Genomic DNA, 57671 nt, shown 5'->3' on the forward strand with positions numbered 1-57671 from the left:
GAAACTGGCCTTCGCGCTGGAAAACGAGGCCGATGCGTTTGGGGTCGCCTGTATCGAAGAAGCCATTGAACTGCGTGAAGCCGGCATCAAACAACCTATTCTGCTGCTGGAGGGTTTCTTCACAGAAGACGAACTACCCGTCATCAGCGACAACAACTTCTGGTGTGCCGTTCACAGCCTGGAGCAAATCGACATCATTGCTCGCAGTCAACTGAACCAGCCTGTGAATTTCTGGCTGAAAATGGACAGCGGCATGCACCGTCTGGGCGTCAGCCCACAGGACTACCGTCTGGCCTACGATAAATTACGCAGCCTGCCGCAGGTGAACGAGATTGTCCTGATGAGCCATTTTGCTGACGCCGATGCTTTCGGCAGTGCAATCACCGCCCAGCAAATCAGTTGTTTTGAAGAGATCTCCCGTGACATTGACGCGCCGGTCAGTATTGCCAACAGTGCCGCGACCATGGAGCATACCTCCACCCGCCGTGAATTCCAGCGTCCGGGTCTGATGTTGTACGGATCAAGCCCATTTGAAGCTGCTCAGCCAATGGCCGAACAACTGCAACCTGTAATGACACTGACTTCGGAAGTGATTGCGGTGCGCGAACTGGGGCCGGGTGATGGTGTGGGTTATGGACACCGATTCGTGTGTGATGGCCCGACTAAAGTCGGCACCGTGGCGATTGGTTATGCCGATGGCTATCCGCGCCATGCCAAAGACGGCACGCCGGTTCTGGTCAACGGCCAGCGTACCCGCATCATTGGCCGTGTCTCAATGGACATGCTGACGGTAGACCTGACCCATATCGACGATGCTCGCGTGGGCGCGAAAGTCGAGCTGTGGGGTGACAACCTGCTGGCTGCCGAAGTCGCTCCTTACTGCGATACCGTGCCTTACACCCTGTTCACCGGCATCACCCGCCGTGTTCACAAAAAGTATATCGGCTAAACCGACTCTGTTATTGCCATAAAAAAACCGCCAGCATTGCTGGCGGTTTTTTTGTTGTAACTTTAACTGTTGTGGCCTTCACGACGCACTTAGGCGTGCAGCAGCGCCATCGCTTCTTTCGCGATCACCCACTCTTCATTCGTCGGGATAACCATCGCAACTGGCGTGTTTGGCTTGCTGATAATACCGCGGTTGCCGAAACGCGCTGCAGCGTTCGCTTCTTCGTCTTCGCGGTAACCGAAGATCTTCAGATTAGCCAGGATCTGGCTTCGTACAGGCAGCGAGTTCTCACCAATACCGGCAGTGAAGATAATGGCATCCAGCTCGTCCAGAGCAACCATGTATGAGCCGATATATTTAGCAACACGGTAACAGAAAATTTCAAACGCCAGAGTTGCCCCTTCGTGGCCGTTTTCCATCGCCTCAACAATACCGCGGCAGTCACTGGTCAGGCCGGAAACACCCAACAGACCTGAGTTCTTGTTCAGCTCATTGAAGACTTCTTCCTGGCTCCAGCCTTTTTTCAGCAGGAACTCAATGATGCTTGGGTCAAGGTCACCACAGCGGGTACCCATCATCAGACCAGCCAGCGGGGTGAAACCCATACTGGTGTCAACGCTTTGACCGCCTTTCACCGCACACACAGATGCGCCGTTACCCAGGTGAACAGAAATGAAGTTGCTGTTTTCAACTAACTTGTTCAGCATTTTCGCCGCTTCACGGCTGACAAAGTAGTGGCTGGTACCGTGGAAACCGTAACGACGGATGCCGTATTCTTTGTACAGTTTCTGAGAGATAGCACCGGTGTAAGCTTTCGCAGGCATTGTCTGGTGGAAAGCAGTGTCGAACACAGCGTACTGTGACAGCGTCGGGAACGCTTTAATCGCTGCGCGCATACCAATCACGTGGGCAGGGTTGTGCAGTGGCGCCAGATCACTCAGGTTTTCGATTTCCTGCAGCACAGCCTCATCGATTTTAACTGTCTTAGTGAATTTTTCGCCGCCGTGAACCACACGGTGGCCAATCGCAACGATATCTTGCTTCATGCCCAGCTCTTCCAGCAGGGTCACAATTCGGTCAACGGCCAACTGGTGGTGATTACCTGTATCAGCCAGTTTGTATTCCTGTTTCTCGCCGTTGATCTTCCAGCTGACGTTCGCTTCAGGAAGGCCAAAACATTCGCCCAGACCGCTCAGTGTCGCTTCACCACTTACCGTGTCGATAAGGGCAAACTTCAGTGAGGAACTGCCAGAATTGATTACAAGTACTAGAGAGTTGCTCATGGTTATCTCATCAGATTATTGTGGGCTCAAGGACAACGCGTGCCCCATGACACATCTGTCATACAGACCGGCTGAGGAGAACGTGTGGAGCAGCATTCTCTCAGCATTATATCTTTTGATTACATTATTCAATTTTTTTTGAATAACTCAACTTTTGTTTCCGAAAAAGCAAAATAAATTGAAAAATCGCTGGTTCAGATCAAAATAACCGCAACGAAAACGTTTACTTTTGATGATTTATTCATCAGGTGCGATCTGTGTCACTCAAGTTTTTTTAGTATCGTTCAACAATATCAATAGTACAAAACTGCTTCTGGGACCTCACACGCATATTCCGGCCAGCGCGTTGAACACTTTAAGATGATGAGGACTTTACACAACGGGCTCATTTTGACCGGTGATCACACAGCACAATGGCCACTCTGTCGGTTACCCCACCAGGCTCAATGGCGCTTTCTGAAACCACTGGGTCAGAAAGTTCATCAGGCAACGGATCCGGGGGTTCACATGGACATCGTGATGGCAGACCAGCCACCACTGAGCATCAGGAATGGGGGCGCCAGGCAGCACCGGCACCAGCTCAGGATAGCGGGCCGCGACACTGGCAAACATGACCGTGATCCCCGCTTTCGCCCGGGCCAGTTCCAGTTGCATTTTGTAACTGTCAGTCCGGTAGCTAAAGTGAGATTTATTCACCGTTCCGCCAACCCGCGCGGCGGCTTGCGAATACACCTCCAGCCTGTCGTAACCGATCAAGCGGTAATGGCCGGTATGCATATCATGCAAGCTGTCTGGCACACCATGCTGGCGCAGGTAGTCACGATGGGCATAAAAACCGATTGGTGCCTGACGCAATAAACTGACCACCATATCTGGCTGGGACGGTTTCTCTCGGGCAATCCAGATATCCGCTTCCCGTTTGTTGAGATTCACACCACGATTTTCCACCAGAATTTCAACCTCAATACCCGGGTATTCCCGCCCGAAAGCTTCAAGTGCCTTCGGCAGAAAGTAAAACCCCGCCACCTCACCGGCCGCCAGCCTGACAGGCCCCTGATGGTTATCAATGCAGGTATTCACCTGCCGCAAAAAGCCTTTGACGCCCAACTCTGCTGCCCGGGCTGATTCCAATAACCCCTCACCTGCCGTCGTAAGGGATAAACCGTTTGACGAGCGGTCAAAGAGGTTAAACCCCATTTTTTCTTCCAGAGCAACAATTTGTCGGCTGACGGTGGGCTGTGACATCCCCAGCACTTGCGCCGCGGCCGACATGCTGCCTTCTTCCACAACGGCCAGAAAAATCCGGATGCTATCCCATTCAATGCTATGCATTATCAAATACCCACTATGCCGATTTATCTATGTACTATACCCACAAAAAGTCCTTAACTTGTTGAGATTGTCTTTGATATGAATCGCAAGGTGGAAGGTAACTATGAAGAAAGCGTTAGTACTCGGCGCAGAACAGCAGATGGGCAACCTACTCTGCCAGGCGCTGAACAAACACCACTGGGACGTGGTCGCCGCCATCTCCGATCATACCCAGCCGGTTTTTCTGTCTGACAACCTGATGATTGCGGAAATGGCCCCGGATGATCATGCGCTGATGGAGCAACTGGTCAGCGAATCGGAAACCGTATTCTTGCATCTCCCGGATCCATGCGCTGGCCCGCTATGCAGTTTCTCTCTCGATACGCTGATCGAACTTGTGGCCCGTTATCAACGCCATCTGGTACTGACCACCAACCACTACGACATTCATCATTCCATGGGCAACTGGCTGTGGCAGCGCAAGGCTCCCCTTCCCCTGCATCTGCCTGCCTCTCTAACAGCCCGGATCCAGCAGGCGGTCGCAACCGGTGCCAGTGTCTCTGTGGTGTGTTTTGGCTACAGCCTGGATGATCAGTTCCAACGTAGCTTTCTCGGAATGCTGATCAAGGAAACCAGCCAGAAACTGATCCTGCAATCCCCCAGCCCTTATGAGCTTTGCCATTACTGGACATTTCTGCCTGATCTGGCCGAAAACCTTGTCCATCGCCTGACTGAACAACCGTGCCAACCCACAGGACTCGATGTGTTTTTCTACCGGGGATATAAAGCCAACATGCAGGACATTGCCCGCTGTCTTGCACTGTCGAGCGGCAAGCCCGTCAGTGTGATGCCGCTGCATTGGCCGCTGTTCGGACTCCTTGCTCTCTTCTCCCCCTTATTTCGGGGATTCACGAAAATGCGGCGCTTCTGGCAGCAAGGCGGGCAGCTGGCCATCACAGGGAAGTTGCGGGGACATCCGGCGATGACACACACGCCGCTGGAACTGGCCATGCAACACTGCTGGAACAAAAGGCGGCGCCCGGCGTGAGGCCACCTCATATTGACTTCATTGCGGCTCCGGGTATGATTCGTCCAACTTTCACTTTCCTCACAGGAGCAAACATGCTGATTTTACAAGCTGCCGCAAGTGCTGCTGTGACGACTATTGCTTACCTCCAGCAACCCTGGATTGCCTAGCGCTGGCCGGGAACGCCTGTTTTCTCGGCCACCGGGTGCGCACTCACCGCACGATTAACAAAGATTCAGAGACCACAACGAAGACCTTAGCATCGGCTTGAATGATGAGAGGCGGTTGTCCCCTTTCCCCGTGGCCATCACACTTTACTCAGACTCAGGTTTTTGCTTCCTCTATGCGCGGAAAACGGCGCAAACGCGAGTGAAAACCACACGGAGATCACGATGGCATTATCAAGCAAGGATTTATTGAAGTTGGTTCTATCGACAACGGTGTTATCGATAACCGCTCTGTCGAAAATGCTCCAAAGAATTTGGGCCGGATGGAACACACTTAGGGAGAATCTCAGAGCGAATCGTTTAGCAAGGAAAAAAGCTGGGCAAACGCCTCGCCAGTCGCCCGGCCAATCAGACAAACACTGGTCAACCGTAGCGCTGTTGCATGAAACCGTCACCAACCCGAACATTATCCTGAAAGGTACCCATAGCTATTACAGCGATGCCTATGACGATGGCTTCGAGCAGTCTGTCGTACGCTATCTGCTGGGCGATGAAGTCAGCCGTCACTGGAAGCCACGCTGGAAAATCGACAAACTCTTTATTGGCGATTATGTCTGTATCGGTGCCGAAGCCGTTATCCTGATGGGCGGCAATCATACCCACCGTCACGACTGGTTTTCATTGTATCCATTCGCCGACACCATTGAAGAAAGTTATCAGGGCAAGGGCGACACAATTCTGGCAGACGGATGCTGGATTGGGATGAGGGCGATGATCATGCCCGGTGTCACAATTGGTGAAGGCGCAATTGTTGCCGCTAACAGCGTTGTGACCCAGTCAGTCGCCCCCTACACGATCGTTGGAGGTTCACCGGCCCGCTTTCTTCGCCACCGTTTTTCAGCAGCAGTGACAAACAAACTACTGACCTTACGGATCTACGACTGGCCAGAAGAAAAGTTTACCGCCCTGAAGCCGTTGCTGTGTGCTTCAGATATTGAGGCGCTGGAGCATGCCAGTCAGAATTACGACATGGTACAAGCGTGACACAACACCCTCGGATTCAGTACCACCGAACGTAACCAATCGTCAGCCGGGCAACCGGCTGACATACCCAACGGCAGTACCGATTGCTTGTTTCGCGGCTTATCAATGGCCCCGGAACCTAAAACCACCTCTGAACAGGCCCCCCGAACAGACAGCACCTGAACATACAGACAGGTCACAGCTTCGCTTTAAACGCCAGATAATACTGGTACAACTCATCGACATCACTGCTGCACATCACATCCATATGCTTTTTCAGCAGCGCCAGTGGCCAGTCCCACCACTTCATTTCCAGTAATTTCGCAATCTGTTCGTCACTGAAGCGCTTTTTCACGACCTTCCCCGGGTTCCCGACAACGATCGCGTAGGGCGGCACATCTTTGGTGACCACCGCTCGCGCACCAATCACCGCGCCGTCACCAATGTTGACGCCGGGCATGATCACACATTCGGTCCCCAGCCACACATCGTTACCAATCACGGTATCACCGTCTCGTTCAAAGCCCGATTTAACCTTATCGCCAAACTTGCCGACATCAAAAGGAAAGGATGAAATCCAGTCATGGCGGTGCCCCTGGTTGCCCGCCAGCATGAACGTTGCGCCGGAAGCGATTGAACAGAACTTGCCAATAATGAGTTTATCGACCTCACCAAAGATACCGGATTCCCAGACAGCCCGGCTGGAATGATCGCCCAGTAAGTAGCGTACGCAATGATCTTCAAAATGCTTATCGTGGTAATACCCGGAGTAATAGGTATATTCCCCCACGGAAATATTAGGATTTTTTATATGATCCCTGACTTCATAACCACCCAGCCATGAAGGAAAAATGGATGCTGACATAGCCACACCTTATAATGATTGCCTGAACTCACACCCGGCTCTGCCGACTGAAACACAAGTAATGCCATGTGTCTGAATCCGCTATTTTCTGCCTATCGAGGTGAGCTTTACGGCATCGCCTTTTTTACTGCTTTTGCTCAACAGTATAGTGATGATACCCATATCAATAAATGGCAACTTCTGATACAAGTTGAAGAAGTTACCGCCAAACTGCTAAAAAACGGGCTAACACCACTGGGAATGGGTTGCCCGCAGGCAGATCCGGAAATGGAAAATAAAGGCGTCAAGGACGCTGAAAACTGGTTGCATCTGAGCTGGCCAGCCCTGCTCGATACCCTGATCCCGTGGGTGGAACCTTACGCCGTGCGCTATCGCCGACAAGCCGATGACGCCACAGATCACCACGACTTGTACGCGTTGGTACGCGATCACGAAGATGCCATTCTGAACTTTCTGCAGGCAGAGAAAGCCCGTCCGGGAACCGGCCTGCCATACCTGCAACACTTTCTGACAACCTATGCACCGCAGGCAGTCGTATCCTGACCGACCAGTGGTGTCATGATCGAGATGAACGATAGATTACCCCAACAAGGCCCAGCCAGAATTTGCGTCATGAAGCACAAATTTACCTGATGAATGCCAGTTCCCAGCGATTCAGCTAACAGATTCCATGTCCGGTGATTGTCTATTCCAGTGCCCTGGATTATCACTCTGAATGGAGGATGCAGCAGCAGGGACATACGATGAACAGCAAATTCAGAACACGTTGCGTGATTTTTGACTGCGATGGCACGTTAGTGGACAGTGAAATCCTGTGTAATCAGGCACTGGTTAATATTTTCTCACGGCTTGGCGGACACCTGACCCTTCAGGAATGCCTGCAGCATTTTCAGGGTGGAAAGATTGTCGATATTCTAGCGGCAACCCGGTCCCGAACCGGAGTACGAACGCCAATTGATGTTCTCGAGCCAATGTACCGTGAAGAATGCCGTCAGCTGTTTGAACAGCATCTCAAGCCCATTCCCGGTGTCCCCGAATTACTGGCGACGCTCCACAAGCAGGGGATTGATATGTGTATCGCGTCAAATGGCCCGGTGCACAAAATGGAACATACCCTGAGCCTGACTAACCTACTTCCCTACTTTGAAGGCAAGCTGTTCAGCGGCTTTGAAGCCTGCAGCTGGAAACCTGACCCGGATCTGATCCACTTTGCCGCTATGAATATGGGTTACCGGTTACAGGATTGTGTATTTGTCGATGATACTCTCAAGGGTGTGCAGGCCGGTATCAATGCTGACATTCCGACCTTTCATTTCACGGCGTGCGCCAATACGCCGCACATCGACCACCCGCTTGTCACACCACTGACAACCATGCCGGATCTGCTCAGGCATATTGAGCCGGCCTGAAGAGAGCCGTTCTGAAAGCATCTTTGTTCCGCACCGCAGCGTACAAGACAAACAAAAACGCCGGGCTGTGATGCCCGGCGTTATCTGTACTGAAAAGTCTTACTGCTTTTTCACGTCGACAGGATTGCACTCGCAGGAGTGCTTGTCAGAGGAACACACTCAATGTCGCGACAATTACAAACGCGATGGTCCCGAGCAATGTTTCCATCACCGTCCAGGTTTTCAGCGTGGTTTTCTCATCCATTTCCAGCAGGCGACCAACCAACCAGAAACCTGAGTCATTGAAGTGCGACAGCACAGTCGCCCCTGCGGCGATCGCAATCACGATAAAACACAAGTCAAACTCAGTCAGTCCCACGGTTGCTGCCACTGTCGGTGCAATGAGCCCGGCGGTCGTCGTCAAGGCAACCGTTGCCGAGCCCTGAGCCACCCGAAGTGCCGTTGATATCAGGAAGGCCGCCAGAATCACCGGCATACCGGTATCTGCCAGAAGTTGTGACAAAGCATCACCAATTCCGCTGGCACGCAGCACCCCACCGAACATGCCGCCGGCACCGGTCACGAGTATCACCGCACAAATCGGCGCCAGTGATTCGCCGCACATTTTCTCAAGCCTTGCCATGCCGTAGTCTTTGGCAAACACCGCCAGGCAAACCAGCAGAGTGATCAGCAGCGCAATCGGCGTTTTACCCAGCATCTGCAGTACATTGACCCAACCAGCATCGCTGTTAACCGTGCCGGTGACGGCCAGGGTATTAAGGCCAGTGTTCATGAAAATCAGCACCAGTGGCAGCAGGAGGATCCCCATAACAACTTTGAATGACGGTTTATTCTTCTCATCAATTTGCGCCTGTGCCGACAGGAAAGCCTGTGGCAACGGCAGAACAAAGCGCTGTCCGGCCCATTGCCCATACAGGTAGGCCCCAAGGTACCAGGTTGGAATCGCCACCAGCAGACCCACAATCGTCAGCAGGCCGATATTGGCATTCAGCAGCTCACCTGCCGCTACAGGACCCGGATGGGGCGGCAAAAAGGCATGCATGACCGCGAACGCACCGGCCGCCGGCAGGGCGTATTTCAGGGTAGACCCCCCAAATTGTTTCGCGACGCTGAACAGGATTGGCATCATCACAATCAGCCCGGCATCAAAGAAAATCGGAAAACCGAACAACAGTGAGGCTATCCCCAGCGCCAGTGGGGCCCGATGAGCACCAAAACGCCCAATCAGGGTTTCGGCCAACACCTGAGCACCTCCGGTGATTTCCAGGATACGGCCAATCATGGTGCCCAGGCCGACCAGTAACGCGACCGACGCCAGTGTGCCACCAAAGCCAGACAGCATGGTCGGCACAACTTTGTCGACAGCCACCCCGGTGGCCATCGCCGTCAGCAAACTGACCACGGTGAGCGCGATAAAAGCATGAACTTTTAACCGCATGATTAATAACAGTAATAAGGCTATGGCTGCAGCAGCCACTGATAGCAAATATGCCGGATCCGGTGTATTGGCTATAGAGTTCATAGGAGTACCTTTTATTTATTCATGTTACGCCGCTATCCCGCGACTCTGATTATTGTGGGAAACTTCACAAAGTTCATAGTTACCGGTAACATGTTACCGGTAACATGCTAAGTTACAAGCCAAGACGCAAGCCAAACTTCAAAAATGAGATAGAGGTAGAAAAATGGCAGGTAAGAGCATTATCGTGATGGGCGTATGCGGCAGCGGTAAATCCACTGTTGGTGAACGCATTGCCCAAGTCCTCAACGCCAAATTTATTGACGGTGATGATCTGCATCCTCGTGCCAATATCCAAAAAATGGCCAGTGGTACCCCGCTGAACGATGACGATCGCGCCCCGTGGCTGATTCGGATCCGTGACGCGGCTTATAGCCTGGAAAACAAGAATGAAACCGGCGTGATCGTCTGTTCTGCGCTGAAACGCCAGTACCGGGATCAAATCCGTGACGGTAACCAGTCAGTGCGTTTCGTTTTCCTTGATGGCGACAGAGACATGATCATGGCCCGCATGAAAGCGCGTAAAGGCCACTTCATGCGCGAAAGCATGGTCAACAGCCAGTTTGCCACGTTAGAACGTCCCGATGCAGAGCCGGATGTGGTCACAGTCTCCATCGACGGCAGCATTGAAGAAGTGGTTGAGCAGGCTATTCATGCCTTGGAGGCGCTGGCATGAGTTCCCCAACAACACCGCAGCAAAAACCGGCCGTTCACGACGTTGTTCAACAAGTCACTGAGCGGATCGAGGCGCGCAGTCAGGCCACTCGCGCGGTGTGGCTAGCCCGCACGGCACAACAGGCACAGGAAGGTAAAGGTCGCAGCTCACTGTCATGTGGCAACCTGGCGCACACTGTTGCAGCCAGCTGCCAGCAGGAAAAAGCACAGCTGCTGGATATGACCCGTGCCAACATCGGCATCATCAGCGCCTACAACGACATGCTCAGCGCTCATCATCCTTATCAGGATTACCCTCGGCAAATCAAAGCCGCGGTCGGACGGGATGGTCATACCGCCCAAGTCGCCGGTTGCGTGCCCGCCATGTGTGACGGCATTACCCAGGGCCAGCCAGGTATGGATATGTCACTGTTTTCGAGGGATCTGATTGCACAGGCCACCGCCCTGTCACTCAGCCACAATGCATTTGATGCCACCCTGCTACTGGGCATTTGCGATAAAATTGCCCCGGGGCAGTTAATGGGCGCGCTGGCTTATGGCCACCTGCCTACCGCCTTCGTCCCAGCCGGGCCCATGAGCAGCGGAATCACCAACGAAGAAAAAGTCAGTGTCCGCCAGCAATATGCTGCCGGAGAAGTCGGTAAAGACGCCCTGCTGGAAATGGAGTGTAACGCTTATCACTCAGCCGGAACCTGCACCTTTTACGGTACAGCCAACACCAATCAACTGGTGTTTGAAGCTATGGGGCTGATGCTGCCGGGTTCCGCATTTATTCATCCGAGCGATCCGCTGCGACAGGCACTGACCGAAGAAGCCGCGCGCCGGATTGCCGCCATGACACCGAGTTCCGGTGCTTACCGTCCACTCAGCCAAGTGGTTGATGCCAAAAGCCTGGTCAATGGGCTGGTGGCCCTGCTGGCCTCTGGCGGCAGCACCAATCACAGCATTCATATGGTTGCGGTGGCGCGCGCGGCGGGATTGGTGCTGACCTGGGACGACCTCAGCGATCTGTCAGATGTGGTACCGTTACTGGTACGTATGTACCCTAACGGCCCAGAAGATGTGAACGCCTTCCAGCAGGCAGGTGGCGTACCCGGCCTGATGGCAAGGCTGGCCGAATCCGGGTTGATCCACCTAGATGCGACTCCGGTGTTCGGCACCATGCAAGATTACCTAACTGTACCACAGCTGATTGACGACCAACTGAAATGGAAACCTGTCGGTGCCAGCTCACGCCCGTCCGTGCTTGCCGCCCGTGGCGAACAATTCCAGGTCACTGGTGGCCTCAAGGTATTGCGCGGTAATCTGGGCCGTTCAGTCATCAAAATTTCTGCTGTGGCGGACAACCAGCGGCTTATTGAAGCACCGGCCAAAGTCTTTACCAGCCAGCATGACGTGGAGCGAGCCTATCACAGGGGTGAGCTCAATCAGGATGCGATTGTAGTGGTCACCCACAGCGGGCCGGCCGCCAACGGGATGCCCGAACTGCACAAGCTGATGCCGATTCTCGGCAACCTGCAAAAATCCGGCTTTAAGGTTGCGCTGGTCACCGATGGCCGCCTGTCCGGCGCATCAGGAAAAATTCCCGCCGCCATCCATGTCACCCCGGAAGCGGTTCGTGGTGGCGCCATCGGTCGCCTGCGTGATGGCGATCCCCTGCGTCTGGATGCGGACAGCGGCACGCTGGAATGCCTGGTTGACCTAAGCGGGCGAGAGCCTGCCAATGTTGATACGGAAACCGAACAACAAACCTGGGGACGTGATCTGTTTGCCCTGATGCGCAGCAATGTCTCAAGTGCCGAAACCGGTGCGACGATCTTTTACTAAGGAACTCATTACATGAACAACTGGAATATCAGCCCTCAAGCCGTTTTCTCCGCCTCACCGGTTGTACCGGTCATGGTGATCGACAATCTCGAGGATGCACTGCCAATGGCCAAGGCCCTGCAGGATGGTGGCATTACAGTGTTTGAAATTACCCTGCGTACACCTGTCGCACTGGAGGCCATTGCCCGGATCGCAACAGCAATGCCAGATGCCATGGTCGGCGCTGGCACCGTGCTGACCTGTGCCCAGTACGATGCCGCTGTAGCCGCCGGTGCGAAATTTGTGATTTCTCCGGGAATGACACCTGCGCTTCTGGCCCATGCCAAACTGGGCACAGCTCCGCTGATCCCAGGGGTCAGCACACCATCAGAAGTCATGCAGGCCCTGGACGCTGGCTACGACCACCTGAAATTTTTCCCGGCAGAAGCCAACGGCGGTGCCAAAGCACTGGCCGCCATTGCCGCGCCGCTGCCTCAGGCACGATTCTGTCCGACCGGCGGTATCAGCCCGGGCAATGCTGCTGACTACCTGGCGGTGACATGTGTTGCCACCGTTGGCGGATCCTGGATGCTGCCTAAAGACGCGATTAAGCATGGTCAATGGGATGAAGTCACCCGCCTGTCACAGGAAGCCATGGCGTTGACGACCAAATAAGCCTCAGGCGCTTTCACTTTCAAGCAATTGATGCTAATCGACCACTTGCGCGAACCAATCAGCCAGTAGCTCATGACTCGTATCTAATTGCCAATCGCAAAAACAAAATAAGCCGCCCTGCTGCCTATCACAGCAGGGCGGCTTATCATTGAAAAAACGATCTTTTTACTGGCAGAGAGCCATCGAAAACCGACTGCTTGTCAGCCGATACTTTCCCCAATTAACACTGTAAATCCGACATCGTTAAAACGGGCAGCATCCTCGTCCCCCCCCAGTCTGGCCAGCAACATTTCGGCCGCTCTAATCCCCATCACCTCACGCGGCGTTTCGACACTGGCCAGGGCCGGTGAAACCGACTGCCCAATATCCAACGCGTTATATCCCGCAATAGCGATCTGGGCCGGAACGGCAATCCCTCGCTGCTGACACCGCAGCAAAGCCCCAACCGCGACATCGTCATTGGTGCAAAACAGGCCATCGGCATCCGGGTACTGTACCAGAGCCTCATCCAATAACTCGCGTCCTTGGGTAAAACTGGAATGCTTTTCCGTCAGTACATAGCGAGGTTCCAGGCCATGAGCCTCCATTGCCTGAGCATAGCCTTCCATCCGTAGGCGGGTACGCACGTCCAGACGAGCTCCGACATACAGTATCCGGCTTTTGCCGCGCGCCAGCATGGCTTCAACCATCGCGTTGGCCGCTGCGCGGTGATCCAGCCCCACCACCATATCGATCGGCTCTTGCGGGATATCCATGGTTTCAACCACCGGGATACCGGCCGCCTTGATCATTTTCAGTGTTTGCGGGGAATGGCGCCCTTCGGTCAGAATCAAGCCATCAACATGGTATGACAGCAGCGAAGCTACTTTCTTTTCTTCTTCTTCCGGCGAGTAGCCGTAGTGGGCAATCAGAGTCTGGTAGCCGGCTGGACGGGTAACCGATTCAATTCCCTGCGCCAGTGCAGCAAACACCTGGTTGGATAACGAGGGAATCAGGATGCCGATCGCCTTGCTGGTGGAATTAGACAGAATATCCGGGGCCCGGCTTGGCACGTAGCCCATCTCATCGACAGCCAACGCTATTTTCTCCCGGGTAGCCGCCGCCACGGTACTCGGGTCACGCAGGTAGCGACTGACGGTCATTTTGGTTACCCCCACCCGCTCAGCAATATCTTTCAGGGTCGGACGGCGTTTTCGTTGCTCTGTCATCTTTAGTTCCAGCCAGAATGTTACGTGTAACATAGCGCTTTGTTATTGGAATGTCAGCTTTTTTCCTCGGCCAACCGATTGCGTTCTCCTGAACGCACCGACTTACCGCTTCTTTGACGAACATCTGTCCAAGATAAAGCACTCCCGGCACACGCAACTGACAGCCATCCTCACCTACATCAGCGTCTGACTCGACCTCTCTCCCATAAGAGAATGAAAAAAGCGTCCAAATGCAGGCAGTGAGACTCCATTTCCCGCAACGATGATCAAGGATAAGATCCGCGATTAGCACAATGAACCGGGCAGCCTACCCCACTCACCAACAATCCGATCACCGCCTATACCGCCCCCTGATCTTGGCATCCTGGCATGGCTTCCAAATCAAAGCTCCTTGAACCATCGCACTTGAACAAGGCGTCTTGATCATAATTTTGATCACTGCACCTTGATCATTGTTCCAGGATCCTCATGCCTTAATCACTCTTCCAGGGGCCTTGCTTCCAGATCCTGAATCATCATTACCCTCCTAAAAACCATCCGAGAGTCACTTGTTGTAAGGTAACTCGCCACAGCGACACCTTAACCTTAAACCTTAATGCAACAGGCTCACTCGCAACCTTGCCCCTAGCGCGTTCATCCAACGACAGGTGGCTGCACTATAGATGTGTCACGGAACTGCCACACAGCAGTCACAGTCACCCCGAATAATCAGTTCCCGGAAACCATGGCCGCCAAATGAGCCGCAGTCACAAGTGAGCAGTAATGAAACACACATTTCCAGTTAACCGCGTGTCATGCGCCCCCAGTCATTCCCACTCCGTTTCCCGATACCTTCAGACAGGATCCCTTCAGACGGGACGCCCGATGGGATTTGCTGAGTTCAACCGGCTTGCCGACAAAATGTGGCAAGAGCTGCGCGCGACAGGGATTCCGGTTAGCCAGAAAAACACCCCTTAACCCTCTGTCAGAGTCGTGACACCAGCGTTAGGGGGATGCATCAGAGGGTGAGGTTTCCTGCGCCAACTGTTTCTGAAGCTGTCGAGTGACGTACTGCGGACTTTGCGTACCGCGAGCCAGCAGGCTATACATCACCGGGATCACCACCAGCGTAAACAGGGTTGCCAGGCTGATTCCACACAGGACGACGATGCCAATCACCATCCGGGTTTCCGCACCAGCACCGGTTGCCAGAATCAGCGGAATGGCACCGGCTACTGTGGTGATCGCCGTCATCAGGATGGGTCGCAGCCGCTCGGCAGACGCATCCAAAATCGCTTCTTCAAAAGCCACGCCCTGATCCCGCAGCTGATTGGCAAACTCCACAATCAAAATTCCGTTTTTGGCCGCCAGCCCGATGAGCATGATGATCCCAATTTGGGAATAGATGTTAAGGCTCTGCCCGGTGAAATAGAGGCCGAGTAATGCCCCGAACGTCGCCAGTGGCACGGTCAGCATAATCACAAACGGATGAACGTAACTTTCGAACTGAGCAGCCAGAACTAAAAACACCACGATCAGCGCCAGGGCAAACACAAACACCGAAGAGGTGCTGGAATCCTGATAGTCTTTCGATGCGCCCTTGTAATTCACCACGGCGTCAGGCGGCAAATACTGGCGCACCAGCCCATTTAAGTAATCCAGCGCCTCTCCCAGCGGATAACCGTCCGCCAGATTGGCTTCCAGGGTAATCGAGCGAACCCGGTTAAAGCGGTTGAGCTGCTGAGCATCGGCCATTTCCCGGACACGGATCAAACTGGACAGCGGAATGAGCTCATCGGTACGCTGAGACCGGACATACAAATTGGCCAGATCCTCCGCAGTATTCTGACGCTCACGCTGCCCTTCGATAACGACGTCATACTCTTCCCCCTGCCAGGTATAGGTCGTGACCTGACGAGATCCGAGCATCGATTCCAGGGTCTGACCGATTTCACTGAGTGAGACGCCAAGATCACCGGCCCGATCCTGATCTATCTCCACCCCGAGCTGTGGCTGGGTTTCTTTATAGTCATGATCCAAGCCGGTTAGCCCCGGGTTTGCCGCGGCGGCATCCAGTATAAGATCCCGCCACGCCGCCAGCTCTTCGTAACTACCGCCCCCCAGTACAAACTGCACCGGTTTTCCCACCCCGCGCCCAAAAGGCTGGCGCATCACCGGGAAAGCGGTGATACCGGCAAGATCCCCCAGCCGCTGACGGATATCGGCAATGATGGCACCAGCATCACGACGTTTACCCCAGTCTTCCAGTACCACAATGGCAAAACCGTTGGAAAAATCTGAAATGCGTCCCCATCCCCTTGGCGCACGGATCAGCAAGCGTTTGATCTCTCCGCTTTCCACCAACGGCATCAGCCGGTGCTCAACTTCATTCATGTAAGGCTGCATATAGGCGTAGCTGGCACCGGGAGGACCGTTCACAATGATAAACATGGCCCCGCGATCTTCCCGTGGGGCAAACTCAGACGGAATACGGCTGGTGAGCCAACCACTGGCAAGCATGATCAGCACCAAGCCAGCCACAATGAGTGCGGGCCGATGCAGCCAGACCGCCAGCGAAGTCCGGTAAGCTCCGGTCAGGGATGCCAGCGCCTGGCCAGTGACCCTGACCAGCCAGGGTTCGTCCGCAATCGGGGTCATCAGCTTTGAAGCCATCATCGGGCTCAGTGTCAGGGCCACCAGCGATGACAAAATCACAGCCGCACTGATAGCTATCGAGAACTCGCGGAACAGCTTGCCCAAATCTCCTTCCAGAAAGCCAATTGGAAGAAACACGGCGACCAGCACGACGGTGGTGGCAATAATGGCGAAGCTGACCTGCTTCGCGCCCAGAAACGCCGCTTTGAGGGGCGGTTCACCGGTAGCAATACGACGGTGGATATTCTCTAGCATGACGATCGCGTCATCGACCACAATACCGATTGCCAGAATCAACGCCAGGAGTGTCAGAAGGTTGAGGGTATACCCCAGCGCATACAGCACGATAAACGCGCCAATCAACGCGACCGGCAGCGTCACCGCAGGGATCAGCATGGCACGCAGGCTGCCAAGGAACAGGAAAATCACCGCAATCACCAGAATCAGGGCGATCACCAGGGTTTTGTACACTTCATCGATGGAGGCCTGAATAAACACGGAGGAGTCATAGGAGCGCTTAATTTCCATGCCGTCCGGCAGGGTCGGGTTGAGCTTGTCGACCAGCGCGTTGGCGGCATTGGCGACCTCCAGGGTATTCGCCGTCGATTGACGGGTAATGCCCAACCCAATCATCTCCTGGGTATTGCCGCGAAAAGTGATGCGCTCTTCTTCTGCGGCCAGCTCAACCCGGGCAACATCCCCAAGTCGGATCAGGTAGCCGTTTTCCCCCTCACCGATAACCAGACGGGCAAAATCTGACGGTTCAACAAAGGCCCGCCGGGTTCGTACGGTAAACTGGCGGTTTTCCGATTCGAGCGCACCGGCAGGTAACTCGACATTGTCGTCACGCAGCGCATCTTCGACATCAGACACAGTCAGGCTGCGCGCTGCCAACTTCTGGCGATCCAACCAAATTCTCAGTGCATACGCTTTACCGCCCCCGACCCGGATATTGGCGACCCCGTCAATCACCGAGAAACGATCAACCAGATACCGCTGAGCATAATCCGTCAGCTCCAGCGTGTTCATCCGGTCTGAGACCACATTTAGCCACATGATCACTTCCGAACTGGCGGCAGCCTTCTCCACTTCCGGCGGGTCTGCTTCCGGTGGCAGATCACTGAGGATCCCAGACACCCGGTCCCGGACATCATTGGCTGCCGCATCAATGTCCCGCCCGATTGAAAACTCCAGCGACACTGTCGACTGGCCATCCATGCTCTGGGAATCTATCGCCCGGATACCGGCAATACCCGACACCCGGTCTTCAACCAGCTGGGTAATTTTGGTTTCGACTATAGCGGCAGAGGCTCCCCGATAGCTGGTGGAGATGGTCACGACCGGTGGGTCGATATCCGGGTATTCACGCAGTGGCAGACGTTCAAACGCCACCAGGCCAAACACGATCAGCAACAGGCTTATCACCGACCCCAGTACCGGTCGGCGAACAGCCATATCCGACAACCACATCAGCCTGCCTCCCGATAGGTAAACTGCTCCTGCTGACGGATCTCAACCGTCTGGCCAGGACGCACCCGCTGGCTACCACGGGTGATTACCTGCTCCCCTTCCCGAGCGCCACTGACAATCTCAACCTCACCCCGCCGCCGGAACCCGACTTCCACCAGCCGTTGCGACACGGTGCCATCCGGCTCGACCACAAACAGATAGTGAGCCTGCTGACGAGGCACCAGCGCTTCTTCGGGTACCACCAGCCCTTGGTGTTCAGCCAGAATCAGCTGGAGGGTCATCAGCATCCCGGGACGCAGCCGCAGCCCGGGGTTGGCAATCTCAGCCCGGACAGTAACAGAGCGGGTCTGCGGGTTAATCCGGCTGTCGATGCTGGTCACGAGACCGGAAAACAGCTGCTCACTGAAAGCCGCCGCCTGCCCTTCAATACGGGTGCCGAGCGACAGCTTGCCGAGAAACACTTCAGGGATCGAAAAATCCAACTTAACCGTGGCAATATCGTCGAGGGTTGTCAGGACAGTCCCGGGGGTCACCAGCGCTCCTGGACTAATCTGGCGGAAACCCAGAACCCCGCTGAACGGTGCCCGGATAAAACGGGCATCCAGCTCCGCTTCGTTCTGAGCCAACACGGCCTTCGCAACCTCGATATCGGTATACAGCTTGTCCAGCTCCGAACTGGCGATGGTGTTGCGCCGAACCAGCCCTTCTATCCGCCGGTATTCACGCTGCTGCTCCTGCAGGTTGGCACGGGCGGCTCTGACCTTGGCGCTCTGCTCGCCGGAGAATAGGGTCACCAGCAACTGACCGGCTTTAGCTTGCTGGCCATCCTGAAAGTGTACTTGTTCAACCTTCTCGGTCACTTTGGCGGTCAGCACAACCGACTCTCGGGATTTCACCGTACCCAGAGCTTCCACTTGCTGGCGCACCGGTTTTCGCACCACTTCGCTGACCACCACTGTCGGCGTGATAGCGCTTCGCGAATTTGTCTGCGCGCCGGCATAATATTCCTTGTACCAGACCCCGGCTACCACCGCGCCAAGTAACACAACGCCAATCATGAGCCCTGTCAGTCGCACTCTCGCCCCCAAAAAGTTGGATTGACCTTGTTCCAGGTCACAATGAGAAATCTTGCTCCGTCTTCAATTGATTATAGATAGGGATAGGATCTGACGTACGCAGGTTCAGGGCGTCCCAGAAACGATAACAGTGCATGTGTCGAATCGAAGACATCGGAATAACGGGAAGAAGCAGGAAAGCAGGAAGTGAACCTGACGGCAGGCAAAAAAAAGCGAGCCGGTCGATGGCTCGCAAAATAACTCATATATTGCATTTCGAGAGGGTGACAAGGTAAGTTCCCGACCTCCATGACGGTCAACTACCCATCTCATCGAAAGGGACAAAGGTTATATCCACTTCCTATTGTGCCGGGAAATCTAACCTTGATGTCAAGAAAATGTCAGGAACAGTGACAATAATTCTTACACTGTGTTCTTAGTTCCATTTTTTCGTGTTCTAATCTTCAAATACAACCCCTATTGTGACTAAAAATCACACTGAATGAGTGATATTTTATCGATGCAAATCAATAAAATGTGCCACCCAGCGTAAAGTAGACCGCATTCTCGCCCCCTTCAGCCTGACCGTATGCCAGGTAGACCGGGCCCAGTGGGGTATCCAGTCCCATAAACAGACTGGCCGCGCCAATGCTGCTCTCCCAGCTGATTAAGTCCGCCTGATCCCACACGTTGCCCCGCTCTAACGAAGCCCCGATGTACACAGGTATAGACAAGGCACCGAAATTGTTATCCAGTAGCCGGTAACTGTACACCAGCCCTGCGAACGCCCGGTAGCGGCCATTGAGTTCATAGCGATGATACCCGGACAAATTAAACAGCCCGCCCAGATCCTGGGCATATACCGGCAGCAACTCATCCGATTCACTGCCAGCGTAGCGAACAATAGAAACCAGGCTATGCCGGTCATAACTGAACGGGGCAATCAGCGTTGCATCATAGTGCAGGCTGTCACTGTCAATTCTCGGATCATCATTTAGCTGGCTGCTGATATCCCCCAGCCCGAACGTCATCTCAAAACGCGTGCCCTCACGCGGGAAAAAGGAATTGTCCAGATCATCATATTTGAATTGCAGGTACGGACCATTCGAATGATAGGTCTGCTCGTTCAGGTCGCTGACTTCAGACGCCCGTCCCTTACTGTACCGATAACCCAACGCCAACGCGCTCCAAGGACGCAGGTTCCAGCCAAATTCGGCAAACCCATGGTAATTCTCATACTCGGTTTCCAGTACCGCGCCCCCCAGACGATCGATCAAATCGCCCTGCTCTTCCGACAGCCGAAACTCGCGGACCTCATGCTGCCAGCCTGCCCCAACCGAAAAATAGGTCTTCTTGCGATAATCAAGCGGGAAATACAAGCTGGAGTTAATCAGTTTCCAGCTCCCGAGCAGCCAGTCAAACTGCCATTCTCCGCCTTTTTCGGTCAGGTCAGTGTAGAGGTATTGGGTACCAAAAGAAAAATCAGAGCGGTTCGCAAAATCATCCTCAAAGGACAGCTTGAGGTTAAGGTACCCCGGTCCCCAGCTTTTCTCGCGCACATCCATGATCAACACGTTCTGATCATCCTGACGATCAATCTGGTAGGTGATCCGTTCAAAGATATCCTGACTGTTCAGCCGCTTAACGGCATCATCCAGCTCGTGCGATGCGATAACGCGCCCGGCCTTCAGCTCCATCAGGGCACGTAAGGCCTCATCAGAGCGGCGGGTATGATTGTTAATAGCAATCTTATCGATGTAATAAGCCGAGCTGGCCACGAGCTGACTGCGCCGATCCAGCTTGCGCCGAAGGTAATTGCGGTATTCCGGCTCAGACAGCTGGTAGCGCAGCAATTTAGGGAGCGATTTCAGTGCCACGGATCGGCCGGCCTGGTACGCCTGCTCCATTTTGTCGAAGTCCGGTGCCAGCATAAAGCTCACATCCGGCTGGAGATAGACGTCCTCATCATCCAGGCGTTGCATCTGCAAGTCAGAATTGGAGTTAGTCATGTAGGTGGTCAGCTGACCGATGATATTGAGGGCGCTGTTCAACTGCTGTTCGCCAAACAAGGCATCGCGCAGATCCACAGCGATGATCACCTCAGCGCCCAACGCCTGCGCGGCATCTACGGGCATATTGTTAACGATCCCGCCATCGACCAACACTTGATCATCGATCCGTACCGGCTGCAATGCGCCCGGCACGGTCATGGATGCTTGCATCGCCGTTGCCAGGTGGCCCTTACTCAGAATCACAGGCTTGACATGGACAATATCGGTTGCCACAGCCCGGTATGGGATTGCCAGCTGATTGAAGCTGGGCAACCGCGGGAGGTTGTCTGTCAACTGACCCAGCAGAGTAGCCATGCCCTGCCCCTGAAACGCCCCCGGGCGGGCCCGGTATTCACCGTCAATATCCAGGCCGATGTCGGCATAAATCGGATAATTGTCATTCTGCTGTTTACGACGCAGCACCAGATCATTGCGTCCGACCCGGTCATTGTAACCACTCAGCCAGTCAGCCTGCATGGTGCGACGGTGGACTTCTTCCGCCGACAGCCCCATGGCATACATACCACCGACATATGCCCCCATGCTGGTCCCAGTGATCACATCTACCGGGATCCGGTACTCCTCCAGCACAGACAGCACGCCAATGTGGGCAGCACCTTTGGCACCGCCGCCGCTGAGGACAACCCCCACTTTCGGTCGTGCTGACGCCGTCTCACTTGCCACGGCCTCACTTCCAGTCCCCAGCCAACAGACCAGAGACACCACTACCAGTGAGGTACGTCGCTGTAACGCTCTCTGCCAGCTCATCATAATTCCTTTAGATTCAACTACAAATCTTGCAATAGAACGCATCCTAGCACGGTTTATTGCGTATTCTGTCAGGGAAATAAAAACCGGCAGAATGCCGGTTTCAGATAACGCCGAGAGCGGTAACGACCTCAGATCCCACGTGCCATATCATCAAGCGCGGTCATGACCTGTTCGTTGTAATGTCCCTCAAACACCAACTTACACACCTTACGGCGCACAGCCAGGCCCGAGATCAGACGCTCAATGGACAGATGACGCTCATCCTGCTGATTGTTGTAGAGCTCGATGGTCTTACTTAAGGTTTCATAAGGCATCGCATCCCCACCAACACGAATCCAGTCCAACTTTTCCAGCAGGGCATGACACTCTTCGCTGATAGCCGCGATCGAATGACCGGTCATCGCCGACAATGCGGTAATACTGCGCTGTAGTGCCTCCGGCGACGTATATTTCGACAGAGTGATTGTCAGCTCATCGGCATTGATTTCGACCAAATGCTTACGCAACTTCACCCGGCGTCCTAAACGGCCCTTACTGCGGCCCTCTTTACGCTGGATCGGCTCAAATTCACCGTCAATAATCTCGGAAAGCTGATCAAGCTCCTGCTTGGGCAGGATCTCATTGCGCAACGGGTTCGGCATCGTCGGCGCCATGGAACGCTTACCCTCGTTGGTCGTTTTGGCGCGAGAATAACGAATCACCTCATCAGCATCACACCGAATATCGATCTGGTAATCGCTATAGCGCTTGTCACGCTCATGCGGGGTGATCGTCAGATGATAGCCCCACAAGTTGACCGCAAACATATCGTCAGTGATCTTGCCCTCAGCCAGCTTGCGCAATTCACGGATCAAGTCAGACGAGAAACGACGCCATTCAATATTTCGAGCCAGTTTCTGGTTCAGCTCGCTCAGCAACATGGAATCATTAACCCGGCGTGACATCCGGCTCCGGAAAAAGGTATAGAGCTGGAACACCAGCGTATGCTGACGCAGAATTTCTGGTGGAAACAGGAAGAAATAATCCCGGGTGAGCAGCTCATCAAAGAACGATGGCTCCCAGACCAGAATGTAGAGATTAGGCTTGATACGGATCTCGCCGTCATCCCCTTCTTTCGGCGCTTCCTCGGATGCGGTGATGGTGCGTGCCAGAAAGCGGAAACGATCACTTTTAAAGCCTTCCGGCATGTTTTCACTCAGCCAACGACCGGTCAACTCGTGTAACTGGAAATCGGTGAACTCAATGCGATCAATACTCTCTCGGATAGAATCACGCGCCGGACCGCTGTCCTTCTTACCTCGCAGAGCCAGAATATCGGTAATGTATACCGGCGTTTTATTGGCCATTGTCCGCGCCTGCAGCTCGTAGTCAGCGATATGATGATCGTGATACTGCACAGTCAGGGTAAACAGGGCAAACAGCGTCATGAGATCGTCGACCGTCATAATCGATTTGGACGATCGTGTTTCGATGATCGCTTTCGTGCCGCTGATCGCAACCATCGACTTCTGATAACTTTTCTTGGTGCGTGGCGGGGCCAAAGCTTGGTCAATGATCCCTGCCCAGCTGGTGGGAGAAACCACGATTTGATCCGCTTCATCCGGCATAGTCGGTGGTGTGCCAAGACCGTGTTCGCTCAACAAAGCACGATTGATATGGTTTTGAGCCAGTGCCTTGGAGCGTTTCTGTTTTTCCTTGGCTTTACTCTGCTCTGAATTCAGGCTGCCTGAACCCAGTTGGGAGATCAGCAGGGCCGGGTTGATAAAATGATGCAGCATCGTTTTACCGGCTAAACCCTCTTCAAAACGAACAGGTTGTTGTTTAAACAACCCGATATTGACGGCGGCACGCAAGCGCTGCTGGATAGCGGCACGGGTTAGCTGACCTTCTGTCGCCTCAACCAGCTCGGTTGTTGAAACCATGCCATCTTGACTGGACAGGCCACGCAGGGAAATTAAATTCAGCAGCTCAATGATGCTTTTTGTCACCCCTTTAAAGTGCTGATACTGCGGTAACCAGTCAACCAAGTTGCCAGGTATCGCAAAAAGATGACCGTCTTTATGAGATCGAGGGGCGGAGATCAGGATTTTTTCAGTGTGATTATTTTCCGGTACAGGTACTGAATTCATTTGTCATTAGCCGTAGATGCATCATTTTTCCGGAAAAGATTAACGAAAAAAGATCAAGAAAGAAAGTGCTTTTTATGAAAAGTTTCTACAACTGATCTTTATGATTTATCTGATCTTATTGTTTAAGTGATCTTATGATCTGGGCGGCGGATTGCTTGTAAGTGTCTAATATTAAAAGACATAAAAAAAGTGCTAGACGGAACCATGATCAATGGCATCAGGGAAGCATGATCATTAAGGTCTCGTATCAATGATCAATGTGGCGTCGGAACCATGATCATTATCACATCGTAACGATGATCATCAGTTGCCAGCAAGCATGATCATCGTTGTAGAACAGGTTACGCACAGGGTTATCCACAAGCGGTGCTCTCTAACGATAAGATTTCAGCGTGGGAAAGAAGCCAATCCCGCTTTAGGTGCTTCATTTTACCCAGAAAAATGATCAAGTAGAGAGCAGATGAATGTAAAAACACGGATATTTTCTTTTTTGAGGTCGTAAAGCGCTGCTTTTTCAACCAAAGTTGAAATGACAGTGGCCGTAGTTATCTGGCAAATTGTCATGTGTCCGGTAAGGAAACATGATCAAGTGATAAGAACTGCATTTCAATTTCCTCGTGGTACCCTGCTTTGTACTGGTGTGCGACTATTTTTAGCAGGCTTTATGTCTCTGAAAGCCTTGTCAGTTCTACATTTACCGTAGTTTAGTCTCCTTTTTACATGCTTCCGGGGGATCTTTAAGCGTTGCCTTTAATGAGGATCTCACCTTGATCATTTTTCCCTATTGAGCAATGACGTCCGGAATCCGGTTGCGGTGTAAATTTGGCCAGATGATTCCTTGATCATTGTTTCAGATCTTAGGCCACAGCTTAGGAAAGATGATCAAGTATCCGCATGATCAAAGCAAGTTAGTGTCGTCTGAATCCTGCTATTGGGGCTATTTAGCATGGATTTCAGGATGATCGTTAGATTGAGCGAATAACAAACGCCGGGTGATCATCCTGAAATCTGTGAGTAGCGGAAGACTCCCGGCGGGGAACTGACTGTTAACAGCCTGAAAGTACTGCCGGTTATCTGCATTGTGTATCCGTGAGTTGATTACTGGTTGGTCAGTATTTCAGGTGATGCCAATCTCGCCTGCCCTGCCCTGCCCGAATGAATGCTGTTAGCCAACCGCGCTTTAGGTTGGTTGTGTTAAATTGAAAATACACTTACCGTAATTCAAGCGAAGATTAATACGCTTCCGGTGTAATCCTATCCACTCAGCCCTTAACTTCGTCAATGAGCAAAATTTACATTGTAAAATAGTGACGCTGTAACACTTTTAATCTGAAGTTTCTAACGAACGAATCTGCTGGAATTTTCGTGTAATTTGTTCTTGGTGTTGGTAGTTTTTTGCTCATTGTTTCCCTTTCTGCTGAGATAAATATCACACAGTGTCGTTCAGCTTTTTATTGTTTTGGTGTTGTTTTGCTGTACAATAAGTCAAAAACTTACAAAGCGAATAATAAGACGATGAACAGGGAACAGACGATAGAAAATTTGCTCAACATTGCGGAGCAAACGAAGCAGGTACAAGCTGACCGTATTGAAATCGTGTTGGAAGAACGTCGTGAGGAAATGTTCCCTCCGATGTCAAAGGCCTTGATGGAAAGTCGCTCTGGCCTGACCCGACGGAAACTGGATGATGCGATTTCCAGAATGGAGAAAGCGGGCCATCAGTTTACCAAAAACAATGCTAATCACTATTCCATTACGCTGGAAGAAGCGCATCAGTTGATGGATGCCGCAAAGAAACCGGCGTTTTATCAGCGCGAAGGTGCCGGTCGTAAGCCATGGATTGTTAATGTGCAGAACCAAAAAGGTGGCACCGGAAAATCGATGACTGCGGTACACCTGGCTGCCTGTCTGGCTCTCGATCTGGACAAACGTTACCGAATTTGTCTGATTGACCTCGACCCGCAGGGGTCGCTGCGTTTGTTTCTGAATCCGCAGATCAGTATTGGTGATCAGGAAACGATTTATTCAGCGGTCGATGTCATGTTAGGTAACGTGCCTGAAAATCAGGCGATCGATAAAGCGTTTTTGATGGGGAATGTCGTCATGCCGACTCAGTACCCGAACCTTAAGACCATTGCAGCGTTCCCTGAAGATGCCATGTTTAATGCTGATGCGTGGCAGGATTTGGCTGAAAATCAGGATCTGAATATTGTCCGTCTGCTGAAAGAGCAGGTGATTGATCCCATCTCCGATGAGTTCGACATCATTATGATCGATACCGGCCCGCACATTGATCCGCTGGTCTGGAACGCCATGTACGCATCGAATGCTCTGATTATTCCGTGTGCCGCCAAGCGTTTGGACTGGGCGTCAACGGTGAACTTTTTCCAGCACTTGCCAACCGTTTACGAGATGTTCCCTGAAGACTGGCACGGCCTGGAGTTTATTCGTCTGATGCCGACTATGTTTGAAGATGACAATAAGAAACAGGTCTCAGTGCTGACGGAGATGAATTACCTGTTGCGTGATCAGGTTATGATGGCGACCGTGCCGCGTAGCCGCGCGTTTGAAACGTGCGCAGACACTTACAGTACGGTGTTTGACCTGACGGCCGCAGAATTTGAAGGGGGGAAGAAAACCCTGTCAACCGCCCAGGAAGCGATTCAGCGTGTTGGTCTTGAGCTGGAACGTGTGATGCATAGCCATTGGGCGAATCTGAACCGGGAGTAAATTAACAGATGGCAATCAAAACGAAAGATCTTAATGCTCGTCTGTTCGGCAAAGCCGATAAACGTCGGGCAACGACGCCGACAGAAGCACAGACTGCGGCGCGTGATAAAGCCGCGGTGATTGAATTGGCCGTGGCCGGCGAAGAGACCGTTGCGTTTGAACTGGTAAAAATCGGTGCTGGTGAGGTTGCGGAAAAAACACAGGTATTTGAAGAAAATGCCCGTGAACAAGCCTTCCTGACGGAGCATGCGCTGGCTGATATTCTGTCTACGCTAAAAGAGCGAGGGCAGCAATACCCGGCTGTCGGCCGATGGTTGGATGATGGCAGAATCGAAGTGCTTGACGGTAGCCGCCGTCGGATGTCGTGTATTCTGGCTGAAAAAGACTTCCTTATTTACGTCGGCAAAGGCATCAACAGTGAACATGCTAAGTTCCTGTCCGATGTTGCGAACGCACACAAGCCGCTGTCGCTGTATGAGCGCGGCAAAGAGATGCAGGCGTTGCTGGAATCTGGCAAAGTGTCGGATCAGAAAGAGCTGGCCAAATATTGTCAGTGTAGCGAGGCTCTGGTGAGTGGGGCACTGAAAGCGGCATCGCTACCGATGGAACTGCTGATGGCGTATCCGAGTGTCAGTGAGCTGGGCCGCCCGACCATTGTGAAGCTGCACCGTCTATTCTTTGGTCTAAGTGAACACCAGCAGCAAGCGTTTGTTGGTGAGCTTAACAATGGTAAAGCAGCACTTTGGAAAACCATTGATGCTTCCGGTATTACCCGGATCACCCGCGAGGTGACTAACCATCTGGAGCAACTGGGTGAGACTCTGAAGCCAAAAATGGTGATTGAAAAGCCTCAGCCGTTGGAGTTGGTGAAAGGTAAAATTTCTTACCTCCGTGAAGGCGACAAGCTGCAGCTTAAGCTGAAAAAGCTGACCGAACGTCAGGCTGACGACATTCTGGCCTATCTGGCAGACTACCTGAAGTAATCAGTAAAACCACGCTCAATAGCGTGGTTTTTTTTTCTCTGTTCCCGCAACTTGGTATGATGCCTGAGTTAACACAAGAAACTCAGGTACCCAGTTCATACCATGAATACCCTCCATGCTTTTTGTTCTCAGCTGAAGGCAAGCGCGCGCTATGCCCGTTGCCGTTATCTGGTCGTTATCCAGGGAAGTCTCTCTTGGTCCCGTTCGACGGCGCAGCTGTTTATTGAGGATGACACTAAGACATTGCAATGCGGCCCGCCACTGTTGGCTGAGATCAATACCATTGCCTTTCGTCAGGCGAAGCAATGGTTAGGCCGTGAGTGCGAAAGCCTGATTGTCAACGCGCGTGATGGTTTTGATGCAGAAGCATTTGGCGCAATGACCGGAACCCTGGTTGGCGGCGGTCTTTGTGTACTTGTTTTACCTGAGCAAGGGTTGCAGACCCGAACGTCAATGTTTGACAGGCGTCTGGCGGGGTTGCTTCAATCCCCGGATGTGTATTGGTTAAGGGAAGGGCAGGTTAGCTATCCTCTCGTTGTTTCCCATTCGGAGCGAGAACCTGACATTGGCAACGGGCGGGCGCAAACATCGCGTTGTGATCAGCCATTCTCGGAAAAGCTTGCGAAGATTGATGCTGATGCCGGCGCGCTGACTGTGTGCCAGGCACAGGCGATAACCGCGATTCGGCGGGTTGTCACCGGCCATCGTAAGCGACCGCTGGTATTAACTGCCGACCGGGGCCGCGGCAAGTCAGCGGCGCTTGGTCTGGCTGCAGCTAGCTTACTGGCTGAACGTTCGCTTCGTATCGGGATTACGGCGCCGTCGTATGCCGCGGCAGAAACGGTGTTTCGTCACGGCGCTATGCGTCTCGGGCTCCCTTTTTCCCAGCAGCGTAAACTTCAGCATGGTAGCGGTTCGCTGGTATTTTTCTCGCCGGATGCGCTATTGGCTGAACAACCCAAACTCGATGTGCTGTTTGTCGATGAAGCGGCGGCAATCCCGGCCACGATTCTCCATACCTTGTTGCAGCGATTTAACCGCTTGGTCTTTGCCAGTACGGTACATGGCTATGAAGGCACTGGGCGTGGGTTTGCGGTGAAGTTTCGGACATTGCTGGATCAGGTCATGCCGCAATGGCGTGAATTTAAGATGGCACAACCGATTCGCTGGGCAGAGCAGGATCCGCTTGAACGATGGGTGTTTAACGCCTTGCTGCTGGATGCTGATATTGACGATGTGGCGTTAGCTGCGGTCGCTATCGGCGAGCAGCAGGGCGATAGGAGGGCGGATTCGCCATCATGTATCGAAATATCTTATCGGGCTATTGATAAACAGACGCTGGGATCGGATGAAAAGTTGTTGCGGCAAGTGTTTGGTCTATTGGTTAATGCGCATTATCAAACATCCCCGTCTGACTTGACTGCACTGCTCGATGACCCACAGCTTCATGTACTGGTTGGTCACGCCAATGAACAGGTTGTCAGCTGCTGTCTGGTTCAGATTGAAGGCGGTTTCGATGATGAGTTGGTGATGCAAATTCAGAACGGCTCACGCCGCCCGAAAGGACATTTACTGGTGCAGTCGCTCGCTGCACACCTGGGAATTGGTCAAGCGGCCAGTCAGCTTGCCGGTCGTATTTTACGGATTGCGGTCCATCCGGATTTGCAACAACAGGGGCTGGGTTTGGCGATGTTGCAATTTACGGAGCGATGGGCTGTTGGTCAGGTAGATTACTTGGGGACGAGTTTCGGATTTGCGCCTGAGTTGTTACGTTTCTGGCAGAAGGCGGGTTATGTGCCGGTCAGACTCGGGTTTAAAAATGATGCTGCCAGCGGTTATCCCTCTTTGCTCTGCGTGCGGGCACTTGAACCTGTCAGCCAGCATTGGCAACTGACCGCTTCAACCATATTTGCGGCCACCTTTGCCAGCAATGCAATGGAGGCTTACTCGCAGTTGGCTTTAGAACAATTTGTACCGCTGTACTTAATGTTATTACCGTCGATGGTGCCGGTACAATCATTGCCGGCAGACATCGTGGATCATCATTTAGCGTTATACTCTGCCGGAGGCTTGGGCTACGAACTGGCTTTGCCTGCGTTGACCATCTGGCTTAATCAGACGTTATTGACTGCTACTCAGGAGCAGGCCGAAACTCTTGCTTACGCTATTGCCAAGGTCATCCAGCGGCAATCCTGGAGTGATATGGTTGTAACGTTTAACCTGGCGGGCAGGAAGCAAGCGGAGCAGGTTTTGCGAGATCTTGTTTATGCTCATCTGAATACATCTGACATCAAGGAGTCTGAATGAAGATTGTAGTTGACACTCATACGCACACACTGGCAAGTGGCCATGCTTACAGCTCGTTATTGGAAAATGCGCAAGCTGCTGCTGAGGCTGGGTTAGCTTTGTTATGTGTGACGGATCATGCGCCCTCAATGCCTGGTGCTCCGCATTTTTGGCATTTTGCCAATCAGAAAATTCTTCCGCGCTTTCTTCATGGGGTTGGCCTGCTACGAGGTATCGAAGCAAATATTATCAACCCTGCTGGTGAGATTGATATCACGCCTCAGGTAGCTGAGCATCTTGATTGGATTTTAGCGAGTTTTCACGAACCGGTTTTTCGCCCGGCAGACAGGGAAACGCATACCCAGACTCTGTTGAACGTGATTCAGTCTGGTCGGGTAGACGCGCTTGGGCACCTTGGTAATCCCAATTTTGATTTTGATTTTGAGCGTGTTATTAAAGCTGCGGCAGAATGTGGCGTGGTTATTGAGATTAACAATTCGTCGTTGTCAGGTTCCCGAGTAGGAAGTGCACCGCGCTGCGAGGACATAGCATCACTTGCGAAAGAACTGGGGGCTCGTATTACCACGGGCTCTGATGCCCATTTCGCGGCGGATGTGGGAAATTTTACCTCAGTAAAAGCATTGCTTGATTATGTCGCTATGCCTGAAGAATTGGTTGTGACAGCAAATGCCCAGCGCTTTCTGGCATTTTTGCTAGAACGTGGTCATCATCCGATTCCCGAATTTTCGGGGATGACCAGCTGAATTTACACTGTAAATTTTTATTCCTTTCAACGGTAAATCTTTTCTTGTCATTTCTTTGCTACCTTGCCGAGTAAATCAGTTCTTTTTTATGACCCGGCAAGGATAGCTGACAGCGTGCAGCCATCAACGACTATGATGAGGCCTGTAATCTCATTCCAAAAATGATGCTATTGTGGCGCAGTGCTACCTAGCCATCTTATGGCGATCACCTCATTTACACTGTAAATTCATATACAGAATGTTGTTCTATAACGTAATTGTGATTTGTCAGATCCGCAGATTTTTTACTAATGTTATAAGACAGCCCGCGCTTGGGGCTAGTTGCGTTTACCTCAAAACAATTAAAACAAAAAAGTTCGAATTCCGTTCTTTGACTATCGTCGGTTTGATAAGGAGGCGTCATGAGCCTGATAAAAGTGCCCAGCCCTGCACTGCGCAAGCTGATTTCAACCCCTGATATCTCGCTTTCGCAGTGGGATGAACGTTGTTACTCGCTCGGAAAAGGGGGCGTGGCTGCCCGTCTCCACTATCAATCGCTGGCAGATGATACGTTGATTGATTGGCATGATGTTGGAGTGAAAGTGTCCATAAATCGTGTTAGTCGCCATTCCCTGTATTTTGAAACTGACCATCGCTTGCCGCCTACAGCCAGTTACCAGCTCTATCTGCATTCTGTTGGCAGGGTGGATGGCTATGTACGCCTTGACCCGGACTCTTCGAATAAGAAACACCCGGCACGCTATCAGTATCAGTTTGTGCTCGATCACTGGCTGAATGAACAACAAGTGGCTGGTATGGCCGGGCTCGACTAATTGCCTGATTCTCGATGTCTGAGGCGATTGTGTTATGTTACATGTGCGGGGTATCACTGATTCAGTGATCTGGCGGTGTTTTCTTGGCTGTATTTGTGACCTGTCGATTATTGGCGAAGTTATTGATTCGGTATTATTTCATTGAATAGCGAGACTGTTATTCGATGACTACTGTATTCAAGGAAGGGAGTCGCAATGGCCGAACGGTTTCTTCGTTTTTCTGACGATGGGCAGGCGGTACTGTTTATCCCGAAAGCTGCGGGGAGACAGGAACAGGAACTGACGCGGGCTGACATTCTGGCTCAGCTTGCGGAGTTAGGCGCGGAGCGCTTTTACCTGTTCGAACAAGCCGTAGATTCTGCATTGGCCAGAGTTAAAACGGCGCAGGCCGCTGAATCTGCCGATAGATCCTCAGGCCATCCTGCTCCCACCTCCCCGAAAGATGCCATTATCGTTGCTGAACGACGTGATGCCCAATTGGTGGTTAAGACTGATCCGGATGGTATGCGGGCCTCTCTGACCGTAACGGCTCCGTATGGTGGAACACACCTTTCAGGACCGGGGTTACTGGATGTGTTACAGTCGCATCATATTGTTAAAGGCATTCGTAAGTCCCAGTTGCAGCACCTGCTTAGTCAAACTCTCGCCCTGAATCCCGGTGAAAAAATATCGTTGCCGGTAGCATTTGGCAAGCTTCCCGAGCACGGTAAAAACACCCGTTTTGAGCCGTTAGTCGAAGATGCAGGCTCTCGTGTGTTGCGTCCTCAGCAGACTGATGATGGTAAAGTGGATATGCGGGATCTGGGAGAATTGATCACCGTAAAATCCGGTCAGCCGTTGATGAGGCGCTACCCCGCGACGGAAGGTACGCATGGCTACACCGTACACGGCAAGGTATTACCGGCTAAACCGGGTAAGAGTGAAGAGTTTGAGGCTGGCGAGGGGACGCTGATCAGCCAAGCCGATCCGGATATTCTGTTGGCCAACAAGGCCGGTATTCCTGTTCGTCAAAAACGCGGTATGCAGATTGATGACGCATTAACGCTTGCCGGGGTGAATGTGGCAACCGGCCATATCTCCTTTGATGGTAGTGTGATTATTTCCGGTGATGTCACCCCAGGGATGAAAGTGACGGCCAGCGGGAATATCGTGGTGGGTGGTTTTGTCGAACTCGCAGAGCTGACTGCCGGCGGTGACGTAGTCATTCAGAAAGGAATCATTGGGCGTAAGCAAGAGGGCATGGATTATGCGTGTCGGATTATTGCCGGTGGCAGTGTCACCAGTAAATTTGCACAGTTTGCTGGTATTGAAACCGGGATGGATATGGTGTGTACCCTGCACGTATTGCATTGCCGTATCCGTGCCGCCGGTGAAGTCGTTGTCATGGACCAGCTAAAGCGCCACGGCACGTTAAGTGGGGGGGACGTCGAAGCTGGCTATAATGTGAAGGTGGTGAACCTCGGAGCTTTGGCGGGGGTGCCAACGACGGTAAAAGCTTTTACGAAATCCCCGACCTTATTGCAGCATATCCAAGCCGTGCAGCGCGAAATTGATGCGGAACTGGGTCAAATAGATAAGATCCGGCAGGCTCAGCATAAGTTACTTTCCATTCCCCAAGCGAACCGCCCTCCGGAGTTAGTCGACAAAATTCGCACGATTTCCCTGCAACATCAAAGTCTGATGACATCGCTTCGTGAACAGCAACAGCAGTTGCGGGACGAGTATGATGAAGTGCGTCGCTTGGTAGCAGTCAAAGTCCTGAACCGAGTCTATCCAGGCGTTAAGGTGCAGTTAGAGCGAGATTTGATTTCGGTCTCTAATGAACATGGCCCTTCCAAAATCCATTTTGATGACCAGGAACTGGTACTGCAGCCACTTTGATTTACAGTGTAAATGCTATTTACACTGTAAATCAGCCAGCCATTAATAGGATGGCAAGGGTGCACGAATCGTCTGGTTTAGCCGAGATTGCTTTTGTCGAGTTTCGATGATGTAGCCTTGAAAACCACTTACAAATAAATCGGAAAGCCGGTCGAGCTGAGTTTCCGTTTCTACCCGGGTGGCGATGGTTAGAATGTTGAGACTATGCGCCGTACGGGAAATGGACGACAACAGGTTTATCTTCTGTTGGTCATTCAACTGATGCGTGTACGAAAAATCGATTTTGACATAATCCGGCCTGAACTCTGTCAGGTAGTCGAGTGATTTAAAGTAGCGGCCATAGTTGTCGACCCCGAAGCGGAATTTGTAAAACCGAATTGCTGAGCACAACAAGCTGCAGGCATCCGGAGTCCGCACAAAGCTGGTTTCCGGAATTTCAAAAAACAAGCGGCTGGCGAGCCGTTGATTACGCTCCAAGATCTGACTTAACCAGCGAATAAAGGCTGGGTCACTCACGCTGTTTGTCGTGATGTTGATTGCTAATGGGCCCAGCGTGCTGTCGGCATTGAGACGGTTAATGTGATAGGCAATCACGTGGCGGTCGAAGACGACACCGGATCCCACATCTTCAATGGCACCAAGAAATTGCCCGGCTGCATAACGTTGCTGGCCTTTTTGAATGGCCGAAAACACTTCATAGTGGTAAATCCCTTTATTCTCATTGGCGACAGGCTGGTACTGATACTGAATGCCATCATTGTCAATGGCTTCCAGTAGGAGGTTTTTCCATTGCAATTTGCCAAAGGCGATCGGGTGCTCGTTATCATTGGCTAATGTCAGCGGGTGGTCGGGGTTACGTGCGGCCTGAGCCAGTACGTTATCCAGCTGAGCCAGTAACTGGCTGGCATTCCCCGGATGGGTCGCCATCAGTAAGCCGATGTGAACACTGTCTGGCGACTCACTGCCTGAAGCGGTTTGCAATTCTTGGTGCACGCCCAGCAGGGTTTCCCCAATTATGGTTAACTTATCTGACGTAATGTTCGGTGCCAAAACGGCAAACTCGTCGTAAGAGAGTCGGGCCAGAGTGATCTCACTGTGTATGATATTGCTGTTGATACTTTCCGCCAGTTTGCGGACAAACTCATCACCTTCAGTAAAACCGCGATGGCGGTATATGTCATCGATCAGCTTAGATTTAAGGAGCAGTAAGCCACCTTTGGCTGATTCTGCCAACCAGGTGTTAATCTGATTGATGAAGTAATGGCGATTGCCCAAACCAGAGACATTATCCCGGTAGGCCTGTTCCTTCAGTTTGACGGCTTCTTTAGCCTGCAATTTGAAATTTGATTCCAGTTGGCCCGCCAGGTGGTTTAGCATGCGGGCAATTGTCCGTCCTTCGCCATCACCCGGTAGGGGCAGCAGGCTCTTGAACTGGTTGTTCATCACCAGGTTGGCTTGCGCCGCAATGGTGGTGATGGAACGTAGTTTATGATTCAGTACAATGAAGATCAGGAACATCAGCATCAGGCCGCAACCACCGGCGACGATAAAAAATGAAACCGCTTCCTGCCATAGCAACTGTTCACGCGTTTCCGGAGATAATGTAAAAATCAACTCACCCAATGGATTCCCCTCATAGATAAGGGACTCTCTGACCGTTAACGGCTGAAAATCAGCGACTGTTGTAAACCATGGCTGCGCAGTAACAACGGTGTCGGTGCGAGATACCCAGTGCAAGGGTGTTTCTGCATGCGCTGACAACCTGAGTTCGGCCGATAACCCTGGCGTGTGTCTGAGCTGGGTCGTGAAGATGGTTGTTAAGGATGAAGAATCCGCGCGAAGCAGATTGACATGATCCGGCAATGTCAGCCAAGACTCCAAGGTCCGTAAACTTTGCTGTAACTGGGAATGTGCTTGATGGTCAATAGTCGTTTTCAGCACATAGAGATGTGCTGTTGAAAGGGTCAGGAATAACAGCGTCAGGCAGAGAGTTATCCAACTGAACGCAGATTTAATTATGGTCATATCTCAGTCTCGAAACGCAACGTGCAGAATCAGTCGAGGGCGGTAAGGATGTTTGCTGCCTTAAATTATCAAAAAGCGCGCTGAGATAGAGTTGGAAACTTCTTGGCGAGTGATTAAAGCTGAATATGACTCGAAGGATTCTGCAACGTTACTGGCCTTTACAGCGCGCAACGCGCTGTTTGGCTGATTTCAGGAGACTTTAAATTCGTCTTTGTTTATCTCATATTTTTTGAGTTTGTCGTACAGCGTTTTACGTGCCAGGCCAAGTTCTGACTGAACGTCTTTCAGCCGCCCTTGATGACGGTGAAGTGCATCACACAGCAGTTTGCATTCAAAGTCTGCAACCCGGTCTGCCAGAGTGGGGACCTGCTGAGAGTGGGACGCTGCCGTAATGTCGCCATTCGCACCCAGACTGGCTTGTTTTCCCATTAAGGCGTAGCGCTCAGCAAAAGTGCGTAATTCACGAATATTGCCCGGCCAGTTGTACTGGGTTAATTCATGTTCCAGTTCATTATCCACCTGTGGCGGTTCAATTCCGAACCGACTGCAATCCGTTCGAAGAAAGTTTTTAAACAGCATGACAATATCTTCTCGTCGCTGGTGCAGCGGCGGGAGGGCGATGCCGACGAAACCAAGCTCATAATAGAGCGCTTTGACAAATGGAGAGGCATGTTGCAACTGCTGATTATCCAAAGCCGCGGATACAATGATACGGGGTGACTCAGGCGCTTTGGCTTCACGAATCGCTGTCAGGAGCGGTAGTTGCAATGCTGACGGTATCTGTTCGATGTGCTTGAGATACAGTGTACCGCCAGAGGCACGGTGAAAGGCGCTTGCCGCTGCCGTACCCGATAGGGTATCTGATTCATCGTTGGTGAGACCAAACAGCTCGTGGTGGAGTTGATGAGGATGTTCCGTCTGACAATTGATTGTAATAAAAGGGGAGTGCTGTCGGTTACTGTGATCATGGGTAAAGCGCGCGACCAGCGACTTCCCTGTGCCGTGCTGGCCATGGATAAACAGTGGTGTGGGATTCTGGGCCAGATGAGACAACACCCGACGCAGTTGCCGGATCATCGGCGAGGTGCCCAGTAATCGAGGCCCCGGACCACTCTGCACTTCCAGCTCACGGCGTAGCTCACGATTCTCGAGTACCAGTTGGCGTTTGTCAGCGGCCCGCTTTACCACATCAAGCAGGTGTTCGGTTGAGAATGGTTTCTCCAAAAAGTCATAGGCGCCGATTCGCATCGATTCGACGGCCATCGAAATATCACCGTGTCCGGTCAGCATGATAATGCTGAATTCCGGATCAATGGCCAGTGCCTGCTTGAGAAAGGTCAGCCCGTTGATCACCGGCATGTTGATATCTGTAATGATCACGCCCTGAAATTGGGTATCGAGCACGTCTAAAGCCGGTTTGGCGCCGGGAAATAACTGGACATCATAATCCTCCAGCTCCAGAGTTTGGCCTAGCGCATCACGGATGGCTTTGTCATCGTCGATAAAAATGACGGGAATGTTCATGAGGATCTCTCACTCGATAAAGGCAGAGTAATAATAAATTCAGCGCCGCCACCAGGATGATCTGTCACTGACAGTTCTCCCTGGCTGGCATGAAGAATGCGCTGGGAGATGGTCAGACCCAGTCCTAAGCCATCTGGCTTAGTGGTATAGAATGGGTTGAAAACTGATTGTTTCTGCTGATCCGATAAACCGGGACCGTTATCCCAGACATGGCAGGACAGGGTGTTCTGATAACAGGTAAAATCAACGCCTATCTGAGGCTCTGGGTGCTCTGCCAAAGCCTGCACGCTGTTTTGTAACAGGTTAACCAAGACTTGTTCAAATTGTACTGCATCAATGTCGACTGTCGTGTCGGCGTTCAACTCCCCGATCCGCAGCACGACCCCTTGCTTGATCAGGCTGGTGCGCAGCAAGGCGGCAGCCGCACGAACGGACTCATGGACATTGGTGTGGCGCGTGGCTGCCTGCGGGGAGGTCTTGCGGGCAAAAACTTTAAAACGGGCAATGATGTCGGCAACTAAACCATTGAGGCGAACAATTTCGTCCAGGTTTCCGGCGACAGCCTCAAAACGTTCTTTTGCTAACAATTTGCGGGAGTTTTCGGCATAGGTCCGCATGGCTGCCAGCGGCTGGTTAATTTCATGGTTGATGCTGGCAGACAGCTCGCCCAGCATCGCCAACTTGGCAGCTTGCATCAGTTCTGATTGCGTTTGTTTCAGCTCGGCCTGGCTGAGTTCGTACTGGCGCAGGGTTTGTTTGAGTTGCTGATTGGCATTTTGCAGGTTCTGGGTACGTTTGGTGACCGTCCGTTCCAGCTTGCTGTTCAGCTTCGCCAGATCACGGCGAGCACGGTAAGTCTGCCACCAAGCATGAAGGGCAAAGCACAGCAAAATATACAGCAGGATAAAAATCAGTAATTCTTGTCCTACCATCTGGCTGACCGCCGTCAATGGGGTGAAACCGTAAATGGTCCAGCCGGCTTTTGCCATCTCATGGCGAGCAAATGAAAACCGGGTCTGTTTGCCGCTGCCCGGAGCACTTATAACCGGGTAGCTTAGCTGATTGAATTCTGCCAGGGTAGAGGAATGGGTCAGTGGTGCCAGAGGAGCATTGCCGTACTGTCGTGAGGCAATCACTTGTTGCCGTACTTCCGGACTGAGGGCGGCCAGGCTGTGATACAGCCAGGTTGGTTCTGAGCTGTAAAACACAATGCCTCGTGCATCGGTGATCGCATACTCAATTTCTTCGTATTGCCAGATATCCTGAATCAGCGACAGATCAACTTTGATCGTCAGTACTCCCAGTACCGTATTTTCATAACGGACCGGCGCCGAAAAGAAGTAGCCGCGTTTTTCTGAACTGACCCCTAAGGCAAAATATTGCCCGTGTCGGCCTTGAAAGGCTTGCTGGAAATACGGACGGTAATGGTAATTTTGTCCGACAAATGATTGTTTCGCTTGCCAGTTGCTGGACGCCAGTGTCGTGCCATTGGGATCCATCAGATAAATTGTGTCAGCGCCTAGGGTGTTGCACCACTCCTGCAGCATCTGGCTGGTGACCTGAAATTGATTGGTTACCGGGTATCGTTCTGATACATCACTGAGAAGCGGCCCCAGTAAACGGGGATCATTGGCCAGTACTTGAGGCAAACGACTATAGCGTTTTAACTGTACGTCGATTTTGTTTCCCAGCTGGTCAACATTCGCGATCAGTTTCTGGTTGAGTTGTTGCTGAGCCTGATGATAGGTCAGTGAAGCAACGGCACCAGTACCGAGACAGCCGATCACGATTGCCAGCGTCAGGAACTTTCTTTTTATCGTCATATGTTCGTCAGCAGGAAAAGCAGAAGGCTAATGTAGCAAACTTTTGGCGTTGCTTCAGCGAGGTGGCTATCAGTTAAGCACCCTGCCGGATTGAGCTTGTGTTTCGCCAAGACAAAGCGCAAAATTTTAGCGTCAGTCGTACTTCACAGATAACTAGCGGAGATAACAATGGAATTGTCTGATATTCGTCGTGACTATACACGCGGTGGATTGCGCCGTCACGATTTACCTGAGCAGCCAGAAAAGCTGTTTGAAAAATGGCTGGACCAGGCGATAGCGGCCAATCTGACGGATCCGACTGCGATGACAATTGCGACGGTGGACGAACATGGCCAGCCGTATCAGCGAATTGTTCTGCTGAAGCATTACGATCAAGATGGTTTTGTTTTTTACACTAACCTGGGCAGCCGTAAAGCCAGCCATCTCGAGCACAACTCGCGTATCAGCCTGCATTTTCCATGGCACCCGCTGGAGCGTCAGGTACATATCACCGGCACTGCAACCAAGCTTTCCAAGATGGAAGTGATGAAATATTTCACGTCCCGTCCGAAAGAAAGCCAGATTGCGGCCTGGGCCAGTAAGCAGAGTTCACGTCTGACTGCCCGTCAGGCGCTGGAAAGCAAGTTTATGGAGCTGAAGCAGAAGTTCGCGCAAGGTGAAGTGCCGGTGCCAACCTTCTGGGGGGGATACCGGGTGAAAATTAACTCGATAGAATTCTGGCAAGGTGGCGCAAATCGTTTGCACGATCGCTTTATCTACACGCGCACGGCAACAGATAGCCAGGAGTGGACGATTGAGCGCTTGGCGCCGTAACACAGTATTTGTGTCATCTGAATAAAAAGAGCAGCTTCGGCTGCTCTTTTTTGTGTTCTGCGTTCAGGCCAGTTGCGGTTGGCTGGTAACGATGCTGATGCCTTCCGGATGGCGAAGTTTCAGCGCTTTCTCAGCGCTGGCAATGGACTCCACTTCATTATTTGCCTGAATATGGTATTTGCAAGGAATATTGAAGTGAGGGTGTACAACGTAAGTGATAGTGAACTGTTTCATACTGTTTCCGAGAATAACTGTGGCTTGCGGCCATGAATCAAATCTGAGCGGATTATAGGCAATGGCTATCGCTCAGATTTTGATCTGGAAACAGGGTTGGTACTGCAAAACCGCAATCTAAAGATCCGATCTTTTTCTATCTGGCGGTTACTCTTTCAGGATGACAGAAAGCTGGCGTTTGAGCATGCTTTCCGGAATATGTGAGCCGTAGCCGAGATCCAGGGCGATATCCAGCAGTTCATTTTTGGAGTTGGCGTTAAATTTCTCGCGCAGTCGCAGTACATAGTTTTCGACTGTTTTGACTGATACGCCAAGCACCTTACTGATGTACTGAGGTTTTTTGCCATAAAGCAACAAAAACAGCACTTCTGACTCGCGGGTGTTTAGGTTGAGCGGGCGATGGTTGAGATCCAGGTTAAAAGACGCTTGTTCTTTCGGATCCAGGCCGGCTGCGCGGCAAATCCAGTGCCCGACTTCCAGTACGGCGGTATCTTTCAGCTCGACACCAGAGAAAATCGTGCCAACGACGTCATTATTTTCATCTCGCCACGGGGTTTTAGTGAATAAATGTGCACGCCAGCTCCCGTCCGAGTAGGGATGAATATCCAGCACCCGCATTCTTTTGCCCGTTAAAATAACCTGGCTGTCCTGCTCGCGAAATGCTTCGGCACATTCCACCGTTGGGCTTGGCATATCAAAATCAGTGCGGCCAATACAATCTAAATGATGGTCGACCCCAATAATTTCCCCATATTCTGCATTTGCATAAACAAAAACAGAGTCTTTATCTTTACAGCCCCAGCATCCGGGGAGTTGATTAAATAAATGTAATAATGACGGGTCGACTTTATTTTTCACTTACGCAGCCTGAACCAAATAACGTTAAACCAAATACAAGAGGGAAGTGTAAAGGAATATGGCGGGGTTACAATATCCGGATGACGGTTAATTGGACATTAATGGAGAAAAACAAAAAAAAGCCGACCTATTTAGGTCGGCAAAGACAAGAGTTTGACTCCGAAGAGCACAATCCTGTACGACGTGTAGAAGAGGTATCCAATCAGATTCATAATCTTCGATATGAGGGTGTATATCAAAGCAAATCCGCTTGGCATGTATCCAAAGCTGGATACGGCTAACAGTAAACGCTGAATCCCGTTTGCTGCCTGCGGGACTAAATGTATCGCAGCGGGGCGCGTAGTTTAAGGGGGGAATTCACCTATTGACAATATTTTTACTTTGTGATTTGTTATTTTTGTCTGTGAAAGTTGACATTTCTTCACACTATTCGCGTATTTAACCCTCTTTCTTAAAATATCCTGTTAGTTTCATAGTTAATTGACAGGTTATTCAAATATACCGCATATCGGTGTTACATTTATTTTTAATCATAAAAGTGAAACAGGTCACATCGCGTATCGGGCATATAATGCGACTGCCCAGTTATGCATACATGTGATATGCCCGTTGTTTATTTGCTACCAATAATCAGAATTTATATTTCAGGTCAGGGCTTTATCGACGAGGTTTATTTTTCTTACCTGACATTTATCGCGAAGAAAAATAACTAAAATGGCTACCTTGCCGGGTAGCCAAATAATTTAGTCAATAAGCCGGAAAGTTTTTAGCAGGGTGATGCCAAGGCTACAGGTAAATAGTGAGCCTAACGTTGTGATGGCAATAATGTTGGCGGCCAGATTGGCATTTCCCCCCATGTTTCGTGCCATGACATAACTGGCTGCGGCTGTGGGGGCTGCACTCATCAAAAAGATAATACCCAGCTCCAGTTCTCTGAATCCGGCCCAATAGCCTGCCAGTGTGATCAGCAGGGGGGCGATAATCAGACGTCCGCTGCTGGCAAAGTGGGTCAGGGTTGAACTTTGTCGAAGCTGCTTGAAATCCAGACTGGCCCCGGTACACAACAAGGCAAGCGGCAAGGTCATATCAGCAAAATAACGGCCGGAATCGGTCAGGATTTGCGGAATGGGAATCGTAAACACGGAAAAGGGTAATGCCAGTACGATGCTGAGGATAAGCGGATTGGTGGTGATGGAACGTATCAGAAACCGGGTGCCCAGCTGTTGTTGTTGCGGGTTTGCCCGGCTGAGGGTGATGACCGCCAGAATGTTGTAGAGCACCGTAATGGCTGCCACATACAGTGAGCCAATTGCCAGGCCAGTTTCACCGAATGCGTTGCTGACATACGCCAGCCCGATAATTCCGGTGTTGGCGCGAAATGCGCCCTGCACTACGACACCAATATCACGACGTTCCTTGATCAGCTTTCCGGCGAGGCTTTCAAACAGCAGATAAATCAAAATGTTGGCCACAACCGCATACCCCAACAGATTGACATTGCCGATCTGGGCCAAATCGGCCTTGGCGACGCTTAGAAACAACATGGCTGGCAGGGTGATGGTAAAGACCAATTTGGAGCCGGTTTCGATAAACGGGTCTGTCAGAATCCCCCGGCGTTTAAGGAACACCCCCAGCCCGAGCATCAAGAAGATGGGCCCGGTAACGGAAAAAGAGTAGTGCAGCTGTGTGAAAAATTCGTTCATGAAACGGTATCCTTATTGTGAGCCCTATTTGTAGCACAATTAACATACACTGTGTAACAAGATCATCGGATCGGTAACCACTTGATCTTCATGGGAATGCATTGAGTCACTCGGCGTCGTTATCCATGTGACAAACGGACGCTAAGGTGTTGATAATAGATGGAACGATGATCAAGGCTGGCTAAATAACGGAGGGTGTTGGTTCAATTGGAACGATGATCAAGTACGATCCCGATCCATTTTTTCACACTGGCCCTGAAGCATGATCAAGGGAAACCCCATCATTGTGGCGGAGGTGTGGGTCTGGTTGGGCGGGCTTATCCTGATGATTCTCGGATCAATTTTCTATCTATATGATTTAAAATATTTAAATTCCATTTTTGGGGCGGAGAAAATGTATACACTTAACGTCGATTGCGAGGTGATGTGTGACCTCGATTAGGGAAATTTGTGTTGAAAATCAACAGAAGTGATTTGAAACGACATCCGCCGTAAATAATTGCTTCTTGATCATAGTTCCGCTGTTATCGTGGGGGGAGAAGGTATGGTATGATCTTTCTATGTCCTTACTACGGCCCTGCAACTTTTTAGCATGAGTGACAAGCTATATTCGGTGACCTACAAACCTTCCGAGATCATCAAGCTGCCGGAACAGATGGATCATCACAACCACGGTTATAACCAGGTCGTGATTGGGCTGTCCGGGCAAACGGAATTTGATATTGAAGGGGCGGGAAATCTGGTCTGCCCGGGGCAGGGCTGCCTGGTAGCGGCGGATTCGGAACACGCCTTTTCCGGTATCGGTAACAATGAAATTCTGGTGCTTAATGTTCCGGTCGAACAATCACAGGCTGTGTATACATCGAACAACCTGTCTCGCCTGTTTGAACAATCCGGTTATTTTCATCTGGATCGCCAGGCGCAAAACCTGATCCAGGTGCTGACTGCTGAGATGATTGCACACCCCGATGACTTACTGCTCAGCAAAGCGTGTACCGATACGTTGATGTGTGTCCTGCATCGGCACTTCAAACCGCTGAATGAGGAGCGTCATTTCTATCGCCTGAATATGGATATCATCGATCAGTACATTGTTCAGCATCTGACCCGGAAAATTTCCGTGTCTCAGCTTGCTGGTCTGGTGTTTCTGGGAGAAAGTCAGTTCCATTTCCTGTTTAAAGAACAAACCGGTATGACTCCGCACCAGTATGTACTGAAAAAACGTCTGGAATTGGCGCGTGAGCTGATTGAAGAATCCAAATTGAGTGTGGCGCAGGTTGCCCACAGTACCGGCTTTGCCAGCCAAAGCAGTTTTACCCAGTCATTTACCCGTCTGTTTGGTAAGCCTCCGGCACGTTATCGCAAAGATAATCAGGGCTATTGAGCCAGCGTTCCGCTGTTTGCCCACAAAATCTGTCTTCTTGTTTTTTTGTCTGGTTAAGTGTCGAGCTTTCAACCCTCTCACCTTCGTTTCTTGTGAACAACAGTGCGTTTACGACAATGCTTGCGGCCTCTCTCGGCACTGCCGTGTGAGTGGCTGAATCGTAAACGGCCACTGTCAAATCAGGCGTTGTTTCTGTAACAACTCAGCCTTGTTCAGAATGGCTGATGAAACCCGCTGTTAGCCTTCTTTTTACATTTTCCCGTCAGCGCACTGTACCCGTGTATGGCTTCTATCCTTCCGTGATCATCGTTCCACCTCTCTGGTCTGTTTCTGACCATCGTTAACTGGTGAGTTTGTGACCATTTTTATGCTACCGGTTAAGTAAAAATGCATCATTTCTAAAAATCCTGGGTCGATTTTTGTTAAAGGCCGGACTTTTTCTAAAAATTATCGGAGAATACAGCAAGACTCCAGGGTTGCCGGAAAATAAAATCTCCTCAACAGTAACACTGATGTAACATTTATCCTGGGGAAGGACATTCAGCCAACATATCTGCTGAGTTCTGGATCAGGTTCAATCATGAGGGAATCACTTATGTTCAATGCGGCAGAAGTACTTCAGCCTACTTTTATTGAGCGTCCATTAAGCGACTTGTGGTCGCTGATTTCACCGTTGTACGCGGTGGATGAGTCGCAATGGCTGAACCAGCTTATCCCGCTGGCAACACCGACCGAGCAAGAGCTGCAATACACAACGGAACAGGCTACGACCCTGATTGAGCGCGTTCGTGCCGATCAGAATGCGATCCAAATGATCGATGCGCTGCTGCTTGAATACAGTCTGGATACCAAAGAAGGGATCCTGCTGATGTGTCTGGCTGAGGCCCTGATGCGAATTCCGGATGCTGAAACTGCTGACGCGCTGATCCGCGACAAACTCAGTGTGGCAGATTGGAAATCGCACCTGAAGAACTCTGATTCGTTGTTTGTAAACGCTTCTACCTGGGGTCTGATGCTGACCGGTAAAGTCGTGACTATGGATGCCAAAGAAGACGGTACGCCAGGCCACGTGATTAACCGCTTGGTCAACAAAATGTCTGAGCCTGTGATTCGTCAGGCGATGAATCAGGCGATGAAGATCATGGGCCACCAGTTCGTGCTGGGCCGTACCATCGCCGAAGCGATGAAAAACGGTAAGACCAAGCGTGAGCAGGGCTTTACGTATTCCTTTGACATGCTGGGTGAAGCGGCGCTGACTGCCCAGGATGCGGATAAATATTTCAAAGACTACATCATGGCCGTCGAAGCCGTTGGCCGTGAAAATGACAAGAACAACTTCAGTCGTTCGCCGGATCCTACCGTGTCGATCAAGCTGTCTGCACTGCATCCACGCTATGACGTATCGAACGAAGCGCGTGTGCTGGATGAGATGTACGTGTCAGTGCTGTCGCTGCTAAAACGTGCACGCGAACTGAATGTCGGCATCACTATTGATGCGGAAGAAGCTGACCGTCTTGAGCTGTCGCTGAAGCTGTTTGAAAAACTGTACCGTTCTGATGTCGTTAAAGGCTGGGGACGTTTTGGCCTCGTGGTTCAGGCTTATTCCAAGCGTGCGCTGCCGGTGCTGACTTGGCTGGCTGCTCTGGCGAAAGAACAGGGTGATGTGATCCCGCTGCGTCTGGTAAAAGGCGCCTACTGGGACAGCGAACTCAAGCTTTCTCAGCAAAGTGGTTACGCCGGGTACCCGGTCTACACCCGCAAAGAATCAACGGATACCTCTTACCTCGCGTGTGCCCGCTTCCTGCTGTCGTCTCACCTGAAAGGGTTGATCTATCCGCAGTTTGCCAGCCATAACGCCCACACGGTATCGGCGATTGTCGCCATGTCTGGCGGTAACCGTAACTTTGAGTTCCAGCGTCTGCATGGGATGGGTGATGCGCTGTACAACCATGTGATGGCCATGCACGGCACCAACGTGCGTATCTACGCGCCGGTAGGCAGTCACAAAGACCTGCTGCCATACCTGGTTCGTCGTCTGTTGGAAAACGGGGCTAATAGTTCGTTCGTTCACCGTTTGGTGGATGCAAACTGCCCGGTTGAAACGCTGACTCAGCATCCGGTGGATGCGCTGCTGTCACGTCCATCACTGAACAACAGCCTGATTCCATTGCCGTCGGCGATTTTCGGAGAGTCACGTAAGAACTCTGCCGGGGTTAACATTGAGATTGAATCGGAATGGGCACCGTTTGCGGCGTCGGTTGCGAAGTTTGCTGAACATCAGTGGCAGGCCGGTCCGATTATCAACGGTGAAGTGCGTACCGAAACCAAACAGGGTTTCGACGTTAAAGCGCCGTACGATCGTCGTGAAGCGGTCGGGCACGTCGCTTTTGCTGATGCTGAGATTGCTGCTGAAGCTATTTCCGTGGCTGAGCAAGCGTATCCGGAATGGTCCACCCGTCCGGCCAGCGAGCGTGCAGTCTGCATCCAGCGCCTGGCTGACCTGCTGGAAGACAATCTGGGTGAACTGGTTGCTTTGTGTCATCGCGAAGCCGGTAAAACCATTCAGGACAGCATTGACGAAGTGCGCGAAGCCGTAGATTTCTGTCGTTACTATGCGGATCAGGCGTCTGTGAATTTCAGCCAGCCGAAAGCGGTAACGGGTTTTGATGGCAATGTGAAGCAAATCAGTTATCAGGGACGCGGTGTCTTCACCTGTATTAGCCCGTGGAACTTCCCGCTGGCCATTTTCCTGGGACAAGTATCTGCAGCACTGGTGGCCGGCAATACGGTTGTGGCTAAACCCGCAGAGCAAACGTCGCTGATTGCATTCCGTGCGATTGAGATGATGCTTGAAGCTGGGGTCCCGGCTGGTGCGGTTCAGCTGGTACCAGGACGTGGTCGTGAGGTGGGTGCTCCGCTGACATCCGATGTCCGCATCACTGGTGTGGCTTTTACCGGTTCGACTGAAACGGCTCAGGCGATTAACCGTAGCCTGGCGGCGCGTGACTGTGCACCGGTGCCGTTTATTGCTGAAACCGGTGGCCAGAATGCGATGATCGTCGACAGTACGGCCCTGCCAGAGCAGGTGGTACGTGATGTTGTGCGTTCATCCTTTGCTTCTGCCGGTCAGCGTTGTTCTGCCCTGCGTGTACTGTTCATTCAGCAGGATATTGCCGATCGTGTGATTAGCCTGATTAAAGGGGCTATGGCTGAGCTGTCTGTGGGTCGCCCGCAGTTGCACTCAACCGATGTCGGCCCGGTCATTGATCTGACTGCCCGCAATAAACTGATGACGCACATTCAGTCCCTGAAGAACCAAGCCAAGCTGGTTGCCCAGGCGAAGCTGGATGATAGCTGCCAGCACGGTGATTTCGTGGCGCCTACAGCGTTTGAAATTCCGTCTATTGATGTGCTGAAGAATGAGAACTTCGGACCAATCCTGCACATCGTTCGTTTTAAAGCCTCCGAACTTGATCAGGTCATTGACCAAATCAACAACACCGGCTTTGGCCTCACGATGGGGGTTCACAGCCGTAACGAACGTACCTACACCCATATTGAGCGTCGTGCCCGTGTGGGTAACTGCTACATCAACCGTGATCAGGTCGGTGCGGTAGTTGGCGTTCAGCCGTTCGGCGGACAGGGGCTGTCTGGTACAGGCCCGAAAGCAGGTGGTCCACACTATCTGTACCGCTTTACCAAAGATGTTGTTGAAGCCTGATGGCGGTCGAGAAATTTAAGGAGTGATCATGACTATTGCGACGTTAGTAAAAAACAGCTCGGCAGCTTGGGAAGGGTGGAACAACCTGGGGTTTGAAACCCGTATCGATATCCTGCGTCGCTGGACAGAGCAATTGCCGGCGGAAGGCCGCGCAATGGTGGAGTATCAGTGCCGTAATGCTGAGGAACATGTTGCTAAAACGGAACTGATGCCGGGGCCAACGGGGGAAACCAACGAGCTTTACTGTGCTGGCCGTGGTGTATTTGTGGTTACGGCTGACAATGATGCACCGCTGGTCGCGGTACTGGGTCAGTTGGCTACTGCGCTGCTGACCGGTAACACCGTACTGGCATGTTTCCCGGCGGGCTTTGCCCTGTCGGCTAAAGAAGTCGTCACACAGCTGGAACACTGCGGCTGTGTTGGTGGTGTTATCACTGCCATTGACAGTGACCAGCTGTCTGAGCTGGTCAGTCATCCGGCGGTAGCGGGCGTTGTGTACGCCGGTTCACCGTCAACCACTATGGTGCTTGCGCGCCAACTTGCTGCCCGTGACGGACAATTAGCGCAACTGATCAGTGAATCTGATTACGCGCAGTTGCCGGTGATTGGCAGTCCAACGTATTCACTGCGCTTTGTGACCGAGCGGACACGAACCATCAATATTACGGCAGTAGGCGGTAACGCGACTCTGCTGGAGTTGGGGAGCGGTGAAGAACATTAATCCATAACTGCTCAACGGGGTTTAGGGAAGGTTGTTTTTCTGACCCCCGTTGGTAACAGCAGTGTGCTGCACAACAGCAAATAAGCAAAAAGCCCCTGCTATGGACAGGGGCTCAAAGTGAGGGAACTCAATAATGATAGAAAATAGCTTCGCTATTACCGGCACGTTTATCGCGTACCTGATTGCCATGTTGCTCATCGGTTACGTGGCGTACAAACGTACCTCGAACTCCGCAGATTACTTCCTGGGTGGCCGTACACTGGGACCGTGGCCTGCGGCTCTGTCGGCAGGTGCATCAGATATGAGTGGGTGGCTGCTGCTGGGTCTTCCGGGTTATGCCTTTGCGGCGGGTCTGGAATCGCTGTGGCTGGCTGGTGGTCTTCTCCTGGGAACATATCTGAACTGGCTAATATGTGCGAAACGTCTGCGTACTTACAGTATTACGACGGAGAACGCATTGACGATGCCTGAGTTCCTGGCACGTCGCTTCGATGACAACTCCAAACTGATTCAAACCATCTCAGCGTTCTTTATTCTGATGTTCTTCCTTTTCTACACCAGTTCTGGTTTGGTTGCAGGTGGTAAATTGTTTGAGACCGTATTCGGTCTGGACTACTCGATTGCGGTTATTGTCGGTACAGTGTGTGTGGTGTCTTACACCCTGTTTGGTGGTTTCCTGGCGGTATCCTGGACTGACCTGGTGCAGGGGCTGCTGATGGCCGCGGCACTGATGATCGTACCCATTGCGGCTATGTCAGGTGGGCCAGTTGATCTGGCGGATTCGCTGTCAGCGAAAAACCCAGAACTGATGACGCTGTTTAATGACGTGAAAGGCCAGCCGTTGTCTGCCATTGCGATTATCTCGCTGGCAGCATGGGGTCTGGGCTACTTCGGTCAGCCGCATATCCTGGCGCGTTTTAAAGCGACACGCAGCAATGCCGATATCAGTACGGCGCGTCGTATTGCGGTGGGCTGGACGGCTCTGTCAATGGCCGGTGCGATTCTGGTTGGCCTAGTAGGTATTCTGTATGTTGATAACCAACTGGCAGGCAGCCTGGATGACGGCGAGCGTATCTTTATGCTGCTGGTTAACTCAATTTTCCACCCTGTGATGGCGGGTATCCTGCTGGCCGCGATTCTGGCGGCAATCATGAGTACAGCGGATTCGCAACTGCTGGTATCGTCATCGGCGCTGGCAGAAGACTTCTACAAACAAGTTTTCCGTCCAGACGCGTCGTCTGATGAGATCGTTATGGTTGGTCGGGTTGCGGTTATCGTACTGTCTATCATTGCCCTGGTACTGGCGATGAACCCGGACAGCACAGTGCTGGGTCTGGTGTCTTATGCCTGGGCTGGCTTCGGTGCGGCATTTGGTCCTGCATTGCTGATTAGCCTGTTCTGGAAAGACATGAACCGTCATGGTGCTCTGGCTGGTATCATTACCGGTGCCCTGACGGTGGTGATCTGGAAACAGCTGAGCGGTGGTATTTTTGACCTGTATGAAATCGTCCCTGGTTTCATCCTGGCGAGTGTGGCTATCGTTGCTTTCAGTAAAGCAACCGGCGGTGCACCGCAGAAAGTCAAAGCCCAGTTCGACACTTACGAAAAGAATCTGGTGGAATTTAAGTAATTCGGCCTGAGGGTAATACAAAGAAGCCACTGCATTTGCAGTGGCTTTTTTTATGTGCTGTTTTTGTTCGGGGACGATTGATATGAGGCCGATTATTCACAAGGTGGAGCCAGGTGGATCATTGCCAGTCCGCCCAATGACGTTTCCCGGTATTTCTTGTTCATGTCTTTCCCGGTCTGGTACATCGTCTCAATGACTTTGTCGAGGGAAATCCGAGACTTGCTGTTGCGTTTCAGAGCCATGCGCGAGGCGTTAATGGCTTTGACAGCACCCATGGCATTTCGCTCAATGCAGGGGATTTGCACGAGTCCGCCAATCGGGTCGCAAGTCATGCCCAGCGAATGCTCCATCGCAATTTCTGCCGCCATGCAGATTTGCTCGTTACTGCCGCCACGAATGGCCGTCAGGCCGGCAGCCGCCATAGACGATGACACGCCGATTTCGCCCTGACACCCAACCTCAGCACCGGAAATTGAGGCATTCATTTTATAGAGCATTCCGATGGCGGCTGAGACGGCGAGAAACTCCCGCAGTTGTTTCAGTTCAAGTTCACAAATAAACTGGTTGTAGTACATCAGGACTGCCGGGATCACCCCCGCCGCCCCATTGGTCGGTGAAGTTACAACCTGGCCACCCGCCGCGTTTTCTTCGCTGACGGCAAATGCAAACAGGTTTACCCAGTCAAGGACCGTCATCGGGTCATTATCAATGCCCTGACTTGAGACCAGTTTTTTCAGCAATGCGGGGGCTCGCCGCACCACATGCAATCCTCCTTCCAGCACGCCTTCTGTTTCAAACCCTTGTTCCATGCAGTTGGTCATGACCTCCCAGACCTGCAGGGTTTTGGCATCAAATGCCTGCTGAGTGCGAAAGGCCAGCTCATTGCGCTGAATCATGGCCCCCAGGCTGATCCCTTCTTTCTCGCTGAGGGTCAGTAAATCATCCGCACTGTGGAATGGATAGGGCACCTTAACCTGGCTGCTGCTGATGCCGTTTTGCAGTTCGTCGGCGGTTGCGATAAATCCTCCGCCGATAGAGTAATAGGTTTCCAGCAGGATTTGCTCACCAGCCGCGTTAAACGCGGTGATCGTCATGCCGTTCTCATGCAGCGGCAGATTTTCCTGATGAAAAAGCAAATCGATTTGCTCATCAAAGGGCACGGTGTGTTGTCCGGCGAGAGAGAGGCTTCGCGTTGTTCTGGCATCACTGAGTGCCTGACTGGCCGTTGCAATGTCGATGGTATCCGGCTGATTACCCATCAACCCTAACATCGTGGCCCTGTCGGTGTGGTGCCCTCTGCCGGTGAGTGACAATGAACCGTACAGATTCACCTGTACCCGGCTGATAACATCCAATAACGGAAGGGCTTTCTGGCTGAAATCAAAGCCGGCCAGCATAGGCCCGTTGGTGTGTGAACTGGAGGGACCAACCCCCACTTTGAAAATATCGAAAATTGACAGCATGCTTCATTCCCTGCCTGTCCGAATCATCATCGAACGTAATTACATCTTGATAAATAAAGCATATACGCCGCTTCGCCGGTTGGTGCAGAAAAGCAGTAAATTGTGCGTTCAGGCAGGTTGCCGGCGGATAAATGGCTGACAAACAGGAGAGAGCCAAACCCAACATGAGTCACTGAAATTTGTGTCATCGAACGAGGCAAGAATGAAAGGAGGGAGAAACAGGCACCAAACGGAGGGAGTGTTCGGTGCCAGAATCAGTAGCAGGCGCATGCCCAGCTCGGATCAGTGATCAAGGAACAGGTAGTTTTGCCAACTCTTCATGCGTATCAGCACTTTTCGCATGATGGAAACATGTTCGAAACTGTCGGAATACACCGCAATCTCGACGTTTGCTCCCTGCGGCAGATGATAGGAGGATATGTCATCCGTGATGATCAGCTTAACCAGAGGTCGTCCCTGATTGAGCAGACGATCGCTGCCATACAGCACGCCGGATGCCTGGATTTGGCTTTCGCCGATAGCAGGCAGCACCTCGACCACTTCACCCTGGAACGTTTGCCCCGGCAGTGCCCGGAAAATGAAATCCGCTTTGAAGCCCGGCCGCAGGCGCATCAGGGAATTCTGCCGGAAAGCCCCGACGAAGTACTGGTCTTCTTTGTGAATAAAGGTCATCACCGGGCGCAGCGGAAGGGGGACAGCCATCATTCCGGGGCGCAACGCTACCTGCGTGACATAGCCGTCAGTCGGAGCCCGGACCACCGTTTCGGCCAGGTTAAACTCAGCTTGTATCAGTTGGGCACGGACTTTGGCGATACTGGTATTTTCTCCCATAATTTCGGATTCATACGCCAGCTTAGCCCGGCGCTCTTCCGCCCGTGCCGCGTCAAGCGTTGCTTCGGCGCTGAGAAAGAACTGGCGCCGGTTATCCACTTCCGCGGCGGTAAAGGCACCACGTTTGAAGCCTTTTTCATAGCGCTTGAACTGCTCGTAGGTGCGATCCCGCTCTGCGATCGCTTTGGCGGTTGTGGCTTGGGCAGCTTTAAATGAAGCCTCCAACCCTAATACATTCTGCTTGGCTTCAGCCAGTGCTGCTCGTTGCAGGTTCACTTCGGCCTGATAGGTAGTGGCATCGATTTTGAAAAGAATATCGCCCTTGTGGATCAGGGTGTTGGGAGTTACCGGCACTTCTGTCACCTTGCCTGTAACGACCGGGACGATGGGGTCGTAACAAAAAACTGCCCGCCAAGATTGGTATGCGGATGGTTGTAGTTCATTAGCAGAATCAAGGTACCTATCAGCAGGATGCCACCCAAGGCGGCAGTGGGGACGGTCCATTTGTTGAGTGGAATCTTGAAGATTTTAAAAATCGCCACACAAAGCGCGACGTATGACAGGATGAGTAATAAATCCATTAGCGCTCATCTCCCTGTTGTGGTTTCTGTGGTCGTGGCGGTGGATTACCAGAACTGGCCGAAGGGGAATGATGGGCGTGGCGGTGCTCCAGCTCCGTTAGTTTCTCGCTCAGTTGCTCCACTTTTTGGCTGAGCTGCAGGACTTCATGATGCAGCTCGTTTTGTTCATTCTGAATCTGGGTGAAACCCCATCCCCGGTCCTCTCGCCACAGCGTGGCCCAAATCCACAAAAACGGCCACAGGACATGAAGGGTGAACAGGCTGACCCAGCCTGCATAATGGATCGCATCCTGATGCGGATGATTACGTTTCTTGGCGATTTCATACGGAATATCGTGAATCGCGATAATGCCGTAGAAGAGTACAAACGCCACAAAAAACAGCATACCCAGGGCAAAATAGTCGAGAAACATCCTTGCTCCTTATAATCAGAGTGATAGGTGAGGATGATGTTTAAGTCATAGACGCATTGCGTAATATTTAGCGCTTCATTTAATTTAGCACTCAATCCTGTGGGTAGTTGATTTAGCTGCAATTAATCGTCAGTCTCAGAGAGAGGGCAATAGGCACAGAACCCGGAAATTTCCTCCAGTTTTGTTCACATTGGCCGATAAACGGACTAATAACTTAAATATCAAGAAAAGTGCAGTTGAGGGACTATGGATAACCTTCTGATTGGCCTGAGTGTGGCTGGCGGGCTGCTTGGGTGGGTGATCTACCGGTACTTTGTGGCCAAAGAGAATGATAAAAAAGCGGCCATTGAGAAACGGCTTAAAGAGGAAAAATACCGTCTGGTGTTGGAAAAAGCCAGGCTGGCGGAACGTGAAGAAAAAATCTTTAAGGCGCAGACCGGTCATGTGCCTAGCCAGTTGTCGCTGGCCAAGGAATACGAACTCACCAATATTCGCGAGGCATTGCAGTGGTACACCAAAGCGGCGTTGCTGGACAATGATATAGCGCAGAACGCGCTGGCGAGACTGTGTAGCAGCGACAGTAACGATCCCCAGGGGGAAGCGAAGTCGGCGTATTGGACACAAGTGGTCAAAGCCAAACACAATGATCCGATCGCCAAATTTGAGCTGGGCAGTTTCCAGCTACGTGGCTACGGTACGGATGTTGATGAAGACGCCGGAATAGCGAACATAACTGCTGCCGCTGAAAGTGATTACTTACCTGCGATGTTGTTACTTGGAGACTGGTACCTGGCTGATACCACATCCCAAAAGAAACCTGAGGAAGCATTTCTCTGGCGGTTGCGTGCGGCGCTGCTGGGGGATAAAAAAGCCTGTATCAAAACGGCTTATTGCTACCAGGCTGGTATTGCTGTCGCGAAAAACCGGCTGCGGGCGGTGTACTGGCTGGAACGAGCGGCTGAGCAGGGGGATACCGAAGCGCAGTATCTGGTGGCTAAAATGTTGGGAGAAGGCGGGGAAACCGATAAAGCGGTTGCTTACATCTGGCTGTCTCTCGCCTATGCCGGAGGTAATCGCGACGCCAAAGTTTTGCGCGATACCGTGGTGCAGTACATCGGTGTTGACGCGATTGTCGGGGTGCAGAATGTGGCAAATACCATATATCGGGTAATGCGCCAGGGAAATGTAAAACCACATGGCATTATTAACTTGCTGGATCAGGTGTATGGCCGGGAGGGATATCGCCCGGATGAAGAAAACCTGGCAAGGCTGGCTGCCGGCGATTTAAGCAGTGAGCAGGCTGTGGAGCCGGACGACTCTGGTTTGGTGAAAGCAGAAACAACGACAGGCGGAGGTGAATACGCCGGTGCTACGAAAGCTGAAGTAAATAAAAACGATGCCATAGATAAATCTGGGCCAATCGCGGATCCCCACAGTACGGAACTACATCGTCAGGAAAAGCAAGATAAACCCGGTAAGCGAACACATACTTCAAATAGTCAGTCATCAACGGCTAACTGGGACAGCAACTGGTCAGGTTGGCAGACCGAACAAGGCGATAGCTTTGCGGTACCTGACGTTACATCGCCCCGTAAACCTGAGCAGGATTAAGCGTCTCGTCTGTTTTTATCATTTGTTTATCTCTTACTCTTTCGCAAAAAACGGCCGCGCAGGCAGTTTTTTGTTTTGATCGTAAGTGATTTGAGCCTAGGTATTTTGATTTCAGGTGACTTGCTCTCAGATGCTTGAATTTCATTCAGGTGCTTTAATCTCAGATGCTTTAATCTCAGGTGCTTTGAGTGTCGGTGTGTTACGGTTCCAACAACGTGACTCGCTCACGGACGGCCTGATAAATCGCCTCCCCATTACCCAGCGCATTGCGCAAGTCCACATCCCGCTCTTCAAATTGTCTGCGGCGCGTCGTCTGTGTCTGCTGTTGTGACGGGTATTCGGAGCCTGAGGCGGTTTGGTTGCGGCCTCTACAATGGAAATAAATGTCATTGAGAATGCCGGGATCGAATTTATTGACGATATGCACCCGCTCCCGAATGAGGCGAGGAAACTGGCTGATGGTGATATCAACAAACTTATCGTCTACTTCGACCCAGACATGACTAAGGATTTCCGGGTAGTCAGCCAGATCATTGCGACACCAGATGATTTTAGGATTGTAGCCTTGCTCACGCAGGTAAAGCGCCAGCATGTTGTTTGCCAGATCGCAGGATCCTAAAGGGAAGGCGTTCAGTTCTGGCCAGCGTGGTTCATGGCAGAGCCGGTGTGATTGGGTATCTATGATAGCCGTTAGTGCATTTCGGAATACATGTACATGATAATTCAGCAATTGTCCCTCCTGCCTGGTAAAACAGTCTCTCCTGTAAAGTGATGACGTTAAATGCGTCTGTTGTGAGTATAGGCAAAGTGCTCTTTGGCTGCCGTCTGACGTCGTGATTCAGAGGGCAGTGTGAACCGACCCATGTTCGAGCCGGTAATGACCGAGGATTGACGGAAGCAGGGGGGTGTTTGATGCTTACGACGGTTGCACTAGATGAAAGGCGCCCGCGAAAGTTTTGCTGCTTGGTTCACGCCTTCTGCATCAGTTTTAGGAATTCAGCTTCTGTGGCATAGTCAGCTTTGTCGGCGCGGTCGAGAAAAACAATGCCGTTCAAGTGATCCAATTCATGCTGGAAGATACGGGCGATAAAGCCTTCCATTCGGGTGCTGACCTCTTCGCCAGTGAGGGTGAGGTAGCGCACCTCGATAGACGTGTGGCGGTTAACCCTGGCCCGCATTCCCGGAATACTCAGGCAACCTTCCCAGTCTTTTTCCATGTCATCGCTTGTCCAGATAAGTTCGGGATTTAGCATCAGCGTCGGTGACATCAGTGGCGCATACGGATAACGGGCGTTCGGACGGGAGGCCACGATAAAGGCCCGGACCGATTCACTGACCTGAGGGGCGGCAATGCCGACGCCGTTGTGGGCCAACATTTTTTGCTCTAATGCCTTAAAAAAAGGAGCCATGTCTCGATACTGGGCGGTGCTTAATGCGCGAGCATGTTCTCGCAGAATCGGGTTACCCAGCTGCGCAATGGTCAGAGATGGTGGGTGTGGAGAATACGTCGTTGTGTCCATGATTCTTGTCCTTTGTCCGGCGACCGGTTTCAGCAGATCAGCTTGTGTTTCTGATGGCTCTTCGCGGAATCATATAGCTTAATAATAATTCGCCTTGATGCAAACAGGGAGCCGGAGCTCCCTGTGAATCAGGTCTAACTTTGCCCTTACGCGGCACTGACTCCCTTACATTGTTGGCGTGTTTTTCCTGTGCCCACCCCTGCAGTAGGTAACCAAGCTGGGTAGTGTGGTTTCGCTAGTCTTTCATGCAAAAAATAATCGCAGCGGCCAAGGCCAGGAACGCGGTCATCATCAGGAATACGTCGTTATAGGCCATAATCGTGGCATCACGCTGCATGGCAGCGGCCAGCGCCGACTGCGCCTGCATCAGGGCCGTACCGCCGTCACTGCCGGTTCGGACAAAAAACTCACTTTGCTGCAACAGCTGTTGCCAAGCATTGGTGCTGACCGCAGGCAGTGACTCTTTGATGTGCGCGAGATGTTCGCGGGCTTTGTTGTCCAGCAGGGTCGCAATAAACGCAATACTGAACGCGCCACCCAGATTACGCATGACATTGGTCAGCGTTGAGGCGTCAGGAGTGTCGGCCTTGCTGATGTTTTTCATCGCAACCAGTGACAATGGTACCATAATGAACGGACTGCCTACGGCGCGAAGCAACATTGACAGGATCAATTGATCGCCGCCGAAATCAGCACTCATGTGAGTGTTGACGTAGCAGCTCAGGCCATACATGGCGAAGCCAAAAGTGACCAGATTCTTGGGTTTGATGACGCGAGTCAGTTTGGGCACAATCGGGAAAAAGATCAGCTGGGGGAAGCCCATCCACATCAGCACCTTGCCGATTTCCATGGCGTTGTATTGCTGAATCTGCGTCAGGTACAACGGCAGGACATAAATGGATCCAAACAGTGCCATGCCAAGGATCAGGTAGGCCAGGCATGACATCGCAAATTGCCCCTGCCGGAGCAGGCGCAGGTTCACCAGCGGTTGCTTGTGCTGTAACTCATTGATCACGAAATAGACCAGACTAACCGCAGCGATGATGCTCAGAGTGACAATAAAACCGGAGCTGAACCATTCTTCCCGATTTCCTTCTTCAAGCATCACTTCCAAACAGCCGAGCCCAAGCCCCATGGTCAGAATCCCGATCCAGTCTGCTTTGAGCAGGGTGCTGAGGTTCAGTGGCTCCTGATCCAGCCCGTACCGTATCATGCTGATCACTAGAATGGCCGGCGGAATATTGATGTAAAAAATGTAATGCCAGGACAGATTTTCCGTCAGCCAGCCACCGAACGTCGGGCCGACTGCCGGCGCAAAGGTGGCGGTGATGCC

The 57671-nt window shown here is 51.9% G+C and carries 41 protein-coding genes and 1 pseudogene (2 of these 42 running past the window's edge); 20 read left to right on the forward strand and 22 right to left on the reverse strand.

Going from position 1 to position 57671, the window contains the following annotated elements:
* Nucleotides 1-949 carry the 3' portion of an alanine racemase gene (alr, locus tag C9I92_RS06675; protein WP_047885000.1) on the forward strand. 131 nt of this gene lie to the left of the window's left edge, so only the last 949 of its 1080 coding nucleotides appear in the window; the start codon falls outside the window, past its left edge; it ends in the stop codon at nucleotides 947-949.
* Nucleotides 950-1038: 89 nt separating this feature from the next.
* Here alr and C9I92_RS06680 read toward each other — a convergent pair whose 3' ends face one another.
* The gene (locus tag C9I92_RS06680; RefSeq protein ID WP_047884999.1) at nucleotides 1039-2232 is read right to left on the reverse strand and encodes an acetate/propionate family kinase; all 1194 of its coding nucleotides are present in this window, start codon (nucleotides 2230-2232) and stop codon (nucleotides 1039-1041) included.
* A gap of 429 nt (nucleotides 2233-2661) precedes the next feature.
* The gene (locus C9I92_RS06685) at nucleotides 2662-3564 is read right to left on the reverse strand and encodes a LysR family transcriptional regulator (protein WP_047884998.1); all 903 of its coding nucleotides are present in this window, start codon (nucleotides 3562-3564) and stop codon (nucleotides 2662-2664) included.
* 103 nt (nucleotides 3565-3667) lie between these two features.
* Between C9I92_RS06685 and C9I92_RS06690 the strand changes: the two genes are divergently transcribed.
* Both C9I92_RS06690 and C9I92_RS06695 read left to right on the forward strand, forming a co-directional pair.
* The gene (locus C9I92_RS06690) at nucleotides 3668-4591 is read left to right on the forward strand and encodes a Rossmann-fold NAD(P)-binding domain-containing protein (RefSeq protein WP_047884997.1); all 924 of its coding nucleotides are present in this window, start codon (nucleotides 3668-3670) and stop codon (nucleotides 4589-4591) included.
* 581 nt (nucleotides 4592-5172) lie between these two features.
* On the forward strand, nucleotides 5173-5781 hold the full coding sequence (locus tag C9I92_RS06695) for a CatB-related O-acetyltransferase (protein WP_047885157.1): 609 nt from the start codon (nucleotides 5173-5175) through the stop codon (nucleotides 5779-5781).
* Here C9I92_RS06695 and C9I92_RS25245 read toward each other — a convergent pair.
* Both C9I92_RS25245 and C9I92_RS06700 read right to left on the reverse strand, forming a co-directional pair.
* Complete coding sequence (locus tag C9I92_RS25245) at nucleotides 5760-5960, reverse strand: hypothetical protein (protein WP_146149668.1); 201 nt, start codon at nucleotides 5958-5960, stop codon at nucleotides 5760-5762. The two genes, C9I92_RS06695 and C9I92_RS25245, sit on opposite strands and share 22 nt — an antisense overlap.
* A complete protein-coding gene (locus C9I92_RS06700; protein ID WP_047884996.1) occupies nucleotides 5957-6625 on the reverse strand; it encodes a CatB-related O-acetyltransferase in 669 nt (222 codons plus the stop codon). Before C9I92_RS06700 ends, C9I92_RS25245 begins: the two co-directional genes overlap by 4 nt.
* Nucleotides 6626-6691: 66 nt before the next feature.
* On the opposite strand from C9I92_RS06700, the gene C9I92_RS06705 reads away from it, so the two are divergent.
* Both C9I92_RS06705 and yieH read left to right on the forward strand, forming a co-directional pair.
* The gene (locus tag C9I92_RS06705) at nucleotides 6692-7168 is read left to right on the forward strand and encodes a hypothetical protein (RefSeq protein WP_047884995.1); all 477 of its coding nucleotides are present in this window, start codon (nucleotides 6692-6694) and stop codon (nucleotides 7166-7168) included.
* A 200-nt stretch (nucleotides 7169-7368) separates the two neighbouring features.
* Nucleotides 7369-8034, forward strand: coding sequence for a 6-phosphogluconate phosphatase (gene yieH, locus C9I92_RS06710; protein WP_047885156.1), 666 nt, complete (start codon nucleotides 7369-7371; stop codon nucleotides 8032-8034).
* A gap of 145 nt (nucleotides 8035-8179) precedes the next feature.
* Here yieH and C9I92_RS06715 read toward each other — a convergent pair whose 3' ends face one another.
* A complete protein-coding gene (locus C9I92_RS06715) occupies nucleotides 8180-9556 on the reverse strand; it encodes a GntP family permease (RefSeq protein WP_047884994.1) in 1377 nt (458 codons plus the stop codon).
* Nucleotides 9557-9719: 163 nt separating this feature from the next.
* Here C9I92_RS06715 and C9I92_RS06720 point away from each other — a divergent pair, with 163 nt between their 5' ends.
* The 3 genes from C9I92_RS06720 to C9I92_RS06730 are packed head-to-tail and all read left to right on the forward strand — an operon-like array spanning nucleotide 9720 to nucleotide 12709.
* Nucleotides 9720-10229 (forward strand): gluconokinase, encoded by a 510-nt coding sequence (locus tag C9I92_RS06720; RefSeq protein WP_047884993.1) that lies wholly within the window; start codon nucleotides 9720-9722, stop codon nucleotides 10227-10229.
* Nucleotides 10226-12055, forward strand: a complete 1830-nt coding sequence (edd, locus tag C9I92_RS06725) for a phosphogluconate dehydratase (RefSeq protein WP_047884992.1) — start codon at nucleotides 10226-10228, stop codon at nucleotides 12053-12055. The genes C9I92_RS06720 and edd overlap by 4 nt, the downstream gene beginning before the upstream one ends.
* 12 nt (nucleotides 12056-12067) lie before the next feature.
* Nucleotides 12068-12709 (forward strand): bifunctional 4-hydroxy-2-oxoglutarate aldolase/2-dehydro-3-deoxy-phosphogluconate aldolase, encoded by a 642-nt coding sequence (locus C9I92_RS06730; RefSeq protein ID WP_047884991.1) that lies wholly within the window; start codon nucleotides 12068-12070, stop codon nucleotides 12707-12709.
* Nucleotides 12710-12909: 200 nt separating this feature from the next.
* Here C9I92_RS06730 and C9I92_RS06735 read toward each other — a convergent pair whose 3' ends face one another.
* From C9I92_RS06735 to C9I92_RS06755, 5 genes are all read right to left on the reverse strand, one after another.
* Nucleotides 12910-13917 (reverse strand): substrate-binding domain-containing protein, encoded by a 1008-nt coding sequence (locus tag C9I92_RS06735; RefSeq protein ID WP_047884990.1) that lies wholly within the window; start codon nucleotides 13915-13917, stop codon nucleotides 12910-12912.
* 984 nt (nucleotides 13918-14901) lie between these two features.
* On the reverse strand, nucleotides 14902-18021 hold the full coding sequence (locus tag C9I92_RS06740) for an efflux RND transporter permease subunit (protein WP_047884989.1): 3120 nt from the start codon (nucleotides 18019-18021) through the stop codon (nucleotides 14902-14904).
* Nucleotides 18021-19097, reverse strand: coding sequence for an efflux RND transporter periplasmic adaptor subunit (locus tag C9I92_RS06745; RefSeq protein ID WP_242551934.1), 1077 nt, complete (start codon nucleotides 19095-19097; stop codon nucleotides 18021-18023). The genes C9I92_RS06740 and C9I92_RS06745 overlap by 1 nt, the downstream gene beginning before the upstream one ends.
* A gap of 506 nt (nucleotides 19098-19603) precedes the next feature.
* Nucleotides 19604-21895 (reverse strand): patatin-like phospholipase family protein, encoded by a 2292-nt coding sequence (locus tag C9I92_RS06750; protein ID WP_053061802.1) that lies wholly within the window; start codon nucleotides 21893-21895, stop codon nucleotides 19604-19606.
* Between the two features lie 131 nt (nucleotides 21896-22026).
* On the reverse strand, nucleotides 22027-24027 hold the full coding sequence (locus tag C9I92_RS06755; RefSeq protein ID WP_047884987.1) for a replication initiator protein RctB domain-containing protein: 2001 nt from the start codon (nucleotides 24025-24027) through the stop codon (nucleotides 22027-22029).
* A 1515-nt stretch (nucleotides 24028-25542) separates the two neighbouring features.
* On the opposite strand from C9I92_RS06755, the gene C9I92_RS06760 reads away from it, so the two are divergent.
* The 6 genes from C9I92_RS06760 (at nucleotide 25543) to C9I92_RS06785 (ending at nucleotide 33483) form a co-directional block, all read left to right on the forward strand.
* On the forward strand, nucleotides 25543-26757 hold the full coding sequence (locus C9I92_RS06760; RefSeq protein ID WP_047884986.1) for a ParA family protein: 1215 nt from the start codon (nucleotides 25543-25545) through the stop codon (nucleotides 26755-26757).
* Nucleotides 26758-26765: 8 nt separating this feature from the next.
* Entirely contained in the window at nucleotides 26766-27740 is a 975-nt protein-coding gene (locus tag C9I92_RS06765; protein WP_047884985.1) for a ParB/RepB/Spo0J family partition protein, read from the forward strand.
* 102 nt (nucleotides 27741-27842) lie between these two features.
* Nucleotides 27843-30047 carry a tRNA(Met) cytidine acetyltransferase TmcA gene (locus C9I92_RS06770; protein WP_047884984.1) on the forward strand — a complete coding sequence of 735 codons (2205 nt, stop codon included), beginning with the start codon at nucleotides 27843-27845 and terminating at the stop codon, nucleotides 30045-30047.
* Nucleotides 30044-30790 (forward strand): phosphatase, encoded by a 747-nt coding sequence (locus C9I92_RS06775; protein WP_047884983.1) that lies wholly within the window; start codon nucleotides 30044-30046, stop codon nucleotides 30788-30790. Before C9I92_RS06770 ends, C9I92_RS06775 begins: the two co-directional genes overlap by 4 nt.
* 401 nt (nucleotides 30791-31191) lie before the next feature.
* A complete protein-coding gene (locus tag C9I92_RS06780) occupies nucleotides 31192-31602 on the forward strand; it encodes a hypothetical protein (protein ID WP_047884982.1) in 411 nt (136 codons plus the stop codon).
* Nucleotides 31603-31797: 195 nt separating this feature from the next.
* Nucleotides 31798-33483, forward strand: coding sequence for a FapA family protein (locus tag C9I92_RS06785; protein ID WP_047884981.1), 1686 nt, complete (start codon nucleotides 31798-31800; stop codon nucleotides 33481-33483).
* Between the two features lie 42 nt (nucleotides 33484-33525).
* On the opposite strand, the gene C9I92_RS06790 is transcribed toward C9I92_RS06785, so the two are convergent.
* The 3 genes from C9I92_RS06790 to C9I92_RS06800 all read right to left on the reverse strand — a co-directional run bounded on the left by C9I92_RS06790 (nucleotide 33526) and on the right by C9I92_RS06800 (nucleotide 38855).
* A complete protein-coding gene (locus C9I92_RS06790) occupies nucleotides 33526-35508 on the reverse strand; it encodes an EAL domain-containing protein (protein ID WP_053061801.1) in 1983 nt (660 codons plus the stop codon).
* Nucleotides 35509-35697: 189 nt separating this feature from the next.
* On the reverse strand, nucleotides 35698-37032 hold the full coding sequence (locus C9I92_RS06795) for a sigma-54-dependent transcriptional regulator (protein ID WP_047884980.1): 1335 nt from the start codon (nucleotides 37030-37032) through the stop codon (nucleotides 35698-35700).
* Entirely contained in the window at nucleotides 37029-38855 is a 1827-nt protein-coding gene (locus C9I92_RS06800) for a sensor histidine kinase (RefSeq protein WP_047884979.1), read from the reverse strand. The genes C9I92_RS06795 and C9I92_RS06800 overlap by 4 nt, the downstream gene beginning before the upstream one ends.
* A 168-nt stretch (nucleotides 38856-39023) precedes the next feature.
* Here C9I92_RS06800 and pdxH point away from each other — a divergent pair, with 168 nt between their 5' ends.
* Nucleotides 39024-39668 carry a pyridoxamine 5'-phosphate oxidase gene (pdxH, locus tag C9I92_RS06805; protein WP_047884978.1) on the forward strand — a complete coding sequence of 215 codons (645 nt, stop codon included), beginning with the start codon at nucleotides 39024-39026 and terminating at the stop codon, nucleotides 39666-39668.
* A 63-nt stretch (nucleotides 39669-39731) separates the two neighbouring features.
* On the opposite strand, the gene C9I92_RS06810 is transcribed toward pdxH, so the two are convergent.
* The 3 genes from C9I92_RS06810 to C9I92_RS06825 form a co-directional block, all read right to left on the reverse strand.
* Nucleotides 39732-39902 carry a hypothetical protein gene (locus tag C9I92_RS06810; RefSeq protein ID WP_047884977.1) on the reverse strand — a complete coding sequence of 57 codons (171 nt, stop codon included), beginning with the start codon at nucleotides 39900-39902 and terminating at the stop codon, nucleotides 39732-39734.
* 147 nt (nucleotides 39903-40049) lie between these two features.
* The gene (locus tag C9I92_RS06815) at nucleotides 40050-40760 is read right to left on the reverse strand and encodes a helix-turn-helix transcriptional regulator (RefSeq protein WP_047884976.1); all 711 of its coding nucleotides are present in this window, start codon (nucleotides 40758-40760) and stop codon (nucleotides 40050-40052) included.
* Nucleotides 40761-41503: 743 nt separating this feature from the next.
* Nucleotides 41504-42463, reverse strand: coding sequence for an AEC family transporter (locus C9I92_RS06825; RefSeq protein WP_047884974.1), 960 nt, complete (start codon nucleotides 42461-42463; stop codon nucleotides 41504-41506).
* Nucleotides 42464-43055: 592 nt separating this feature from the next.
* Here C9I92_RS06825 and C9I92_RS06835 point away from each other — a divergent pair.
* The 4 genes from C9I92_RS06835 (at nucleotide 43056) to putP (ending at nucleotide 49919) form a co-directional block, all read left to right on the forward strand.
* Nucleotides 43056-43847 carry a helix-turn-helix domain-containing protein gene (locus C9I92_RS06835; RefSeq protein ID WP_047884972.1) on the forward strand — a complete coding sequence of 264 codons (792 nt, stop codon included), beginning with the start codon at nucleotides 43056-43058 and terminating at the stop codon, nucleotides 43845-43847.
* 595 nt (nucleotides 43848-44442) lie between these two features.
* A complete protein-coding gene (gene putA, locus C9I92_RS06840) occupies nucleotides 44443-47568 on the forward strand; it encodes a bifunctional proline dehydrogenase/L-glutamate gamma-semialdehyde dehydrogenase PutA (protein ID WP_047884971.1) in 3126 nt (1041 codons plus the stop codon).
* A 28-nt stretch (nucleotides 47569-47596) separates the two neighbouring features.
* Nucleotides 47597-48289 carry an aldehyde dehydrogenase family protein gene (locus tag C9I92_RS06845; RefSeq protein WP_047884970.1) on the forward strand — a complete coding sequence of 231 codons (693 nt, stop codon included), beginning with the start codon at nucleotides 47597-47599 and terminating at the stop codon, nucleotides 48287-48289.
* A gap of 133 nt (nucleotides 48290-48422) precedes the next feature.
* Nucleotides 48423-49919 carry a sodium/proline symporter PutP gene (putP, locus tag C9I92_RS06850; RefSeq protein ID WP_047884969.1) on the forward strand — a complete coding sequence of 499 codons (1497 nt, stop codon included), beginning with the start codon at nucleotides 48423-48425 and terminating at the stop codon, nucleotides 49917-49919.
* Between the two features lie 92 nt (nucleotides 49920-50011).
* On the opposite strand, the gene C9I92_RS06855 is transcribed toward putP, so the two are convergent.
* From C9I92_RS06855 to C9I92_RS06865, 3 genes and pseudogenes are all read right to left on the reverse strand, one after another.
* Entirely contained in the window at nucleotides 50012-51382 is a 1371-nt protein-coding gene (locus tag C9I92_RS06855; protein WP_047884968.1) for an L-serine ammonia-lyase, read from the reverse strand.
* Between the two features lie 282 nt (nucleotides 51383-51664).
* A pseudogene (locus C9I92_RS06860) lies at nucleotides 51665-52794 on the reverse strand (HlyD family secretion protein).
* Nucleotides 52794-53207, reverse strand: a complete 414-nt coding sequence (locus tag C9I92_RS06865; RefSeq protein WP_047884967.1) for a DUF3302 domain-containing protein — start codon at nucleotides 53205-53207, stop codon at nucleotides 52794-52796. The pseudogene C9I92_RS06860 and the gene C9I92_RS06865 overlap by 1 nt, the downstream one beginning before the upstream one ends.
* A gap of 246 nt (nucleotides 53208-53453) precedes the next feature.
* Here C9I92_RS06865 and C9I92_RS06870 point away from each other — a divergent pair, with 246 nt between their 5' ends.
* Entirely contained in the window at nucleotides 53454-54818 is a 1365-nt protein-coding gene (locus C9I92_RS06870; RefSeq protein ID WP_053061800.1) for a tetratricopeptide repeat protein, read from the forward strand.
* A gap of 199 nt (nucleotides 54819-55017) precedes the next feature.
* Here the strand turns inward: C9I92_RS06870 and C9I92_RS06875 are convergent, their stop codons facing one another.
* The 3 genes from C9I92_RS06875 to C9I92_RS06885 all read right to left on the reverse strand — a co-directional run.
* Nucleotides 55018-55548 carry a hypothetical protein gene (locus C9I92_RS06875; protein WP_146149669.1) on the reverse strand — a complete coding sequence of 177 codons (531 nt, stop codon included), beginning with the start codon at nucleotides 55546-55548 and terminating at the stop codon, nucleotides 55018-55020.
* 238 nt (nucleotides 55549-55786) lie between these two features.
* The gene (def, locus tag C9I92_RS06880) at nucleotides 55787-56338 is read right to left on the reverse strand and encodes a peptide deformylase (protein WP_047884966.1); all 552 of its coding nucleotides are present in this window, start codon (nucleotides 56336-56338) and stop codon (nucleotides 55787-55789) included.
* A gap of 235 nt (nucleotides 56339-56573) precedes the next feature.
* Nucleotides 56574-57671, reverse strand: the 3' portion of a protein-coding gene (locus C9I92_RS06885) for a DHA2 family efflux MFS transporter permease subunit (protein ID WP_047884965.1). The gene runs 462 nt beyond the window's last position; only the last 1098 of its 1560 coding nucleotides appear in the window; the start codon falls outside the window, past its right edge; it ends in the stop codon at nucleotides 56574-56576.

It is taken from the genome of Photobacterium ganghwense (genome assembly GCF_003025595.1).
GTDB classification, from domain to species: Bacteria; Pseudomonadota; Gammaproteobacteria; order Enterobacterales; family Vibrionaceae; genus Photobacterium; species Photobacterium ganghwense.

Coding starts and splice junctions, on each gene's coding strand:
- C9I92_RS06680 (WP_047884999.1), bottom strand. CDS start 2,232: ATGAGCAACTCTCTAGTACTTGTAATCAATTCTGGCAGTTCCTCACTG.
- C9I92_RS06685 (WP_047884998.1), bottom strand. CDS start 3,564: ATGCATAGCATTGAATGGGATAGCATCCGGATTTTTCTGGCCGTTGTG.
- C9I92_RS06690 (WP_047884997.1), top strand. CDS start 3,668: ATGAAGAAAGCGTTAGTACTCGGCGCAGAACAGCAGATGGGCAACCTA.
- C9I92_RS06700 (WP_047884996.1), bottom strand. CDS start 6,625: ATGTCAGCATCCATTTTTCCTTCATGGCTGGGTGGTTATGAAGTCAGG.
- C9I92_RS06705 (WP_047884995.1), top strand. CDS start 6,692: ATGTGTCTGAATCCGCTATTTTCTGCCTATCGAGGTGAGCTTTACGGC.
- yieH (WP_047885156.1), top strand. CDS start 7,369: ATGAACAGCAAATTCAGAACACGTTGCGTGATTTTTGACTGCGATGGC.
- C9I92_RS06715 (WP_047884994.1), bottom strand. CDS start 9,556: ATGAACTCTATAGCCAATACACCGGATCCGGCATATTTGCTATCAGTG.
- C9I92_RS06720 (WP_047884993.1), top strand. CDS start 9,720: ATGGCAGGTAAGAGCATTATCGTGATGGGCGTATGCGGCAGCGGTAAA.
- edd (WP_047884992.1), top strand. CDS start 10,226: ATGAGTTCCCCAACAACACCGCAGCAAAAACCGGCCGTTCACGACGTT.
- C9I92_RS06730 (WP_047884991.1), top strand. CDS start 12,068: ATGAACAACTGGAATATCAGCCCTCAAGCCGTTTTCTCCGCCTCACCG.
- C9I92_RS06735 (WP_047884990.1), bottom strand. CDS start 13,917: ATGACAGAGCAACGAAAACGCCGTCCGACCCTGAAAGATATTGCTGAG.
- C9I92_RS06740 (WP_047884989.1), bottom strand. CDS start 18,021: ATGTGGTTGTCGGATATGGCTGTTCGCCGACCGGTACTGGGGTCGGTG.
- C9I92_RS06750 (WP_053061802.1), bottom strand. CDS start 21,895: ATGAGCTGGCAGAGAGCGTTACAGCGACGTACCTCACTGGTAGTGGTG.
- C9I92_RS06755 (WP_047884987.1), bottom strand. CDS start 24,027: ATGAATTCAGTACCTGTACCGGAAAATAATCACACTGAAAAAATCCTG.
- C9I92_RS06760 (WP_047884986.1), top strand. CDS start 25,543: ATGAACAGGGAACAGACGATAGAAAATTTGCTCAACATTGCGGAGCAA.
- C9I92_RS06765 (WP_047884985.1), top strand. CDS start 26,766: ATGGCAATCAAAACGAAAGATCTTAATGCTCGTCTGTTCGGCAAAGCC.
- C9I92_RS06770 (WP_047884984.1), top strand. CDS start 27,843: ATGAATACCCTCCATGCTTTTTGTTCTCAGCTGAAGGCAAGCGCGCGC.
- C9I92_RS06775 (WP_047884983.1), top strand. CDS start 30,044: ATGAAGATTGTAGTTGACACTCATACGCACACACTGGCAAGTGGCCAT.
- C9I92_RS06780 (WP_047884982.1), top strand. CDS start 31,192: ATGAGCCTGATAAAAGTGCCCAGCCCTGCACTGCGCAAGCTGATTTCA.
- C9I92_RS06785 (WP_047884981.1), top strand. CDS start 31,798: ATGGCCGAACGGTTTCTTCGTTTTTCTGACGATGGGCAGGCGGTACTG.
- C9I92_RS06790 (WP_053061801.1), bottom strand. CDS start 35,508: ATGACCATAATTAAATCTGCGTTCAGTTGGATAACTCTCTGCCTGACG.
- C9I92_RS06795 (WP_047884980.1), bottom strand. CDS start 37,032: ATGAACATTCCCGTCATTTTTATCGACGATGACAAAGCCATCCGTGAT.
- C9I92_RS06800 (WP_047884979.1), bottom strand. CDS start 38,855: ATGACGATAAAAAGAAAGTTCCTGACGCTGGCAATCGTGATCGGCTGT.
- pdxH (WP_047884978.1), top strand. CDS start 39,024: ATGGAATTGTCTGATATTCGTCGTGACTATACACGCGGTGGATTGCGC.
- C9I92_RS06810 (WP_047884977.1), bottom strand. CDS start 39,902: ATGAAACAGTTCACTATCACTTACGTTGTACACCCTCACTTCAATATT.
- C9I92_RS06825 (WP_047884974.1), bottom strand. CDS start 42,463: ATGAACGAATTTTTCACACAGCTGCACTACTCTTTTTCCGTTACCGGG.
- C9I92_RS06835 (WP_047884972.1), top strand. CDS start 43,056: ATGAGTGACAAGCTATATTCGGTGACCTACAAACCTTCCGAGATCATC.
- putA (WP_047884971.1), top strand. CDS start 44,443: ATGTTCAATGCGGCAGAAGTACTTCAGCCTACTTTTATTGAGCGTCCA.
- C9I92_RS06845 (WP_047884970.1), top strand. CDS start 47,597: ATGACTATTGCGACGTTAGTAAAAAACAGCTCGGCAGCTTGGGAAGGG.
- putP (WP_047884969.1), top strand. CDS start 48,423: ATGATAGAAAATAGCTTCGCTATTACCGGCACGTTTATCGCGTACCTG.
- C9I92_RS06855 (WP_047884968.1), bottom strand. CDS start 51,382: ATGCTGTCAATTTTCGATATTTTCAAAGTGGGGGTTGGTCCCTCCAGT.
- C9I92_RS06865 (WP_047884967.1), bottom strand. CDS start 53,207: ATGTTTCTCGACTATTTTGCCCTGGGTATGCTGTTTTTTGTGGCGTTT.
- C9I92_RS06870 (WP_053061800.1), top strand. CDS start 53,454: ATGGATAACCTTCTGATTGGCCTGAGTGTGGCTGGCGGGCTGCTTGGG.
- def (WP_047884966.1), bottom strand. CDS start 56,338: ATGGACACAACGACGTATTCTCCACACCCACCATCTCTGACCATTGCG.